Origin of the sequence: Streptomyces sp. cmx-18-6, from assembly GCF_046548915.1 — a bacterium.
GTDB lineage: Bacteria > Actinomycetota > Actinomycetes > Streptomycetales > Streptomycetaceae > Streptomyces.
Window position 1 is genome coordinate 343,573 of record NZ_JAEBEP010000005.1, and the last position, 57,166, is coordinate 400,738.

General features: G+C 72.0%; 48 protein-coding genes (1 of these 48 cut by a window edge). 25 read left to right on the forward strand and 23 right to left on the reverse strand.

Translation table 11 applies throughout. From position 1 onward, the window contains the following. On the forward strand, positions 1-1,723 hold the 3' portion of the coding sequence (locus ACLJPL_RS14650; RefSeq protein WP_411081251.1) for a pyruvate dehydrogenase. It extends 20 nt beyond the left edge of the window; only the last 1,723 of its 1,743 coding nucleotides appear in the window; its start codon lies off the left edge, out of view; its stop codon occupies positions 1,721-1,723. A gap of 311 nt (positions 1,724-2,034) precedes the next feature. Continuing rightward, the gene (locus tag ACLJPL_RS14655; protein WP_411081419.1) at positions 2,035-2,409 is read left to right on the forward strand and encodes an ATP-binding protein; all 375 of its coding nucleotides are present in this window, start codon (positions 2,035-2,037) and stop codon (positions 2,407-2,409) included. Positions 2,410-2,449: 40 nt separating this feature from the next. Here ACLJPL_RS14655 and ACLJPL_RS14660 read toward each other — a convergent pair whose 3' ends face one another. Further along, a complete protein-coding gene (locus ACLJPL_RS14660) occupies positions 2,450-3,553 on the reverse strand; it encodes a DUF2637 domain-containing protein (protein ID WP_411081252.1) in 1,104 nt (367 codons plus the stop codon). A 192-nt stretch (positions 3,554-3,745) separates the two neighbouring features. Next, on the reverse strand, positions 3,746-4,594 hold the full coding sequence (locus tag ACLJPL_RS14665) for a (2Fe-2S)-binding protein (protein ID WP_411081253.1): 849 nt from the start codon (positions 4,592-4,594) through the stop codon (positions 3,746-3,748). A gap of 146 nt (positions 4,595-4,740) precedes the next feature. Here ACLJPL_RS14665 and ACLJPL_RS14670 point away from each other — a divergent pair, with 146 nt between their 5' ends. Further along, complete coding sequence (locus tag ACLJPL_RS14670; protein ID WP_411081254.1) at positions 4,741-5,568, forward strand: GntR family transcriptional regulator; 828 nt, start codon at positions 4,741-4,743, stop codon at positions 5,566-5,568. A 218-nt stretch (positions 5,569-5,786) separates the two neighbouring features. Here the strand turns inward: ACLJPL_RS14670 and ACLJPL_RS14675 are convergent, their stop codons facing one another. Then, a complete protein-coding gene (locus tag ACLJPL_RS14675; protein WP_411081255.1) occupies positions 5,787-6,569 on the reverse strand; it encodes a hypothetical protein in 783 nt (260 codons plus the stop codon). A gap of 190 nt (positions 6,570-6,759) precedes the next feature. Beyond that, on the reverse strand, positions 6,760-8,526 hold the full coding sequence (locus ACLJPL_RS14680; RefSeq protein ID WP_411081256.1) for a PucR family transcriptional regulator: 1,767 nt from the start codon (positions 8,524-8,526) through the stop codon (positions 6,760-6,762). 324 nt (positions 8,527-8,850) lie between these two features. On the opposite strand from ACLJPL_RS14680, the gene ACLJPL_RS14685 reads away from it, so the two are divergent. From ACLJPL_RS14685 to ACLJPL_RS14705, 5 genes are all read left to right on the forward strand, one after another. Then, the gene (locus tag ACLJPL_RS14685) at positions 8,851-9,741 is read left to right on the forward strand and encodes an FAD binding domain-containing protein (protein WP_411081257.1); all 891 of its coding nucleotides are present in this window, start codon (positions 8,851-8,853) and stop codon (positions 9,739-9,741) included. 2 nt (positions 9,742-9,743) lie between these two features. After that, entirely contained in the window at positions 9,744-10,343 is a 600-nt protein-coding gene (locus tag ACLJPL_RS14690) for a (2Fe-2S)-binding protein (RefSeq protein ID WP_411081258.1), read from the forward strand. Continuing rightward, positions 10,340-12,772 carry a xanthine dehydrogenase family protein molybdopterin-binding subunit gene (locus ACLJPL_RS14695; RefSeq protein WP_411081259.1) on the forward strand — a complete coding sequence of 811 codons (2,433 nt, stop codon included), beginning with the start codon at positions 10,340-10,342 and terminating at the stop codon, positions 12,770-12,772. The genes ACLJPL_RS14690 and ACLJPL_RS14695 overlap by 4 nt, the downstream gene beginning before the upstream one ends. Positions 12,773-13,093: 321 nt before the next feature. Next, a complete protein-coding gene (locus ACLJPL_RS14700) occupies positions 13,094-14,551 on the forward strand; it encodes an NCS2 family permease (RefSeq protein WP_411081260.1) in 1,458 nt (485 codons plus the stop codon). Positions 14,552-14,593: 42 nt separating this feature from the next. After that, on the forward strand, positions 14,594-15,736 hold the full coding sequence (locus tag ACLJPL_RS14705; protein WP_411081261.1) for an XdhC family protein: 1,143 nt from the start codon (positions 14,594-14,596) through the stop codon (positions 15,734-15,736). Positions 15,737-15,798: 62 nt separating this feature from the next. Here ACLJPL_RS14705 and ACLJPL_RS14710 read toward each other — a convergent pair whose 3' ends face one another. From ACLJPL_RS14710 to ACLJPL_RS14720, 3 genes are all read right to left on the reverse strand, one after another. Beyond that, positions 15,799-17,352 carry a peptidoglycan-binding protein gene (locus ACLJPL_RS14710; protein WP_411081262.1) on the reverse strand — a complete coding sequence of 518 codons (1,554 nt, stop codon included), beginning with the start codon at positions 17,350-17,352 and terminating at the stop codon, positions 15,799-15,801. A gap of 388 nt (positions 17,353-17,740) precedes the next feature. Beyond that, positions 17,741-18,409 carry a GOLPH3/VPS74 family protein gene (locus tag ACLJPL_RS14715; RefSeq protein ID WP_411081263.1) on the reverse strand — a complete coding sequence of 223 codons (669 nt, stop codon included), beginning with the start codon at positions 18,407-18,409 and terminating at the stop codon, positions 17,741-17,743. A 125-nt stretch (positions 18,410-18,534) separates the two neighbouring features. Beyond that, positions 18,535-18,981, reverse strand: a complete 447-nt coding sequence (locus ACLJPL_RS14720; protein WP_411081264.1) for a nitroreductase family deazaflavin-dependent oxidoreductase — start codon at positions 18,979-18,981, stop codon at positions 18,535-18,537. 237 nt (positions 18,982-19,218) lie between these two features. Here ACLJPL_RS14720 and ACLJPL_RS14725 point away from each other — a divergent pair, with 237 nt between their 5' ends. Genes ACLJPL_RS14725 through ACLJPL_RS14735 form a run of 3 tightly spaced genes read left to right on the forward strand, consistent with a single transcriptional unit; the run spans position 19,219 to position 21,637 of the window. Then, a complete protein-coding gene (locus ACLJPL_RS14725) occupies positions 19,219-19,452 on the forward strand; it encodes an acyl carrier protein (protein ID WP_411081265.1) in 234 nt (77 codons plus the stop codon). Then, on the forward strand, positions 19,449-20,717 hold the full coding sequence (locus tag ACLJPL_RS14730; RefSeq protein ID WP_411081266.1) for a beta-ketoacyl-[acyl-carrier-protein] synthase family protein: 1,269 nt from the start codon (positions 19,449-19,451) through the stop codon (positions 20,715-20,717). Before ACLJPL_RS14725 ends, ACLJPL_RS14730 begins: the two co-directional genes overlap by 4 nt. 20 nt (positions 20,718-20,737) lie before the next feature. Continuing rightward, a complete protein-coding gene (locus tag ACLJPL_RS14735; protein WP_411081267.1) occupies positions 20,738-21,637 on the forward strand; it encodes an alpha/beta fold hydrolase in 900 nt (299 codons plus the stop codon). Positions 21,638-21,662: 25 nt separating this feature from the next. Here the strand turns inward: ACLJPL_RS14735 and ACLJPL_RS14740 are convergent, their stop codons facing one another. The 3 genes from ACLJPL_RS14740 to ACLJPL_RS14750 all read right to left on the reverse strand — a co-directional run bounded on the left by ACLJPL_RS14740 (position 21,663) and on the right by ACLJPL_RS14750 (position 25,978). Beyond that, on the reverse strand, positions 21,663-24,056 hold the full coding sequence (locus ACLJPL_RS14740) for an endonuclease/exonuclease/phosphatase family protein (protein WP_411081268.1): 2,394 nt from the start codon (positions 24,054-24,056) through the stop codon (positions 21,663-21,665). Positions 24,057-24,339: 283 nt separating this feature from the next. Next, on the reverse strand, positions 24,340-25,425 hold the full coding sequence (locus ACLJPL_RS14745; RefSeq protein WP_411081269.1) for a glycoside hydrolase family 5 protein: 1,086 nt from the start codon (positions 25,423-25,425) through the stop codon (positions 24,340-24,342). Between the two features lie 157 nt (positions 25,426-25,582). Continuing rightward, positions 25,583-25,978, reverse strand: a complete 396-nt coding sequence (locus tag ACLJPL_RS14750; protein ID WP_411081270.1) for a VOC family protein — start codon at positions 25,976-25,978, stop codon at positions 25,583-25,585. 201 nt (positions 25,979-26,179) lie between these two features. Between ACLJPL_RS14750 and ACLJPL_RS14755 the strand changes: the two genes are divergently transcribed. Then, complete coding sequence (locus ACLJPL_RS14755; RefSeq protein WP_411081271.1) at positions 26,180-27,679, forward strand: MFS transporter; 1,500 nt, start codon at positions 26,180-26,182, stop codon at positions 27,677-27,679. Next, on the forward strand, positions 27,676-28,713 hold the full coding sequence (locus ACLJPL_RS14760; RefSeq protein WP_411081272.1) for a glutathione S-transferase family protein: 1,038 nt from the start codon (positions 27,676-27,678) through the stop codon (positions 28,711-28,713). Before ACLJPL_RS14755 ends, ACLJPL_RS14760 begins: the two co-directional genes overlap by 4 nt. A gap of 12 nt (positions 28,714-28,725) precedes the next feature. Here ACLJPL_RS14760 and ACLJPL_RS14765 read toward each other — a convergent pair whose 3' ends face one another. Beyond that, entirely contained in the window at positions 28,726-29,601 is an 876-nt protein-coding gene (locus ACLJPL_RS14765) for a DMT family transporter (protein WP_411081273.1), read from the reverse strand. Positions 29,602-29,878: 277 nt separating this feature from the next. On the opposite strand from ACLJPL_RS14765, the gene ACLJPL_RS14770 reads away from it, so the two are divergent. Beyond that, on the forward strand, positions 29,879-31,015 hold the full coding sequence (locus ACLJPL_RS14770) for a winged helix DNA-binding domain-containing protein (RefSeq protein WP_411081274.1): 1,137 nt from the start codon (positions 29,879-29,881) through the stop codon (positions 31,013-31,015). Positions 31,016-31,216: 201 nt separating this feature from the next. On the opposite strand, the gene ACLJPL_RS14775 is transcribed toward ACLJPL_RS14770, so the two are convergent. Then, on the reverse strand, positions 31,217-32,059 hold the full coding sequence (locus ACLJPL_RS14775; protein WP_411081275.1) for a response regulator transcription factor: 843 nt from the start codon (positions 32,057-32,059) through the stop codon (positions 31,217-31,219). A gap of 137 nt (positions 32,060-32,196) precedes the next feature. Here ACLJPL_RS14775 and ACLJPL_RS14780 point away from each other — a divergent pair, with 137 nt between their 5' ends. Next, a complete protein-coding gene (locus tag ACLJPL_RS14780) occupies positions 32,197-33,873 on the forward strand; it encodes an AMP-binding protein (RefSeq protein WP_411081276.1) in 1,677 nt (558 codons plus the stop codon). 122 nt (positions 33,874-33,995) lie between these two features. Beyond that, complete coding sequence (locus ACLJPL_RS14785; RefSeq protein WP_411081420.1) at positions 33,996-35,546, forward strand: AMP-binding protein; 1,551 nt, start codon at positions 33,996-33,998, stop codon at positions 35,544-35,546. A gap of 191 nt (positions 35,547-35,737) precedes the next feature. On the opposite strand, the gene ACLJPL_RS14790 is transcribed toward ACLJPL_RS14785, so the two are convergent. The 3 genes from ACLJPL_RS14790 to ACLJPL_RS14800 form a co-directional block, all read right to left on the reverse strand. Further along, on the reverse strand, positions 35,738-35,932 hold the full coding sequence (locus ACLJPL_RS14790) for a hypothetical protein (RefSeq protein ID WP_411081277.1): 195 nt from the start codon (positions 35,930-35,932) through the stop codon (positions 35,738-35,740). A 9-nt stretch (positions 35,933-35,941) separates the two neighbouring features. Then, a complete protein-coding gene (locus tag ACLJPL_RS14795; protein ID WP_411081278.1) occupies positions 35,942-36,505 on the reverse strand; it encodes a GNAT family N-acetyltransferase in 564 nt (187 codons plus the stop codon). Between the two features lie 75 nt (positions 36,506-36,580). Next, positions 36,581-37,291 carry a hypothetical protein gene (locus tag ACLJPL_RS14800; RefSeq protein WP_411081279.1) on the reverse strand — a complete coding sequence of 237 codons (711 nt, stop codon included), beginning with the start codon at positions 37,289-37,291 and terminating at the stop codon, positions 36,581-36,583. A gap of 334 nt (positions 37,292-37,625) precedes the next feature. On the opposite strand from ACLJPL_RS14800, the gene gcl reads away from it, so the two are divergent. Next, positions 37,626-39,410, forward strand: a complete 1,785-nt coding sequence (gene gcl, locus ACLJPL_RS14805; protein ID WP_411081280.1) for a glyoxylate carboligase — start codon at positions 37,626-37,628, stop codon at positions 39,408-39,410. A gap of 486 nt (positions 39,411-39,896) precedes the next feature. Here the strand turns inward: gcl and ACLJPL_RS14810 are convergent, their stop codons facing one another. From ACLJPL_RS14810 to ACLJPL_RS14845, 8 genes are all read right to left on the reverse strand, one after another. Further along, positions 39,897-41,354: a catalase gene (locus ACLJPL_RS14810; RefSeq protein WP_411081281.1), complete on the reverse strand. Its 1,458-nt coding sequence runs from the start codon at positions 41,352-41,354 to the stop codon at positions 39,897-39,899. A gap of 227 nt (positions 41,355-41,581) precedes the next feature. Then, positions 41,582-42,475 (reverse strand): 2-hydroxy-3-oxopropionate reductase, encoded by an 894-nt coding sequence (locus tag ACLJPL_RS14815; RefSeq protein ID WP_411081282.1) that lies wholly within the window; start codon positions 42,473-42,475, stop codon positions 41,582-41,584. Positions 42,476-42,554: 79 nt separating this feature from the next. After that, the gene (locus ACLJPL_RS14820; protein WP_411081283.1) at positions 42,555-43,394 is read right to left on the reverse strand and encodes a TIM barrel protein; all 840 of its coding nucleotides are present in this window, start codon (positions 43,392-43,394) and stop codon (positions 42,555-42,557) included. Between the two features lie 273 nt (positions 43,395-43,667). Further along, entirely contained in the window at positions 43,668-45,122 is a 1,455-nt protein-coding gene (locus ACLJPL_RS14825; protein WP_411081284.1) for a cellulose binding domain-containing protein, read from the reverse strand. After that, positions 45,119-46,771 (reverse strand): beta-N-acetylhexosaminidase, encoded by a 1,653-nt coding sequence (locus ACLJPL_RS14830; RefSeq protein WP_411081285.1) that lies wholly within the window; start codon positions 46,769-46,771, stop codon positions 45,119-45,121. Before ACLJPL_RS14830 ends, ACLJPL_RS14825 begins: the two co-directional genes overlap by 4 nt. Before the next feature lie 59 nt (positions 46,772-46,830). Beyond that, positions 46,831-47,676: a carbohydrate ABC transporter permease gene (locus ACLJPL_RS14835; RefSeq protein ID WP_411081286.1), complete on the reverse strand. Its 846-nt coding sequence runs from the start codon at positions 47,674-47,676 to the stop codon at positions 46,831-46,833. After that, on the reverse strand, positions 47,673-48,650 hold the full coding sequence (locus tag ACLJPL_RS14840; protein WP_411081287.1) for a carbohydrate ABC transporter permease: 978 nt from the start codon (positions 48,648-48,650) through the stop codon (positions 47,673-47,675). Before ACLJPL_RS14840 ends, ACLJPL_RS14835 begins: the two co-directional genes overlap by 4 nt. 43 nt (positions 48,651-48,693) lie before the next feature. Continuing rightward, positions 48,694-49,956, reverse strand: coding sequence for an extracellular solute-binding protein (locus ACLJPL_RS14845; RefSeq protein WP_411081288.1), 1,263 nt, complete (start codon positions 49,954-49,956; stop codon positions 48,694-48,696). 284 nt (positions 49,957-50,240) lie between these two features. Here ACLJPL_RS14845 and ACLJPL_RS14850 point away from each other — a divergent pair, with 284 nt between their 5' ends. From ACLJPL_RS14850 to ACLJPL_RS14885, 8 genes are all read left to right on the forward strand, one after another. Further along, positions 50,241-51,080 carry a GntR family transcriptional regulator gene (locus ACLJPL_RS14850; protein ID WP_411081289.1) on the forward strand — a complete coding sequence of 280 codons (840 nt, stop codon included), beginning with the start codon at positions 50,241-50,243 and terminating at the stop codon, positions 51,078-51,080. A gap of 224 nt (positions 51,081-51,304) precedes the next feature. Then, positions 51,305-51,556, forward strand: coding sequence for a hypothetical protein (locus ACLJPL_RS14855; protein WP_411081290.1), 252 nt, complete (start codon positions 51,305-51,307; stop codon positions 51,554-51,556). Beyond that, a complete protein-coding gene (locus tag ACLJPL_RS14860) occupies positions 51,553-51,993 on the forward strand; it encodes a helix-turn-helix domain-containing protein (protein WP_411081291.1) in 441 nt (146 codons plus the stop codon). Before ACLJPL_RS14855 ends, ACLJPL_RS14860 begins: the two co-directional genes overlap by 4 nt. A gap of 164 nt (positions 51,994-52,157) precedes the next feature. Beyond that, complete coding sequence (gene uraD / locus ACLJPL_RS14865) at positions 52,158-52,694, forward strand: 2-oxo-4-hydroxy-4-carboxy-5-ureidoimidazoline decarboxylase (RefSeq protein WP_411081292.1); 537 nt, start codon at positions 52,158-52,160, stop codon at positions 52,692-52,694. A gap of 20 nt (positions 52,695-52,714) precedes the next feature. Continuing rightward, a complete protein-coding gene (gene uraH, locus ACLJPL_RS14870; protein ID WP_411081293.1) occupies positions 52,715-53,104 on the forward strand; it encodes a hydroxyisourate hydrolase in 390 nt (129 codons plus the stop codon). A 7-nt stretch (positions 53,105-53,111) separates the two neighbouring features. Next, on the forward strand, positions 53,112-54,035 hold the full coding sequence (pucL, locus tag ACLJPL_RS14875; RefSeq protein WP_411081294.1) for a factor-independent urate hydroxylase: 924 nt from the start codon (positions 53,112-53,114) through the stop codon (positions 54,033-54,035). Between the two features lie 68 nt (positions 54,036-54,103). Next, the gene (locus ACLJPL_RS14880; RefSeq protein ID WP_411081295.1) at positions 54,104-55,504 is read left to right on the forward strand and encodes a nucleobase:cation symporter-2 family protein; all 1,401 of its coding nucleotides are present in this window, start codon (positions 54,104-54,106) and stop codon (positions 55,502-55,504) included. 45 nt (positions 55,505-55,549) lie between these two features. Further along, the gene (locus tag ACLJPL_RS14885; RefSeq protein ID WP_411081296.1) at positions 55,550-56,938 is read left to right on the forward strand and encodes an 8-oxoguanine deaminase; all 1,389 of its coding nucleotides are present in this window, start codon (positions 55,550-55,552) and stop codon (positions 56,936-56,938) included. Positions 56,939-57,166: the final 228 nt, after the last annotated feature.

Here is a 57,166-nt window from a genome sequence, read left to right on the forward strand (position 1 = left end):
GGAGCAGTTCGTCGACATCCTCGCCAGGGCGGGCGTCAAACGCCTGTACGGCGTCGTCGGCGACAGCCTGAACCCCGTCGTGGACGCCATTCGGCGTAACTCGGCCATCGACTGGATCCACGTCCGCCATGAGGAGACCGCCGCCTTCGCGGCCGGCGCCGAGGCCCAGATCACCGGGTCCCTGGCCGCGTGCGCCGGGTCCTGCGGGCCGGGCAACCTGCATCTGATCAACGGCCTGTACGACGCGCACCGTTCGATGGCCCCGGTCCTCGCCCTCGCCTCGCACATCCCCTCCAGCGAGATCGGGCTCGGCTACTTCCAGGAGACGCATCCGGAGCTGCTGTTCCAGGAGTGCAGCCACTACAACGAGATGATCTCCAACCCGGAGCAGATGCCGCGCCTCCTCCAGACGGCCATCCAGCACGCCATCGGCCGCGGCGGCGTGAGCGTGGTCTCGATGCCGGGCGACATCGCCTCCAAGCAGGCCCCCGAGAAGACCGTCGAGCACGCGCTCGTCACCTCGCGGCCGACCGTCCGCCCCGGCGACGACGAGATCGACAAGCTCTGCCGGATGGTGGACGAGGCCAAGCGGGTGACGCTGTTCTGCGGCAGCGGCACGGCGGGCGCGCACGCCGAGGTGATGGAGTTCGCCGAGAAGGTGAAGTCCCCGGTCGGGCACGCGCTGCGCGGCAAGGAGTGGATCCAGTACGACAACCCGTACGACGTCGGCATGAGCGGGCTGCTCGGCTACGGCGCCGCGTACGAGGCGACCCATGAGTGCGATCTGCTGATCCTGCTCGGCACCGACTTCCCGTACAACGCGTTCCTCCCCGACGACGTGAAGATCGTCCAGGTCGACGTCCGCCCCGAACACCTGGGCCGGCGCTCCAAGCTGGACCTCGCGGTGTGGGGCGATGTGCGCGAGACGCTGCGCTGTCTGACGCCCCGGGTGCAGCCCAAGACCGACCGCAAGTTCCTCGACCGGATGCTGAAGAAGCACGCCGACGCGCTGGAGGGCGTCGTCAAGGCGTACACCCGCAAGGTCGAGAAGCACACCCCGATCCACCCCGAGTACGTCGCCTCCGTGCTGGACGAGATGGCCGACCAGGACGCGGTGTTCACCGTCGACACCGGGATGAACAACGTGTGGGCCGCCCGCTATCTGACGCCCAACGGCAGGCGGCGGGTGATCGGTTCGTTCAGCCACGGCTCGATGGCCAACGCGCTGCCGCAGGCGATCGGGGCCCAGTTCGTCGACCGCGGCCGGCAGGTCGTGGCGATGTCGGGCGACGGCGGATTCTCCATGCTGATGGGCGACTTCCTCACCCTGGTCCAGTACGACCTGCCGGTGAAGGTGGTGCTGTTCAACAACTCCTCCCTGGGCATGGTGGAGTTGGAGATGATGGTCGGCGGACTGCCCGCCTACGGCACCGCCAACAAGAACCCGGACTTCGCCGCCGTGGCCCGCGCCTGCGGGGCGTACGGGGTGCGGGTGGAGAAGCCCAAGCAGTTGCAGAGCGCCCTGAAGGACGCCTTCAAGCACAAGGGCCCCGCGCTCGTCGACGTGGTGACCGACCCCAACGCGCTCTCCATCCCGCCGAAGATCAAGGCCGACATGGTCACCGGCTTCGCCCTCTCGGCGAGCAAGGTGGTGCTGGACGGGGGAGTGGGGCGGATGCTCCAGATGGCGCGCTCCAACCTCCGTAACGTGCCCCGCCCTTGAGCGGTAAATGAGCTGTTCCCCGCTCCCATGGCAAGGCCCGCACACATCGGTGGGACGTGTGCGGGCCGCGTCGTTCCGTGCGCCCCCCGCTGCTCCCGCCTGCGCTCTTCCGGACGCGCTCCACAAGCGTGACGGTGTGCGTACGGGGGCATGCATCCCGTGAGACTGTTCGACGGACGGCCGGATCAGGGGAGGGTGGGATCACTGTGCGGGCGGGGGAAATGGTGAAGCGTCAGAAGAGGGCCCAGACCGCCGAGGCGCGCGGTCCTCGGGGGCGCAGACCGGGCGGCGAGCCGCAGCAGCCGGCCAGGATGCGCCGCAGAGTCGGCCACACGGAGCGGGCCGCGGTGGGGGAAGTGCGCCGCGAGCTGCGGGAGTTCCTCCGACATCGCTCCGGGCCCGAGCAGATCGACGCGGCGGAGCTGCTGCTGAGCGAGCTGGTGACCAACGCGTTGATCCACACCCGTCACGGGGCCATGGTCACCGCCACGGCGACGCCCGCGGCCTTACGGGTGGAGGTCCAGGACTTCGAAGCGGACCTGCCCGCGCCGTACGTACCGAACGCCGACGACGGTACGCACGGCCGGGGGCTGATCCTGGTGCGGAGTCTGGCCGACGCCTGGGGGGTGGAGGCGCGGGCCCTGGGCAAGGTGGTCTGGTTCGAGCTGCGCGGCGAAAAGCCCTGACCGGGCCCTTCGCCGCACGCGGTTCACGACCGTGCTCCGCTCAGCCGAACTGCTGCTCCAGATCCTTCAGTTTCTGTTCCAGCGAGTCGAGCCGGGGGAGCGTCTGGGTGTCGTCCTCAGCGGTGAGGTCGACCGCCCGTGCGTCACTTCCCGCGTTCGAAGGGCCAAGGCTCTTCGAGCTCGAACCGTCCGCCGGCTGCGTCGTGCCGACGGCTTGCAGGGATGGCCGGGGTCGCAGGGGCAGCTGACCCGGCTCTGTTATGGCGGGCTCCGCGACGGGCGGCGGCGCGCCGCCCGAAGCCGGCGCCAGGGCGGGGACGTCCACCTGGTGGCCGCCCCGGCCGCCGCGCCCCCAGACCCGGTTCTGCCGGTTCAGGGCCTTGATGCGGGCCCGGTCCAGCTTCTCCTGGTCGCGTCGGCGCAGCCGGTTCTGCTCCCGCTCCCTGCGGTCCTCCCGGACCTCGTCCACCGCCTCGTCCAGCGTGCGTACGCCTTCGAGGAGCATCAGCGACCAGGCGCCGAAGGTCTCCCGGGGCGCCCGCAGCCAGCGGACGATGCGGATCTGCGGCAACGGACGGGGCACCAGGCCCTGTTCGCGCAGCGCGGCCCGGCGGGTCTGCTTGAGCGCACGGTCGAAGAGCACCGCGGCCGAGAGGGACATCCCCGCGAAGAAGTGCGGAGCGCCCGCGTGGTCCATGCCCCGCGGCGCGTGCACCCAGTTGAACCAGGCGGCGGCCCCGGCGAACGTCCACACCAGCAGCCGGGAGCCGAGCGCCGCGTCTCCGTGGCTCGCCTCCCGCACGGCCAGCACGGAGCAGAACATCGCCGCGCCGTCCAGTCCGAAGGGGACCAGGTACTCCCAGCCCCCGCTGAGGTTCAGGTTCTGCCGGCCGAAGCCGACGAGCCCGTGGAAGGAGAGCGCGGCGGCGACGGCCGCGCAGCAGAACAGCAGGACGTAGCTGGCGGTGGCGTACAGCGCTTCCTTGCGCCGGCGGCGTTCCTCGCTGCGTTCCCAGTTGTCGTCGGCCGCGGCCTTGCCGGCGGCGCGCTTGCCGCGTGCGACCACCGTCACCGCCGCCATGACTCCCACGAGCAGTACGGCGCCCGGAAGCAGCCAGTCAAGCGATATGTCGGTCAGTCTCATGCCCGGTCCCTTGCGTCACGTAGGGCGTTTCGTGCGCCATCGTGACGGAATTCCCGTCCCGTTCCGCGGGTTTCGGGACAAGAGCACGCCATGGGGGTGGCCGGGGCTATCGTTGGGTGGAATCTTCTCGAACGACCGCGCGATTCAACCGAGTTGCGTTCGATCGGACGTCATCCGGACGGGCGGTGTGGATCACGAAGCGGTGGCGAGCTTGCGCACCCGGTCCGCGTCACAGGTACGGGGGCAGGTCACACAGGTGTCCTCGGGGCGCAGGGTGTAGAAGAGGCAGCAGCTCGCCCGGTCCCGGGTCGGCAGCGACTGGCCATCGGGTCCGGTCAGCTCGCGGAAGCCCGCGGTGCCGACGTACGGCTTCGTGGTGCCGGGGAGCAGCAGCTCCAGCTCCGCCATCGCGCGGCGCTCCTCGCCGAGCAGATGAGCGATGTACCAGAGGCCCTCGACGATCTCGTCCGTCGCCATCCCCCACAGTGCGCGCTTTCCGCGGCGCATGCGCGGCCCGAACCCCTCCAGGACCGGTGCGAGGTGCTCGGTGAGGGCGGCCAGGACCTCGGCCCGCAGCGCCGTCTCGTCCGCGACCACCCGGGCCCCGGGCAGGTGCGCCGCCGGGTCGTCCGGCAGGCAGGCGAACTCCCGGACCCGCACCGTCAGGTGTCCCAGCGCCCGCTGGAAGGCGACGTCCTCGACCGGGATCCGGGGCACCCGGCGTTGCAGGAACCAGGGCACCGTGACCAGCAGGCAGGCGGGCCAGGCGTAGCGGTGGAGCCCGAAGCTGGCCACCACGTCGGGGCGGGCCTGCTGCCCGTAGTCCCGCAGTACCTGTGCGTTGTCCCAGGCCAGGAAGGTGTCCACGGCCGCGCCGCCGGCGGCCAGGTCGGCCGCGCCGACCCAGCCCGCGCCGGAGGGGGCGCTCGCGCCCTCGTCGAGCACATCGGCGCGCAGCCCGGGGAAGACCTCGGTCAGGCGGGCGTACGCGGCGGTCACAGGGGACGTCGCGGCACCGGTGAGCAACGGAGAGAGGGTCATGCAGGGACCACCGAATCGGGATCGTTTGCAGGTAAGGCTTACCTTACCCGACGCGATCGATGTTTGAACTGCGGCCTCCTCGCTCTATCGTGCACGGAGGGCGGGGCGCACGCGAACCGGCCCGCGCGGCAGGCGAGGAGGTCCGGGTGGAGCAGGGGAGCGCGCGTGAGGGCGTACGGCCGCCGTACGCGCCCGGCGCGTACGCGGGAGCCCCGGTCACCGGCCGGGTGCCCGAACAGGCGCGCGTCAGCCGGATGCGCTTCGGCGGTACGCCGTACGGGGCAGCGGGCGGGGCGGCGGACGACGCGGCGGCCCGTGGCGAGCACACCCACAGCGAGCCGCCCGTCCCCCGTGTGGTGCGTCACTCCGTCCGGGGCCAGATCCTGGAGGCCCTGCGCGCCGCGCTCGTGGACGGCGAGCTGACCCCCGGCCAGGTTTACTCCGCCCCGGCGCTCGGCGCCCGCTTCGGGGTCTCCGCCACCCCGGTGCGCGAGGCGATGCAGCAGCTGGCCGTCGAGGGGGCCGTCGAGGTCGTGCCGAACCGAGGGTTCCGGGTCAGCGAACGGGGGCCCCGCGAGCTGGCGGAGCTGGCCGAGGTGCGCGCCCTGATCGAGGTACCGGTGATGCTCCGTCTGGCCCGCACCGTCCCGGCCGAGCGCTGGGGCGTGCTGCGTCCGCTGGCCGACGCGACGGTCGCCGCGGCGGCGGTGGGGGACCGGGCGAGCTACGCCGAGTGCGACCGGGCCTTCCACCGCGCGGTCCTCACGCTGTCGGGCAACGAGCAGCTGGTGGCGGTCGCCGACGAGCTGCACCGCCGCTCCCAGTGGCCGCTGGTCTCGGGCCCCGCCACCCGCCGGGCCGACCTGCTGGCGGACGCGGCCGAGCACACCGCGCTGCTGGACGCCCTGATCGCCCAGGACCTGGCCGTCGTCCAGGCCCTCGTACGGGAACACTTCACCGGCGCGGACGGCTGAGGGGCCCGCACCGACTGGCGCGGGCGGCTGGCCGGCCCGCACGGCTGAGGGCCCGCACCGGCGCACGGCGTCGAGATCCCGTGGTGCGGACGGCTGAGGAGCCCGCACCGACTGGCGTGGGCGGCTGACCGGCCCGCACGGCTGAGGGCCCGCACGGGCGCACAACGTCGAAAACCCGTGCGCCGGTGCGGGCCCCCTCGGGGAGGGTCGGGCAGCCCCTAGTGCGCCGCCGCCGACCGGGGCCCCGGGAGTCCGATGTGCGGGCCCAGCCAGGTCGGCACCCCGCCGAGCAGCCGGAACAGCCGCCCCGCCTCCGCGCGCAGCCGGGCCGCCTCCGGCTCGGGCTCCGCGTCCGCCAGGGAGATCAGCGCCGGGGCCGTGCCGACCAGATAGCCCAGCTCCTCCCGGATCCGCAGCGACTCCGCGAAGCCGTGCCGGGCCTCGGCCAGCTCGCCCTCACGCAGGGCGAGGGAGGCGAGATGCCGCCAGGTGAACGACAGCAGCAGTTCGTCGCCGCGCGCGGTCGCCCCGGCGTGCGCCCGGCGGTAGGCGGCGCGGGCCGACTGCGGGGAGTCCGCGATGTTCTGGGCGATCAGCCCGCGCCGGAAGTCCAGCAGCGGCCGTCCGGGGGCGGCGGGGGCCAGCAGCGCCGCCGCCCGGCTCAGGGCGACGCTCGCCTCGTCGGCCCGGTCCCGTACGCCCAGAAGGGTCGAGGCGTAGGCGAGGTGGCCCCGCTCGCAGGCGGCCCCGCCGCGTTCGTCGTCGCTGCGGGCCAGCGCCTCGGCGCCGCGCAGGGCGTCCTCCGCGTCGGTCCAGCCCTCGCCGGTGTAGAGGCAGCGCTCGGTCAGCAGAGCGGTCCGCTGGAGCGCGGCGGCCGGGTCGGTCGCCGCGTGCGGCTCCAGCAGGGCGGCGGCGTCCGTCCAGCAGGCGCGGGACCGCAGCCGCCATACCGCTGTCTGGAGCGGCGGATCGTCATCTGCTGTCGTTCCGGAACCAGACATGGCGGTATGCGTCACATTGCCCTCCCCGAGCGCGCCATTGTGCTGTTGAGACCCACCGGCAACCGATGGGTCCGAGTCTGGCCCGCATCTCAGCACGGATTGGCACGCCGGGCCAAGGGGTCCGACTGATGTCAGGTGAAGGAATTCACAAACGGGGGGAGCGGACCCGCCCTCCGGCGGGGCCCGTAGATCAGCTCATACGCAGGGCGAGGAAGAAGTCGAGCTTGTCCTCCAGCCGGGAAAGGTCACGACCCGTCAACTGCTCGATTCGGCCGACGCGGTAGCGCAACGTGTTGACGTGGAGGTGCAGCCGGGCCGCGCAGCGGGTCCAGGAGCCGTCGCAGTCCAGGAAGGCTTCCAGCGTCTCGATGAGCTCCGCCCGGTGCCGCCGGTCGTAGTCGCGCAGCGGGTCCAGCAGCCGGGCGGTGAAGGCGCGGCGGACGTCGTCGGGGACGAACGGCAGCAGCAGCACGTGCGAGGCCAGCTCATGGTGGCCGGCCGCGCAGACGCGTCCGGGCCGGGCCGCCGCCACGCGCCGGGCGTGCCGGGCCTCCTCCAGCGCACCGCGCAGCCCCTCGGCGGAGTGCACGGCCGCGCTGACACCCAGTGTCAGCCGCCCGTCGTCGGCGAGCCCCGCCGAGAGCGGTTCGCGTACGGAGGCGAGCAGCGCGTCGGCGTGCAGCGCGGGGTCCTGTGCCGCGGGGGCCTCCCCGGCCCCGGATTCCGGTGCGGAGGCGCTGTCGGTGGCGGCGTCTACCGTCTCGGGGAGGGGGGCGGGCACGGCAGGCAGCGGTACGAGGGCGATGGCCTCCTCGCCCGTGTGGGCGACGGCGATGCGGTCGGCGGAGTCGGGGCCGCTGACCGCCGGGTCGACCAGGATCTCCTCCAGCAGCGCCTGGGCGACGGGGCCGCCCGCGATGTCGTCCGGGACGCCGCTCGCCCCGGACGCCCCGGCCGCGGCGGCCCAGTCGACCCGGGCCACCACGACCTGCCACTGCGGGGCGACGCCGAGGCCCGGCAGCAGGACCGGCGCCGCGACCCGGAGCCGGGCCGCGATCTCGGCGGGAGCCGCGCCCGCCTGGACCAGCTCCAGGACCTCCTGGGCGAGCCGGCGGCGTACCGTACGGGCCGCGTCGCGGCGGTCGCGCTCCACCGCGATCAGCTGGGTGACGCCCTGGAGCAGGTCGAGCCGGGCGGCGGGCCAGTCCGAGGCGTCCGCCTCGACGGCGAGCAGCCAGTCGGAGAGCACCGACTCCCGGACGTCGCGGGCGGCCGGGACCGCGCCCCGGCCGGTGTTGCGGATCGGGAAGAGCGAGTACGTCGTACCGGCGACGGACGTCCGGTGCGGGCCCCGGCGTCCGGTGCGGGTCGCCGCGAGGTGCTGTCCGGCCAGCGTCGCGCCCAGCGGTCCGGGCAGCGGGTCTCCGGCCCCGGCGATCTGGCGGCCGGTGGGGGACAGGACCCAGGCCCGCAGGTCGAGGTCGGAGGTGAGCAGATCGAGGACGACCTCGGGGCCGCCGCCCGCCGGGCCCGAGGTCATCAGCCGGCGGTGCCGGTCCACCACGGCGGCCAGGTCCCCGGCCCGCTCGCCGGAAACCTGGCGTACGACGTGCTCGGTGATCGTCGCGAACGCCACGGTCTCGTGCACGGCGAAGAGCGGCAGACGGTGCTGGAGGCACGCCTCGACCAGGTCGGCGGGGATGTCGCCGAGCTCCGCCTCACCCGCCGCCAGCCCGGCGACCCCGGCGCCCGCCAGGATCCGGACGAACGGCTCGGAATCGGCCGCGTCCCGCCGCCAGGCGAGCCCGGTGAGCACCAGCTCGCCGCCGGAGAGGTAGCGGCTCGGGTCGCGCAGGTCGGTCGTCATGACGCCCCGGACCGTGCGGTCCAGCTCGTCGTCGCCGCCGAGCAGCCGCAGGCCCAGCGCGTCGGTCTCCAGCAGTGCGCGCAGCCGCATCTCGTCGCCGCCGATCTTTTCCGTAGGGGAGGGATTGCTTGAGGGGGTACGTCGCCCGGGGGCCGTGGGGTGGGGCCCAGGGGGAAACGGGTACCTGTGAATTGCGGTGAGGTTACGGATCCCCGCCATTCGTTCGAATCTACAAGACGAGGACGGAGACCAGCCAACTCCTTCAGTGTTTCGGTGACTGCACCCACCGGGTCCTGGCTTGTGTACTGGGCCACACACCACGTGAACACCACATGAACGAGCCATACGAGCCAGTCCAGGGCCGGCCGTCCCCAGCCCCAGCGAACGACCCGATTGAGAAGAAGAGAGCCACTCATGGACTTCCTTCGCCCCGCCAGCTGGGAGGAGGCGCTCGCCGCCAAGGCCGAGCACCCCACGGCTGTGCCCATCGCGGGCGGCACCGATGTGATGGTCGAGATCAACTTCGACCACCGGCGGCCCGAGTACCTTCTGGACCTGAACCGCATCGGTGAGCTGTCCGAGTGGGAGGCGGGCCAGGAGAGCGTGCGGCTCGGCGCCTCCGTTCCGTACAGCGCCATCATGGATCACCTGCGCGCCGAGCTGCCCGGTCTGGCGCTCGCCTCGCACACCGTCGCCTCCCCGCAGATCCGCAACCGCGGCGGGGTCGGCGGCAACCTGGGCACCGCGTCGCCCGCCGGTGACGCCCACCCGGCGCTGCTCGCGGCGGGGGCCGAGGTGGAGGCCGAATCCGTCCGCGGAACGCGGCTGATCCCCATCGACGCCTTCTACACAGGCGTCAAGCGCAACGCCCTGGAGCCGGACGAGCTGATCCGCGCCGTGCACATCAAGAAGGCGGACGGGCCCCAGCAGTACTCCAAGGTCGGCACCCGCAACGCGATGGTCATCGCCGTGTGTGCCTTCGGCCTGGCCCTGCACCCCGAGACCCGCACGGTGCGCACCGGCATCGGCTCCGCCGCCCCGACGCCCGTCCGGGCCAAGGAGGCCGAGGCATTCCTGAACGCCGCGCTCGACGAGGGCGGGTTCTGGGAGAGCGGCAAGATCATCACCCCCTCGATCGCCAAGCAGTTCGCCGCGCTCGCGTCCGGCGCCTGCAACCCGATCGACGACGTACGGGGCACGGCGAAGTACCGCAGGCACGCGGTCGGCATCATGGCCCGCCGCACGCTCGGCTGGACCTGGGAGCAGTACCGCGGCGCGGGCCGCGCGCTGGAAGGAGCTGCGTAACCATGCGAGTCAATTTCACGGTCAACGGCCGTCCGCAGGAAGCCGACGACGTGTGGGAGGGCGAGTCCCTCCTCTACGTGCTGCGTGAGCGGATGGGGCTGCCCGGTTCCAAGAACGCCTGCGAGCAGGGCGAATGCGGGTCCTGTACGGTCCGCCTCGACGGCGTCCCGGTCTGCGCCTGCCTGGTCGCCGCCGGCCAGGTCCAGGACCGCGAGGTCGTCACCGTCGAGGGCCTGGCCGACTACGCCAAGCACCGCCAGGACGCCCACCCCGGCGGCGGCTGCGCCTCCGGCGCGTGCGGCACCACCCTGGACGCCGCCCAGCGCTGGCAGTCCAAGCCCACCGACGGCCAGACCGGCGAGGCCCTCGAACTCTCCCCGATCCAGCAGGCGTTCATCGACGCCGGAGCCGTCCAGTGCGGCTTCTGCACCCCCGGCCTGCTGATCGCCGCCGACGAACTGCTGGAGAACAGCCCCTCCCCGTCCGACCAGGACATCCGCGAGGCGCTCTCCGGCAACCTGTGCCGCTGCACCGGTTACGAGAAGATCCTCGACGCGGTCCGCCTCGCGGCCGCCCGTCAGGGAGAGGCCCTCCAGTCATGACGACGCACCCCGAAGCCGCGATGCCCAAGGCCCAGACCGTACCGGCCGGCACGCCCACCAAGATCACCCAGGGTTCACCCACCAAGGGCGGCATCGGCGAGTCCACGCTCCGCCCGGACGGCACCCTGAAGGTCACCGGGGAGTTCGCGTACTCCTCCGACATGTGGCACGAGGACATGCTCTGGGGCCAGACGCTGCGCTCCACCGTCGCGCACGCCGAGATCGTCTCCATCGACACCTCCGAGGCGCTGGCCACCTCCGGCGTCTACGCGGTGCTGACCTATGACGACCTGCCCGCCGAGATGAAGAACTACGGCCTGGAGATCCAGGACACCCCGGTCCTCGCCCACGGCAAGGTCCGCCACCACGGCGAGCCGGTCGCCATCGTGGCCGCCGACCACCCGGAGACGGCCCGCCGCGCCGCCGCCAAGATCAAGATCGAGTACCGGGAGCTGCCCCTCATCACCGACGAGGCGTCGGCGACCGCTCCCGACGCCGTACTCGTGCACGAGGGCCGCGACGACCACCACATCGGCCACGTCCCGCACCCCAACATCGTGCACCGCCAGCCGATCATCCGGGGCGACGCCGACAAGGCCGCCGAGCGCGCCGACGTCATCGTCACCGGCGAGTACACCTTCGGCATGCAGGACCAGGCGTTCCTGGGCCCCGAGTCCGGTCTCGCCGTGCCGTCCGAGGACGGCGGCGTCGAGCTGTACGTCGCCACCCAGTGGCTGCACTCGGACCTCGGCCAGATCGCCCCTGTCCTCGGCCTGCCCGAGGACAAGGTCCGGATGACGCTCTCCGGCGTCGGCGGGGCCTTCGGCGGCCGCGAGGACATCTCGATGCAGATCCACGCCTGCCTGCTGGCGCTCCGCACCGGCAAGCCCGTCAAGATCGTCTACAACCGCTTCGAGTCGTTCTTCGGCCACGTCCACCGCCACCCCGCGAAGCTCCACTACGAGCACGGCGCCACCAAGGACGGCAAGCTCACGCACATGAAGTGCCGCATCGTCCTGGACGGCGGGGCCTACGCCTCCGCCTCCCCGGCGGTCGTCGGCAACGCCTCCTCGCTCTCGGTCGGCCCGTACGTCATCGAGGACGTCGACATCGAGGCGATCGCCCTCTACACCAACAACCCGCCCTGCGGCGCGATGCGCGGCTTCGGCGCGGTCCAGGCGTGCTTCGCCTACGAGGCGCAGATGGACAAGCTCGCCGCCAAGCTGGACATGGACCCGGTGGAGTTCCGGCAGCTCAACGCCATGGAACAGGGCACGCTGCTGCCCACCGGCCAGCCCTGCGACTCGCCGGCCCCGGTCGCCGAGCTGCTGCGCCGCGTCAAGTCCCGGCCGCTGCCGCCCGAGCAGGAGTGGCTGTCGGCGGGCAGCGAGGGCACCTCCGTCGACGTCCGGGCCCTGCCCGGCGGGCTCTCCAACACCACCCACGGCGAAGGCGTCGTCCGGGGGGTCGGCTACGCGGTCGGCCTGAAGAACGTCGGCTTCTCCGAGGGCTTCGACGACTACTCCACCGCCCGGGTCCGGATGGAGGTCATCAACGGCGAGCCGGTCGCCACCGTGCACACCGCGATGGCCGAGGTCGGGCAGGGCGGCGTCACCGTCCACGCCCAGATCGCCCGCACCGAACTCGGCGTCAACCAGGTCACCATCCACCCCGCCGACACCCGCGTCGGCTCCGCCGGATCCACCTCCGCCTCCCGCCAGACGTACGTCACCGGCGGCGCGGTCAAGAACTCCTGCGAAGCCGTACGGGAGAAGGTCCTGGAGCTCGGCCGCACCAAGTTCGGCACCTACCACCCGGCCTGGGCCACCGCCGAACTCCTCCTGGAGGGCGGCAAGGTCGTCACCGACGGCGGCGAAGTCCTGGCCGACGTGGCCGACGTCCTGGAGGACGAGGCGATCGACATCGAGCTGGAGTGGCGCCACCGGCCCACCGAGGCGTTCGACCTGCGCACCGGACAGGGCAACGGCCACGTCCAGTACTCCTTCGCCGCGCACCGCGCGGTCGTCGAGGTCGACACCGAACTCGGCCTGGTCAAGGTCATCGAACTGGCCTGCGCCCAGGACGTCGGCAAGGCGCTCAACCCGCTCTCCGTCCTCGGCCAGATCCAGGGCGGCACCCTCCAGGGCATGGGCGTCGCCGTGATGGAGGAGATCATCGTCGACCCGAAGACCGCGAAGGTGCGCAACCCCTCCTTCACGGACTACCTCCTCCCCACCATCCTCGACACGCCGACCATCCCCGTCGACGTGCTCGAACTCGCCGACGAGCACGCCCCGTACGGGCTGCGCGGCATCGGCGAGGCCCCCACCCTGTCGTCGACCCCGGCCGTCCTCGCGGCGATCCGGAACGCGACGGGACTCCAGCTCGACAGGACCCCGGTACGCCCCGAGCACCTCACCGGTACCTGAGAGGCGGGCCGGGGGATCACCCCCGGCCCCCTCCGAGCGGTCCCCCCCCGGACTCTCCGGGCGGTGCGCATGGCCGAGAACGTCACACTTCCCCGCGTACCGCACCGCCCGGAGACACCGAGCACCGCACCGCTCGCGGTTCTCCGCCGTGCCGACAGCACGGCAGCGCCTCACGGATCATCCGTGCCGCCGGCACATCCGTATCTGCTTCAACAGTTCGTCCCGGCCGTCCCCGGGTCGTGCAGCCGACGCAGTCATCCCAAATCCCGCATTCAGGAATCTCCAAGCGGGTGCCCCTGTGAACCTTGGGAGTCAGGCATCATGACCCAGCAGTCAGTGGAACCGAAGACCAGTCCGGAGGCCGCGGGCCCCGGCTCGCGCGTCCCCGCCGGAAGATCATGGCTCGACCGGTACTTCCACATATCCGAACGAGGTTCCACGGTCGCGCGCGAGGTGCGCGGCGGCGTCACGACCTTCATGGCCATGGCGTACATCCTCCTGCTCAACCCGCTGATCCTCGGCGGCAAGGACGTCGACGAGAACTTCCTCAGCCAGAGCGGCCTGATCACCGCGACCGCCCTCGCGGCGGCCGCGACGACCCTGCTCATGGGCTTCGTCGGCAAGGTGCCCCTGGCGCTCGCCGCCGGACTGAGCGTCTCCGGCGTGCTGGCCTCGCAGGTCGCGCCCAACATGACCTGGCCACAGGCCATGGGCATGTGCGTGATCTACGGTGTGGTGATCTGCCTCCTGGTGGTCACCGGCCTCCGCGAGCTGATCATGAACGCGATTCCGCTCGCGCTCAAGCACGGCATCACCATGGGCATCGGGCTCTTCATCGCCCTCATCGGCCTCTACAAGGCCGGCTTCGTCCACCAGGGCCAGGCGACCCCCGTCTCCCTCGGCCCGGCCGGTGAACTCGCCGGCTGGCCCGTGCTGATCTTCTGCGTCACCCTGCTCCTCATCTTCATGCTCCAGGCGCGCAACATCCCCGGCGCGATACTGATCGGCATCGTCGTGGGCACGCTGGTGGCCATGGTCCTCAACGCGATCGTCGACATCGACGCCAAGGCGTGGAGCAGCGGCCCGCCCGCCCTGGAGGGCAGCGCGGTCTCCGCACCCGACTTCTCCCTCTTCGGCAACGTGGAGTTCGGCGGCTGGGGCGACGTCGGCGTGATCACGGTCGGCATGATCGTCTTCACCCTGGTGCTGGCCGGTTTCTTCGACGCGATGGCCACCATCATCGGCGTCGGCACCGAGGCCAAGCTCGCCGACGACAAGGGCCGGATGCCGGGCCTGTCCAAGGCGCTGTTCGTCGACGGCGCCGGCGGCGTCATCGGCGGTGTCGCCTCGGGCTCCGGACAGACGGTCTTCGTCGAATCGGCCACCGGCGTCGGGGAAGGCGCCCGGACCGGGCTGGCCTCCGTCGTCACCGGCCTCTTCTTCGCCGCCTGTCTCTTCTTCACCCCGCTCACCGCGATCGTGCCGACCGAGGTGGCCTCCGCCGCCCTCGTCGTCATCGGCGCGATGATGATGCAGAACGCCCGGCACGTGGACTGGAGCGACCGTTCCGTCGCCATCCCGGTCTTCCTGACCGTGGTCCTGATGCCCTTCACGTACACCATCACCACCGGTGTCGCCGCGGGCGTCGTCGCGTACTCCGCCATCAAGCTCGCCCAGGGCAGGGCCCGCGAGGTCGGGGCCTTCATGTGGGGACTGACGGTGATCTTCATCGTCTTCTTCGCCCTCAACCCGATCGAGAGCTGGCTCGGCGTCCACTGACGCCGGCCGTCCCTCCCTCTCTTCGTCCAAAGGAGACACGCCATGCTGGACATCGCCGAAGAGCTCGACCGGTGGGTCTCGCAGGGACGCGAGTTCGCCGTCGCCACCGTGGTGGCGGTCGGCGGCAGCGCGCCCCGGCAGCCGGGCGCGGCCCTCGCCGTCGACCGCGACGGCACGGCCATCGGCTCGGTCTCCGGCGGATGCGTGGAGGGCGCGGTCTACGAACTGTGCCAACAGGCCCTTCAGGACGGGAACTCCGTCCGCGAGCGCTTCGGCTACAGCGACGAGGACGCCTTCGCGGTCGGCCTGACCTGCGGCGGCGTCATCGACATCCTGGTCACACCGGTACGGGCGGACGACCCCGCCCGCCCGGTGTTCGCCGCCGCGCTCGCGGCCGCCGCGCAGGGGACGGCGGCCGCCCTGGCGCGGATCACGGACGGGCCCGAGGAACTGCTCGGGCGCCCGCTCCTGGTCCGGGCCGACGGGAGTTACGAGGGCGGGCTCGGCGGCCACCCGGCGCTCGACCGGACCGCCGCGGCCGAGACCCGGGCCCTGCTGGACGGGGGCCGCACCGGCCCGCTCGCCATCGGCGCGGAGGGCTCCCGCTGCGGCCGGCCGATCCAGCTCCTGGTCGAGTCCAGCGTGCCGCCGCCCCGCATGATCGTGTTCGGCGCGATCGACTTCGCCGCAGCCCTGGTGAGGGCCGGGAAGTTCCTCGGCTACCGGGTCACCGTCTGCGACGCCCGGCCGGTCTTCGCCACCGCCGCCCGCTTCCCCGACGCCGACGAGATCGTCGTCGACTGGCCCCACCGCTACCTCGCGGGGACCGGCACCGACGCCCGTACGGTGCTCTGCGTCCTCACCCACGACGCCAAGTTCGACGTGCCGCTGCTGGAGGCCGCCCTGCGCCTCCCGGTCGCCTACGTCGGCGCGATGGGATCGCGCCGCACCCACCTGGAGCGCAATGACCGGCTGCGCGAGGTCGGCCTCACCGACCGCGAACTGGCCCGGCTGCACTCGCCGATCGGCCTCGACCTCGGAGCCCGTACGCCGGAGGAGACGGCCCTGTCCATCGCCGCCGAGATCGTCGCGGTCCGGCGCGGCGGCAGCGGCGTACCGCTCACCGGGGCCCACACCCCGATCCACCACGACAGCAGCGGCCAGCCGCTCGCGTCGGTGGCCTGAAACAGCCGGGCCCGGCGCTCTGCGCGCCCCCGGGCGCGGTGCCCGGGGGCGCGCACCCTCGCTCAGCGCCCCGCCTGGAGCGCCCCCCACGTGGCCGGGCCCACCTTGCCGTCGACGCTCAGGCCGCGGCTGCTCTGGTAGGTGCGCACGGCCGTCTCCGTCGTCGGGCCGAAGCTGCCGTCCACGCTCACGGTGGTGCCGAGCGCCGCCGTGAGGGAGCGCTGGAGGCGCTTCACCGCGTCGCCGGAGCCGCCGCGCGCGAGAGCGGGGGTCGTGCCGGCCGACAGCAGGGCCGTCCAGGTCTTCGGGCCGACCGCGCCGTCAGCGGTGAGCGAGCGGGCCCGCTGGAACGCCTGCGCGGCGGTCTTGGTGGCCGGGCCGAAGAGGCCGTCCGCGGTGCCGGCCGCATAACCCTGGGCGTTGAGCAACTGCTGCACCGCCTTCACCTGCGGGCCCGAGGAGCCCGACTGCTGGAGGGCGTACGAGGGGAAGGTCAGGCTGTCGCCGCCGGTGCCGGGGCCGCCCCCGACCAGCTGCATGTAGCGGTTCCAGTCCCAGTGCACCCCGGGGTCGGTGTGGTCGTTCCCGGGGACCTCGCTGTGCCCGACGATGTGCGTGCGGTTCCTGGGGATGTCATAGCGCGCGCTGAGGTGCGCGGTCAGGGCGGCGGAGGAGCGGTACATCGCGTCGGTGAACCAGGCCGGGTTGTCGACGTACCCCTCGTGTTCGAGTCCGATGGACGAGGAGTTGGCGCTGCGGGCGTGCCACGCCGTGTTGGAGTCGCGGACCGTCTGGGTGATCTCCCCGTCCGAGGACCGGATCACGTAGTGGGCGCTGACCTGGGACGCCGGGTTCTGGAACCAGCTGATGGAACCGGCGTACGAGCCCTGCGTGACGTGGACGACCACCTTGTTGATGGTCGCCGTCCGCCCGGTGGCGTAGTTCTGGGAGGAGGCGGGGACCCACAGCGCCGAGGGGTAGTCGGGGCTCTGCGCGTAGACCCCGGCCGCGGGGACCTCGTCCTTGTCCGGGGCGACCGGGCGGGAGGGGACCCGTACCTTCTCGCCGCTGGGGGCCGTCGCGGTCAGGCCCTCGGCGAGGAACGAGAACACCGTGTCGGCGTAGAGCGCGGCGGCCGTTCCCTCGGCCTCGCTGTAGCGGGCGACCGCCGGATACCAGGCGTTGACGTCGCTCCGCTCCGCGCGGTCCAGGCCGAGGCGGTCGGCGTGGTCGCGCAGGACGGCGGCCCCGCCCAGGATGTTCGCGGCGTTGTCCCGGCGCAGCCGGTCGGCCGACTCGCCGGTCAGCGCCGACGCCTTCTCCAGGGAGCGGTTCTCGGGGTTGCTCGCCAGGTGCATGACGCCGTAGCCGTTCGCCTGGCTGGGCAGCCCCGCGTGGCCGTCGAGCCGGCTCTCGCCGTAGCCGACCGCGGCGAGCAGATCGCGCGGTACGCCGTACTCCCGCGCCGCCCGGTCGAAGGCGTTGTTCAGCGGGTCGGCGGCGGGCGGCGCCGGGGCGGCGGTCGCCGGGTGGCCGGTGGCGACGAGCGCCGTGACCGTGAGGGCCGCCAGGAATGAGGCGCGGGCCCGGGTGCGGGCAGCGGGACGTCTGGGCATGGGGGCTCCTGCTCTCTGGAAAACCTCGGGGGATGTTCTGGGGAATCCGCGGGGGGAAGAGAAAGGCCCTCGGCCCGGGGTGAGGGGACCGAGGGCGTCGAGCGCACCCAGGCTAGCGAGGTGAGAAGGGCATGACAACGATGGGCGGGAGCTGGTGTGTCGCGCAACTGGCTTGATTTTTCAGGGAGTTGACGGGCAATTAGGGCTGGTCGGGTGAGTGTGCGCATCACTCGACGGGGTGGGGGATGGGCCGAACGGCTCCGCCTCGGCCGTCAGCGGTTCGGGAGGGGCCGGACCTGCGCCCGCCCCTCCCGAGGCCGGTTCCGGTCCCGGCCTCGACTGCGGTCCCGGCTGCGGCTGCGGACCCGGTCGCGGCCCGCGCCGCCGGTCACGGCCCGCGCCAGAGGTTGGCGAAGGCCGCGTTCTCGATGGTCCGCCTCTGACGTACGGCCTCCAGCTCCATCACCGCGTCGTGGACGGCGGCCACCACGGTCGTCGCGGCGTCGCCCCCGAGGCCGGGCTCGTCGCCGGGCCGCTCGTCGTCGGGCCGGTCGGTGCCGGGCCCTTCGCCGTCCTGCCTCTCCTCGCCGTCCGGCCCTTCGCCGTCGACGCCCACGGCCGAGGCGAGGGCGGTCAGGACGGGCTCCCTCTCCTCCCAGCGCTCCGCCGCCGCCCGGCGCGCGGGCGTGTCGGCCGGCTCCACGCGTTCCGGGCCGAAGGACAGCCGGCCGCCGCGCTTCCGGGTCAGCTCGCCGTCCTCCTCAAGTGCCGCCTGGTAGGCGGCCGCGAGGTCCTGGCCCCGTCGCCACAGCCAGTCCTCCACCGGCTCGTGCGGCGGCTGCCGGGTGAGCTGTGCCGCGGCCTCGTCGAGGAGCCGGTCCGCCGGGGGCGTCGGTCCGCCCGGCACGATGCGGTCGCCGTCCAGCGTGACGGCCCCGGCGGTGATGAGATCGATCAGCTCGGCTCCGGCGAGGGCGAGCGACAGGTCGCCCTGCCCCACGGCGTGCTCCGGCTCCGGGCTCATGGCGATGATGAACAGGTCTTTCGCCGTGGTCATGAACGGTTCCTCTCGAAGACGTCGACAATGATGCTGACGGCCCGTCCGCCGGACGGAAAGCCCCGCTCGGCCGGACGGAAGGCCCAGCCAGCCGGTCCGCCGGCCCGCCGGACAGCCCAGCCCGCTCAGCGCCTGGTCAGCCGGACCACCGGGATGTCCCGCTCGGTGCCCGCCTGGTACTGCGCATAGCGCGGGAACAGCTCCACCAGACGCGGCCAGACCCGGGCCTTCTCCTCGGCCGGCAGGGTCGCCGCGAGGGCCGGGAAGCGCTCCGTGCCCACCCGGAGCTCGACCTCGGGGTTCGCCCGGATGTTGAGGTACCACAGCGGGGGCCGGTCGGAGCCGCCGTTGGAGGCCACGATCAGATGGTCGTCGCCGTCCCGCCCGTACATCAGCACCGTCCGCCGCACGGCCCCGCTGCGCCGCCCCACGTAATCCATCAGCAGACACGGCACCCCCAGCTGGGTCGTGCCCTTCGTCCCGCCGGACGACTCGTACAGCTCCGCCTGCCGGGCCACCCAGCCGGTGGGGCTGAGTTCGACCTCCGCCGCGCCGTCCGCTTCCGCCGCCATGCGCCTCTCCTCCACCTCGTACGGTCCGTCCGCCCATCCTGGCACCCCACCCGGGCGCGCCGGGGGATTCGTACACCTGGACAGCCCTCCCACCGCACGGGGGAACGAGGGCCGAGAAGCCGTCCCGGAAGGCGTATAAAGGGTCCTTCCGGAGCAGCCGGCGTCCCCCGATGGCCCATCCCACCTCACCCCCAACGCGCGGCCGGCGTCACCGCGTCACTGAGCCCAGGAGCGCCAATGAGCACCTCGGAAGAGATCAGCGCCCTGCTGGTAGCGAAGTTCGGAACCGACCCCGAGGCCATCCGCCCCGACGTTCCGCTGCACCGGCTGCGGCTGGACTCCCTCGCCCTGGAGGAGCTGCGGCTGCTCATCGAGGACCGGCTGGACGTCGACCTGGAGGACGTCGCGCTCACCTCGCGCGACACCCTCGGCCGCCTCATCGAGGTCGTCCACGTCAAGGCGACCGCATGAGCGCCCCAGCGGCCCCCGCGCCCTACCGCCGTTCGCCGCTCGCCCCGTTCGCCGCCGCCGTCACCGGGGTCGGCCTGGTCACCGCCGCCGGTACGGGCGTCGGGGCCGCCTGGCACGGCGTCACCGAGGGGCTCACCCCGTCCGTGGGCCCCCGGCCCGAACTCGACGGCCTGCCCTGCGACTTCTTCTACTCCGTCACCGACTGCGACCCGCGCGAGGTGCTCGGGGTGGCCGCGCAGCGGCTGATGGACCGTTTCGCCCAGCTCGCCGTGATCGCCGCCCGCGAGGCCGTCGCGGACGCCGGGCTCGACCCCTCGGTCTGGGACGGCGGACGGGTCGGCATCGTCATCGGCTCCGCCCACGGCGGGCTGCCCTTCTACGACGAGCAGAACGCCGCCCTCGCCGAGCGCGGCCCCCGCCGGGTCTCCCCGAAGCTCGCCCCGCTCAGCGTCGTCAACGGCGCGGCCAGCAGCGTCAGTCTGGACCTCGGCGTGCGGGGCCCCAGCCAGGCCGTCTCCACCGCCTGCTCCTCCGGCACCGTCGCCATCGGCACCGCCCACCAGATGCTCCGCTCCGGAGCCTGCGACATCGTCATCGCGGGCGGCGCCGAATCCACCTGCACCCGCCTCCTGATCGCCAGCGCGTGCAGCCTCAAGGCCGTCTCCACCCGCCGCGAGGACCCCGCGGCCGCCTGCCGCCCCTTCGACACCCACCGCGACGGCTTCGTCGTCGGGGAGGGCGCGGGCCTGCTGGTCCTGGAGCACCCCGAGCACGCCCGCGCCCGCGGGGCCTTCGTCCGCGCCCACGTGAGCGGTTACGGAGCCTCCAGCGACGCCCACTCCGCCGTCGCCCCGGACCCCGAGGGCCTCGGCATCGAACGCGCCCTGCGCACCGCCCTCGCGGACGCCGGGCTCTCCCCGGCCGACGTCGGCCACGTCAACGCCCACGGCACCTCGACGCTCTCCAACGACCTCATCGAGGCCACCATGCTCCGCCGCGTCCTCGGCGAAAGCCCTCTGGTCACCTCGACCAAGGCGATGACCGGGCACACCCTCGGCGCGGCCGGCGGCATCGAGGCCGCACTCACCGTGCTCGCCCTCCAGCACCAACTGGTCCCGCCCACCGTCAACCTGGACGTCCCCGACCCGCTGATCCCGCTCGACGTGGTCGCGAAGGAGGCCCGCGGCGCCTCCTTCGACTGCGCCGTCAAGACGTCCTTGGGCTTCGGCGGCCACAACGCGGCGCTCGTCCTCACCAGAGCCTGACCGGAAGGGAGTCGATGAACATGTCCGAGGAGATCATCCGAAGCCTGTCGGTCGACGGAGTGCGTTACGGCTATCGCGTCCTTCCGTGCGACGGGAGCGGCGGGGGCCCCGTCACCGCGCCGGCGCTCGTCCTCGGCGGCGCGCTCCAGGGCATGTACGGCTGGCCCCAGATGGACGACCACCTGGGCCCGGCCGCCGACGTGGTCACCGCCGACCTGCCCGGCATGGGCACCGCCGACCCCCTCCCGCCCGGCCCCAGCGCCGACATCCTGCGCCGCGCGGTCCTGCGGATCGTCGACGACCTCGGCGCGCCCCGGGTCAACCTCTTCGGCTTCTCGTACGGCACCGCCATCGCCTTCGGCTTCGCCCAGCGGCACCCCGAGCGGGTGGCGCGGCTCGCCCTCGGCGGCGTACCGGTCCATATCGACACCGCGCAGGTCGACCGCTGGGAGCGGGGCCGGGAGCTGCTGGCGGCCGGGGACCAGGAGGGGTTCGCGGCACTGGCCGCCGACGCGCTGATGTGCCTGGACCCCGAACGGGTGGTGCATCGACGGGAGTTGGCCCGCCGCTATGTGCGGCGCTCCTTCCTGCACGCGCTCACGCACTCGCCGCACGCGGCGGACTCGCTGTACCGGGCGCTGGCCGACCGGCCGGACTTCTCCGGCGGGCTGAGCGGCGTACCGGCGCTGGTCTTCGCCGGGGAGCACGACACGGTGACCCCGCCGGAGCGGCAGCGGGAGTTCGCGGCGACCATCGAGGGGAGCCGGTTCCTGACGATCGGGGAGTCCGACCACTGGGTGGTCCTGGAGCGGGCCGTGGAGGTGGCGGAGCTGGTGGCCCGGTTCTTCACGGAGGGGGAGTGCGGGGGCGCTTCCGTCCCCCTGCCGCGTCAGGCGGGCGCACCGGCGGGCCGGATCTGAGAGTCCGGCCCGCCGGGTCCCGGGTTCACCGCCGGAGACGGACCACCTGCGGGTCGTGGTCGCTCGCCTGGTCGGCGAACTCCGCGTTGATGTGCACCACGTCGTAGTCGAAGCGCCGGACCGCCGGGCTCGTCAGGATGTGGTCCAGCGTCTGCGAGTTGCCGTCGAAGACGTAGCTGTACCGCTCCGAGGAGGGCAGCGTCGTGATCAGGGGCTTGAGCACCTTGCCCTTGGTCAGCGCCGTGAACGTCGGGGAGAACTCGAAGTCGTTGAAGTCCCCGAGCGCCACCACCCGCGCCGACTTGTCCGCCTTCAGCAGCGAGGCGACGAAGGTGTTCACCTCGGCGGCCTGCTGGATCCGCTTCGTCTCCGAGGAACGCGTCGGCTCCTGGAAGCGGCCGTGCAGCGGCTGGTCGCCGCCCTTGGAGCCGAAGTGGTTGCCGATGACGAAGACCGGCTCGCCCCGGAAGGTGAACTCGCCCACCAGCGGCTTGCGGCTGGACTCCCACGCCGGGCTCGCCGGGTTGATCCGGCCGGGGGAGGCGGAGAGCTCGACGCCCTTGCGGGTCTTGACCGCCTGGACCGGTGTGGTGGCGTCGCCGCCCGGCCGGTCGGCGAAGGAGACCCGCTTCGGGTTGTGGAGGAAGACGTTGCGGATGTTGCCGCCCGGCTCGCCGCCGTCCTTGTTGTTCTCCGGGGCGATGTAGCGCCAGGCGTAACGGGGGCCGCCCTTCGCGACGATCGCGTCCGTGAACCGCTTCAGCGTCGCCTCGGAGCCGACCGTGCCGTCGTTGACCGGGCCGTTGTCGTCCTGGATCTCCTCCAGCGAGATGATGTCGGGGGAGGACAGGTTGACCGCGACGCCCTCGGCCAGCGTGTCGAACTTGGCCTGCGCGTCGGCCGCGTCCAGGTTCTCGACGTTGTACGTGGCGACCGCCAGCTCGTCCTTCTTCTGCTTGCGGGTCACCTCGCGCCGCAGCTTCTTGTCGACGTGCGTGCCCAGTTCGGTGGCCTGCACGTTGTAGCCGCCGTAACTGGCGTAGTCCAGCACGCCGGTGGTGCGGCCCTTCAGCACGTCGCCGACGTTCGCCGCGGGGATCGGCTGCGCCGGATCCAGCGACATCACCTTGAGCCGGCCGGTGTTCTGGTCCGCGTACGAGGCGTAGCGCGTGCCGCCGCGCCGGGTCGGGTTCTCCTTCGGCTTGACCGTCACCCAGATCTCGTCGTACGCCGTCGTCGCCCCGGTCACGCGGGTGTCGGCGATGCGGACGCGGACGCCCTCCAGGGACTCGTACAGGTCCAGGGCGTAACGCCGGGGGTTGAGCGGCAGCGCGTCGATCGTGCCGCCGCCCGCCGAGGGGACGTAACGGCCGGGCACCGAGCGGGCGTCGAGGACGACCGGGGCGGGCAGCGCGTTGCCGGAGGAGAGGACGGTGGTGCGGGGCGCGGTGAGCTGGGTGATCGACTGGGTGCCGGCGCCCGGGTAGTACTCGGCCACCTTCCCGCTCACCAGGACCGCGTCCCCGGCCTTCACGGCCGGTGCGGCGGAGCCGGTGTAGACGAACAGGCCCTCGCTGGTGCGCGCGTCCTTGTCGGGCGCGGTCTCCTGGATCCAGAAGCCGCGCGAACCCGTCGTCCGTACGCCGGTGACGATGCCGGGGACGCCGGTGACCGTCGTGCCGTCGAGCGGGGAGACGCGGGTTGCGCCCTGGATGTCGTGGATGCGCACGGGACCGGGCTCGGTCGGGCCGGGCTCCTCCGGCTCCTGGCCGCCGCCGGACGTCTCACCGGCCGCGTTGACGGGGGTCGGGGCGCCGGCCGAGAGGTCGGCCGCGTTGTCGTCGGTGTCGGCGAGCGAGGCGGACCGGGAGACGGACGCGGTGGCCGACGCGCCGGTGGCCGGGCCGCTCCCCTCCCGTACGACCGCGGAGCCGTAGCCGACCAGGTCCACGATCCGGGGCTCCGCCGCGCAGTCCGCAGCCGTCCTGCACGTCAGCGGTGTGGTGCCGGAGACCAGGGCCACGGTGCCGCTCGCGGCGGCCAGCGCGATGGTCCCGGTGGCGTCCGGGGCGGGCAGGGCGACGGTGCCGCCGGTGCCCGCGGCCTGGGCGACGAGGTAGCGGCCGCCGGGGGCGATCGTCCCGGTGAGCTCGGAGACCTGCCACTGCGAACCGGCGGAAGGGGCGCCCGGCAGGTACTGGACGCTGAGGCCGCCGACCTCGAACGGCGCGGAACCGGCGTTGGCGAGCTCGACGAAGTCACGGGTCAGCGTCGCGCCGGCGTTGCCCCCGCCGCCGTACACCTCGGAGATCACGGCGGTGGCGGACGGGGCCGCGTGGGCGGCGGGCAGGGCGGTCACCGCGAGCGCGACGGCGACGGCGCCGGTCAGCAGGACGGAACCGGATCTGGATATCTGCACGGGAGGTGCCCCCAACTTGGTAGTGAGGGCCAAAAACTATGCGCGTAGAACAGGGTGTGACAAGGCATCATCGGTTAATTCCCGGCATCATCCGGGTGGATGGCAGGTCGCCGCGTCCCGCGCCGGCCGCCGCGCGGCCCTCGGCCGGGCCGCCGCCGGAGCCCGCCGCACGCCCGTCACGAGCGGCAACGCCCCGGCGACACCCTCCTGAGGGACGGCCGTCCGGGCCGTCCTCAACGACGCTTCTCCGCACCGCCGTTCCTCATGATGCGCGCGGCCGGGGTCACTGGCGGATGCGCTCGCGGATCCAGACCCCGGCCGGCTTCAGGACTCCGGTCCCGGTCCAGTCGGAGCCGTCGCAGGTCCCGGTCTTGAAGACGGCTCCTGAGCGGTGGTCGTCGGAGTAGTTCCAGTTGGTCCAGGAGATCTTCTTGCGCTTCATCAGGTCGAGGTAGCGCTGCGACATCGCGAAGTCGTCGGCCCCCTCGCCCGCGTAGTTCTGCGTGCCGAACTCGGTCACGAACACGGGGAGTCTGTCGGAGGCCCGGTCCAGGGCGTCGAGGTACGCCTCGCGGTGCGAGGCCGCGTAGAAGTGGAAGGTGTACATGATGTTCGAGGCGCGGACCGGGTTGTTCACCACTTCCCTCTCGTCCGCGCCCTCGGAGACCCCGAACGAGGACCACGCCCGCGTGCCGACCAGCACCACCGCGTTCGGATCGTGGGCCCGGATCACCGGGATGATCTGCTCGGCGTACGACTTGACGGCCGACCAGCTCACCCCGGAGGGCTCGTTGGCGATCTCGTAAAGCACGCCCGGGTGGTTCCGGTACTTCTTCGCCATCGCCGTGAAGAAGGTCTTCGCCCGTGCGAGGTTGGCGTTCGGATCGCCCGGCGTGAGCATGTGCCAGTCGATCACCGCGTACATCCCGCGCGCGTGCGCCGCGTCGATGAACTTCTGCGCCCGCGCGGTGAATCCGGCCGGGTCGCTCTCGTACCCGCCCTCCTGTACGTAGGTGGAGACGCGCAGCACGTCGGCGCGCCAGTCGTGGGCGAGGGCGTTGAGCGACCCCTCGGTGACGCACTGCGCGTACCACTGGGTGCCGTGGGTGCTCATGCCGTTGAGGGCGATCGCCCGGCCGGAGGCGTTGCAGAGCTGCCGGCCGCAGACGGAGAGCCTGCCGTTGGCCGCTAGCGGGGTCGCGGCGGTGGGGGAGTCGGGGGCCGGGGCCGCTCCCGCTTGGGCGGGGGTCAGGAGCGCGGTGACCACGCCCAGCGCGGACGCGGCGAGCAGGGCCTTGCGGGCGAATGTGCGGCGGCGGGCCGTGGGGGCGGGGGTGGGCCCGGTGGGGGGAGTGGGGTGCTGGTGCATGGTGGTGCTCCCTTCGGGTGGGGTGGGAGTCGCCATGGCGGCACGACTGAAAGTAAAGGTTCCTGTCAATTGACGTCAACAGTGTTGGGAAAGTTTCCTGTCTATTGGCGCGCATGAGTGAGGGGCCCCGAAGGGCCCCTCGGTCCGCGTCTGTTCCTCAGCGCTCCGGCAGCGGGTACACCGCCAGCGAGAACGAGTGGCCCGCCGGGTCCCCGTACACCCGGACGTCACGCGGACCGCTGTTGCTGTCCCCGGTGTCGACGGGCCTGGCCCCGAGCCCGATCGCCTCCCGTTCCGCCTCGTCGATGTCCTCGCTGCTCACCAGGATCCGCAGATGAGCCTGCTGGGAGTCCTCCGGGCGCGGCCAGCTCGGCGGTGCGTAGCCGTGGTCCCGGCGGATCGCCAGCCGGACGCCGTCGTTGCCGACGATCTCCACGAAGTCGGGGTCGGAGCCGATCCGGACCTCCGCGTCGAGCAGACCGGCGTAGAACTCGGCCAGCTCGATGGGTTCGGCGCAGTCAAGGACGAGAACGCTCGTTTTCTCCACAGTCATGCGGGAACAGGTACCCCCGGCCGGCCCGGACACGCCGTGCCCGGGCCGCCACACCGTCCGGGGCCGGGTGCGGCCGGGTGCTTGACGACCCGTGCACCCCGGAAGTTCTGGATGGTCCGGATCTTTCGGATATCCCGCATGTTCCGCATGTTCCGGATGTTCCGGATGAGGAAACACTCGGCGCGACCTAAGGTGCGAACCATGGCACAGAGCGCGGCGCGATCCGGTCCGGCCGGACGCGACGCCGCCCCCGGCGACCCCGACCCCCGGCGCTGGAAGGCGCTCGCGGTCTGCCTGGTGGCGGGCTTCATGACCCTGCTGGACGTCTCCATCGTCAACGTGGCCCTCCCCTCCATCCGCGAGGGCCTGAACACCCCCGAGTCCGACCTCCAATGGGTCCTCTCCGGTTACGCCCTCGCCTTCGGCCTCTTCCTGATCCCCTCGGGCCGCCTCGGCGACGCGCGCGGACGCCGGGCCGTCTTCATGGCGGGGCTCGCCCTGTTCACCCTGGCGTCCGCCGCCTGCGGAGCCGCCCAGTCCAGCATGTGGCTGGTGATCGCCCGACTGGTCCAGGGCATCGCGGGCGGGCTGATCTCGCCGCAGATCTCCGCGCTGATCCAGCAGATGTTCTCCGGGCGCGAGCGCGGCCGGGCCTTCGGCATGTTCGGCACCGTCGTCGGGATCTCGACCGCCGTGGGCCCGCTGCTCGGCGGCCTGCTCATCCAGGCGGCGGGCCCCGACCACGGCTGGCGCTGGGTCTTCTACGTCAACCTCCCCCTCGGCGTCCTCTGCCTCCTGCTGGCCCGCCGCCTGATCCCGGACACCCCCTCCGCGGGCCGGGTCCGGCCGCGCGACCTGGACCCGGTCGGCGTCATCCTCCTGGGCGCGGGCGTGCTGGCCCTGCTGCTGCCGTTCGTCCAGGCCCAGCAGTGGCCCGGCAACGGCAAGTGGCTGCTCGTCGTCCTCGCCGCCGCCCTGCTCGGGGCCTTCGTCGCCTGGGAGGCGCGGTGCACGGGCGGCCCCACCCACCCGGTGCTGGACCTCTCGCTGTTCCGGCTGCGGTCCTACTGGCTGGGGTGCCTGCTGATCCTGCTCTACTTCGCCGGGTTCACCTCGATCTTCTTCGTCACGACCCTCTACCTCCAGTCGGGCCTGGACTACTCCGCGCTCCAGGCCGGACTGGCCGTCACCCCCTTCGCCCTCGGTTCCGGCGTCGCCGCGTCGATCGGCGGCCGGCTCGTCGGGCGCTTCGGCCGCCCGCTGGTGGTGGCCGGCCTCACGATGGTCGCCCTCGGCCTCGCCGGCACCGCCCTCGCCGTCCACTGGGTCCCCGGCAGCGGCGCGGGCTGGGCGATGGCCGCGCCGCTGCTCCTCGCCGGGCTCGGCAGCGGTCTGGTGATCGCCCCGAACCAGACGCTGACCCTGGCCGAAGTCCCCGTACCCCGGGCCGGAAGCGCCGGGGGCACCCTCCAGACCGGGCAGCGGGTCGGCTCGGCGGTCGGGATCGCGGCCGTGGGGGCGGTGTTCTTCGCCCAGGTCGGCCCCGAGGGCTGGGCCGACGCCTACGACCACGGCCTGATCGTGTCGGTCGCCTTCGTCCTGGCCGCGCTGATCGTGGCCCTGGCCGACGTCGGAGCCGACCGGCGGGGCAGACGACGTGCACGGAAAGAACACCCCGACCCTTCGAGGAGCGCGGCATGAACGACACAGCGGCGGACAGCGCCGGGAGCGACGGCAACACCTCCTACGGCCACAAGCCGTTCAAGCGGTCCCGCAGCCACTTCGCGGACCGCATCACCGAGGACGGCCGGGACGGCTGGCCCGTCGAGGCGGGCCGCTACCGTCTCGTCGTCAGCCGGGCCTGCCCCTGGGCCAGTCGCTCCCTGGTCTCCCGCCGCCTCCTGGGCCTGGAGGACGCCCTCCCCCTCGCCGTCACCGACCCCATCCAGGACGACCGCAGCTGGCGCTTCACCCTCGACCCCGGCGGCGAGGACCCGGTGCTCGGCATCCGCTACCTGAGCGAGGCATACGACGCCCGGGAGCACGACTACCCCGGCGGCGTCAGCGTCCCCGCCGTCGTCGACGTACCGAGCGGGCGGCTGGTCACCAACGACTACCAGCAGATCACCCTGGACCTCGCCACCGAGTGGACCGCCCTGCACCGCCCCGGCGCGCCCGACCTCTACCCCGAGCCGCTGCGCGCGGAGATCGACGAGGTCATGGAGGGCATCTACCGGGACGTCAACAACGGCGTCTACAAGGCCGGGTTCGCCAGCGGCCAGCAGGAGTACGACGAGGCGTACGAGGCCCTCTTCGCCCGCCTCGACCAGGTCTCCGCCCGCCTCGCGGACCGCCGCTACCTGGTCGGCGACACCATCACCGAGGCCGACATCCGCCTCTTCACCACCCTGGTCCGCTTCGACGCGGTCTACCACGGCCACTTCAAGTGCAACCGTACGAAGATCACCGAGGACCCCGTCCTGTGGGCGTACGTCCGCGACCTCTACCAGACCCCCGGGTTCGGGGACACCGTCGACTTCGACCACATCAAGCGCCACTACTACCAGGTGCACACGGGCATCAACCCGACCGGCATCGTCCCCCTCGGCCCCGATCTCTCCGGCTGGACCGCCCCGCACCACCGCGAGCAGCTCGGCGGCCGCCCGTTCGGGGACGGCACGCCGCCGGGACCCGTACGGGAGGACGAACGGGTCACGCCGGCCGACCGGGTCTGACCCGCGGCCCGCTCAGCTCACCCGGGGCGGCTGCGGCGCGAGCGTCTCGGTGGCCAGGGAGGAGCGGGCCAGCACCACGCAGCCCGCGGCGATCAGCCCCAGCCCGGCCAGTTCCGGCAGCAGCCACCAGCCGGTCCGCAGCTCCTCCGCGAAGAGCGTCACCCCGTACAGGATGCTGATCAGCGCGTCCCCGAGCGTCAGCATCGGCTGAACGGCCACCAGGCTGCCCGCCTGGAGGGCGTTCTGAAGGAGGAACAGCGCGCCCACCCCGGCCGCCGCCGTCGCGTACAGCTGCCAGGACGCCAGCAGCGCGACGGCCCCGCCGCCCGGGCCCAGGTGCGCCATCGCGTCCTTCATCAGGGCCGCCGTCAGCGCGTAGCCGCAGGCGGCGGCCAGCCCCAGCAGAGCGGCCCGGGCGTTGCCGCGCACCCGCAGCGCGGCGACGATCAGCGCCGCCTCGAAGGCCCCGGTCAGCAGGAGCGTCGGGACCCAGTCCGCACCCCGTACGGAGTCGGCGCCGTCGACCGGCGCGGCCGACGCGAGCCCGACCGCGAGACCGACGGTCACCGCCGCGACGCCGTACCAGAGGGTGCGCGGCGCGCGGACCCGCATCATCCATCCGGCCAGCAGCAGCGTCGCGGGCAGCTCGATGACGAAGATCGGCTGCACCACCGAGATCGGCCCGGTCGCCAGCGCCACCGCCTGGCAGACGGCCGCCACGATCACCAGCGCGATCCCGGCCAGCCACACCTTCTGGCGTACCAGATGACCGATCAGGGAAAGGCGCATCGACTCGCTGTCGGGCGCCTTCATCGCCGCCCGGCGCTGGAGCACCGAGGCGGAACCGTTGCTGAGAGCGGTCAGGACGGCGAAGAGGACACTGATCACCGGTTCATCATGGAGCGGGCGGGGAAGGGGCGCGCGGCTCGTGGGGCCGGTGGGCCTAACCGCCGTACTCCCACGGGCGCGGACCGTCGCTGTCGGCAAACGCCGGCGGCGTACGGAAGCACCGGCGGCGTCGGGGAAGCGCCGGCGGGCACGGGAGGCGCGGGTGGCGTGGAGGAAGCGCCGGTGGGGCACGGAAAGCGCCGTGGCATTACCGGAACCGCCCGTGGGGCACGGAAAGCGCCGGTGGCGTAAGGAAAGCGCCGGTAGCGTACGGGCCATGGCCGCGAAGACGCACCGCACCGCCGCGCACCCCGCCGTCCTCACCACCCGGGCGCTGAACCGGGCGACCCTGGACCGCCAGCTCCTGCTGCGCCGGTCCGGGATGTCCGCCGAGGACGCCGTCACTCACCTCCTCGGGCTCCAGGCGCAGAACACCAAACCGCCGTACTACCAGCTCTACTCCCGGCTGACGGACTTCGACCCCGGTGAGCTGTCCGTCCTGATGGAGTCCCGGAAGGCGGTCCGGATCGTCACCCTCCGCTCCACCCTCCACACCCATACGGCGGAGGACGCGCTGACCCTGCGTCCGTTGGTGCAGGCGGCCCGCGACCGGGAGCTCAAGGTGTTCCGCGGCCGGCTGGACGGGGTGGACCTGGACGCGCTCGCCGCCTTCAGCCGGGAACTCGTCGAGGAACGCCCGCGCCCGGTGAAGGAGTTGCGCGAGGCGCTGCTCGGCCGGTGGCCCGACGCCGACCCGCTCGCCCTCACCGTGGCCGCCCGGTGCCTGCTTCCGCTGGTCCAGGTCACCCCGCGCGGGCTGTGGGAGCGCAGCGGGCAGGTCGCCCTGACCACGGTGGAGCACTGGCTCGGCCGGCCCGCCGAGCCGGCCCCCGCGCCCGACGCCACCGTCCTGCGCTACCTGAACGCCTTCGGCCCCGCCTCCGTCAAGGACATGCAGCGCTGGGCGGGGATCACCCGGCTCAAGGAGGTCTTCGAGCGGCTGCGGCCCGAGCTCCTGACCTTCCGCGACGAGAACGGCGTCGAACTGTTCGACCTCCCCGACGCCCCGCGCCCCGACCCCGACACCCCGGCCCCGCCGCGCTTCCTGCCCGAGTTCGACAACGTGCTCCTCGGCCACGACGACCGCTCGCGCGTCATCGCGGAGGTGAACAAGGGGCGCAACGGGGTGGGCAACCAGACGTACGGCAGCGTCCTGGTCGACGGGTTCCTCGAGGCGGTCTGGCAGGTCGAGCGGGACGGGGAAGCGGCGACCCTGACCGTGCAGCCGCTGCGCACGCTACGGGGCGGTGAGCGGACGGAGATCACCGAGGAGGCGGCGCGGATGCTGTCGGTGATGACGGACGCGACCTCGTACGACGTCCGGTTCGGGACATTCCTGGACTTCGGGGACTGAGGGGCCCGCCGCTCTCCCGTTGGGTTCGGGGGGCTGAGGGGCCTGGCGCTTTCCCGTTGGTTTCGGGGACTGAGGGGCCGGCGCTCTCTCACCGGTTTCGGGGGCTGGGGGCTCGGCCCGCTCCCACCGGCTTGAGGGCCGAGGGGCCGGACGCCCCCAATCGGCCCCGGGGACGGAGAGGCCGGCGCGTCCACGGCGGGGTCAGGGCAGCAGCCCCGCCCGCCGTGCCGCCACCACCGCCTCCAGCCGGGTGTGCGCCCCCAACTTCCGCATGGCCGAGCGCAGATACCCCTTCACGGTCTCCGGCCGCAGCCCCAGCTGACGGGCCGCCGCCGCGTTCGTCGCGCCCGCCGCCACGCACGCCACGACGTCCACCTCGCGGGGCGCGAGCCGCACCTCCCGGGCCGCCTGGGCCCGCGCCCCGGACGCCGACGCGAGGCGGTCGCACACGTCGCGCAACTCGTCCCGGAGCGCCGGGTCGAGCACGCGCGGCACCAGCGCGCGGAGCTCCCGATGCGCTTCCCGTACGCCTTCCCAGGCGCCCGGGGCCGTGCCCGGACCGGCCGCCTGCTCCCGGGTGAGGAGGAGCAGACGCCGCACCTCGTCGCGGACCGCGAGCTCCTGCTCCACGTCCCGGGCCGCCGCGACCGCCGCGTCGAAGGTACGGTCCCCGAGGCTCACCGGCGTACGCAACGCCCCGTACAGCACGCCCCGCACCCGCCGCCGTACGACGACGGGCACCGCGACGACCGAGCGCAGCCCCTCCGCCGCGACCGCCGTGTCGTACTCGTGGCTGATGTGGCGCGAGGAGGTGTAGTCCGTCACGGCGCAGGGGCGGGCGAGCGCCATGGCCTTGCCGCCGAGGCCGCTTCCGGCCGAGATGACCAGGCCGCGCAACGCGCCGGTCTGCGCCCCGGTCAGCTCGGAGATCCGTGCGTGGCGCGCGTCGGACAGCAGGCCGCCGAACGCCACCGGCAGCCCGCTCGTGCGGCGCAGCCCCGACAGCGCCGCCCGCATCTCGACCGCATCGACCGGTTCCGGCACTTCGACGCCTCTCCTCCCGGCCCGCGCCACCCTCCCTCGCGCGAGGGAGCGAGCCACCCCCGTGCGGGGGTGGTGAGACCTGGGTCACTCTCTCCATGATGTTAAGCGAACGGTCGGGGCCGCAATGAGGAGGACACATGCCGGCAACCAGTGCGACGGAGACGTTCCGGGCCGCGCGGGACTTCCTGCTGGAGCACCGCGAGGACTACCGCACCGCGTACGGGGGCTTCCGCTGGCCCCGGCCCGACCACTTCAACTGGGCGCTGGACTGGTTCGACGTCATCGCCGAGAACAACGAGCGCACCGCCCTGCACATCGTCGAGGAGGACGGCCGGCGCACGGAGGTCTCCTTCGCCGCGATGTCCGAGCGCTCCGACCGGGTCGCCAACTGGCTGAAGGCGCAGGGGGTCCGGGAGGGCGACCGCGTCCTGGTGATGCTCGGGAACCAGACGGAGCTGTGGGAGACCGCGCTCGCCGCGATGAAGCTGCGCGCCGTGATCATCCCCGCGACCCCGCTGCTCGGCCCCGCCGACCTGCGCGACCGGGTGGAGCGCGGCCGGGTGCGCCATGTGCTCGTACGGGACGCGGACACCGGGAAGTTCGACGAGGTGCCGGGCTCCTACACCCGGATCGCGGTGGGCGAGGAGGTGGCGGGCTGGCGGCCGTACGCGGAGTCGGCCGACGCCTCCGCAGGCTTCACGCCCGACCGGGAGACCGAGGCCGACGAGCCGCTGATGCTCTACTTCACCTCCGGCACCACCGCCCGCCCCAAACTGGTCGAGCACACCCATGTGTCCTACCCGGTGGGCCACTTGTCGACGATGTACTGGATCGGACTGCGGCCCGGCGACGTCCACCTCAACATCTCCTCGCCCGGCTGGGCCAAGCACGCCTGGTCGAACCTCTTCGCCCCGTGGACCGCCGAGGCCACCGTCTTCATCTTCAACTACACCCGCTTCGACGCCGCCCGGCTGATGGCGGAGATGGACCGCTCGGGCGTCACCAGCTTCTGCGCGCCGCCCACCGTGTGGCGGATGCTCATCCAGGCCGACCTGAGCCGGCTGAAGGTCCCGCCGCGCGAAGTCGTCGCGGCGGGGGAGCCGTTGAACCCGGAGGTCATCGAGAAGGTCCGGCGGCAGTGGGGCCTGACCATCCGGGACGGCTTCGGCCAGACGGAGAGCGCCGTCCAGGTCGCCAACACTCCCGGCCAACCCATCAAGACCGGCTCCATGGGCCGCCCGTGCCCCGGCTTCACCGTCGAACTGCTGGACCCCGTCACCGGCCGGCCGGGCGCGCGGGAGGGCGAGATCTCCCTCGACCTGGCGGACCGCCCGGTCGGCCTGATGACCGGCTACCACGGCGATCCGGACCGCACCGCCGAGGCGATGGCGGGCGGCTACTACCGCACGGGCGACATCGCGGCGCGCGACGAGGACGGCTACATCACGTTCGTGGGGCGCAGGGACGAGGTGTTCAAGTCCTCGGACTACAAGGTGTCGCCCTTCGAGCTGGAGAGCGCCCTGCTGGAGCACGAAGCGGTCGCCGAGGCCGCCGTCGTGCCCGCCCCCGACCCGCTGCGGCTCGCCGTCCCGAAGGCGTACATCGTGCTGGCGGAGGGCTGGGAGCCGGGCCCGGAGACCGCGAAGGTCCTCTTCGAGCACTCGCGGGCGGTCCTCGCCCCGTACAAACGCATCCGCAGACTGGAGTTCGCGGAGCTGCCGAAGACGGTCTCCGGCAAGATCCGCCGCATCGAGCTGCGCGAGCGGACGGCCCTGGGCTCCGGCGCGGAGTACGACGAGGGAGACCTGAAGTGAGCGACCTGTCCTACGAGCATGGGCCCGGCCCCGGCTCCTCCGCGTCCGGTGCCGATTCTCACGCGCCCGGTGCCGACTCCTACGCGCACGGCACCGGCGAAACCGCCCTCCTCGGGGACACCATCGGCCGGAACCTGGACCGGGCGATCGTCGCGCACGGTGACCGCGAGGCGCTGGTCGACGTGGTCTCCGGCCGCCGCTGGACGTACGGGGAGCTCGGCGCGGATGTCGACGAACTGGCCCGCGCCCTGATGGCGTCGGGCGTGGAGAAGGGAGACCGGGTCGGGATCTGGGCGGTCAACTGCCCCGAGTGGGTGCTCGTCCAGTACGCCACCGCCCGCATCGGCGCCGTCATGGTCACCGTCAACCCCGCCTACCGCGCCCACGAGCTGGAGTTCGTCCTGAAGCAGGCCGGGATCTCCCTGCTCATCGCCTCCCTCGCCCACCGCACCAGCGACTACCGCGCGCTCGTCGGCCAGGTCCGCGCCGACTGCCCGGCCCTGCGCGCCGTCCACTACATCGGCGACCCGTCCTGGGCCGAGCTGACCGCGACCGCACCGAGGGTCACATCCGAGGAACTGGCCGCCCGGCAGGCGGAGTTGTCCTGTGACGACCCGGTCAACATCCAGTACACCTCGGGCACCACCGGATTCCCCAAGGGGGCGACCCTCTCCCACCACAACATCCTCAACAACGGCTACTTCGTCGGGGAGATGATCAGCTACACAGAGGCCGACCGGGTCTGTCTGCCGGTGCCGTTCTACCACTGCTTCGGCATGGTCATGGGCAACCTCGCCATCACCTCGCACGGCGCGTGCATCGTGATCCCGGGCCCGTCCTTCGAACCGGCGGCCGTCCTCGCCGCAGTCCAGCAGGAGCGCTGCACCTCGCTCTACGGCGTCCCCACCATGTTCATCGCGGAGCTGAACCTGCCGGACTTCGCCCGCTACGACCTCTCCTCGCTGCGCACCGGGATCATGGCCGGGTCCCCCTGCCCGGTCGAGGTGATGAAGCGGGTGGTCGCGGAGATGCACATGGCCGAAATCTCCATCTGCTACGGGATGACGGAGACTTCGCCCGTCTCCACCCAGACCCGCCGCGACGACGACCTGGAGCGCCGCACCGGCACGGTGGGCCGCGTGCTGCCGCACGTCGAGGTCAAGGTCGTCGACCCGGCGACCGGCGTCACCCTGCCGCGCGGCAGCGCGGGCGAACTGCGCACCCGGGGCTACAGCGTGATGCTGGGCTACTGGGACCAGCCCGACCGGACGGCCGAGGTGATCGACGAGGGCCGCTGGATGCACACCGGGGACCTCGCGGTGATGCGCGAGGACGGATACGTCCAAGTCGTCGGCCGGATCAAGGACATGATCATCCGAGGCGGCGAGAACGTGTACCCGAGGGAGATCGAGGAGTTCCTGCACGGCCATCCGAAGGTCGCCGATGTCCAGGTGGTCGGCGTCCCCGACGAGCGGTACGGCGAGGAGATCCTCGCCTGTGTCATCCCCCGGGACCCGGCCGATCCGCCGGTCCTGGAGGAGATCACCGCGTACTGCCGGGAGCGGCTGGCCCACTACAAGATCCCGCGCAGGCTGCGGGTCCTCGACTCGTTCCCGATGACGGTGAGCGGGAAGGTCCGCAAGATCGAGCTGCGGGAGGGGTATGGCGAATGAGCGGCGACCTGAGGGGGTGACCGCTCAGGGGGCCGGGCCGGGCGATCCGGGCCGGGCGATCCGGACGGGGCGATCGGGACGGGGCGATCGGGACGGGGCGATCGGGACGGGGTGGTCCGGACGGGGGCGATCCGGACGGGGCGATCCGGGGGAGGCGCCTCGCGTGAGGTGGTGCTCGCGAGGCGCCCGGGTCAGGCGGCTTCGATGATGTCGCCGCCGGCCCGGGTCGCCGCCGCCCACTCGATGAGCAGCACCTCATAGGTCGCGGACTCCATGGCGGACCAGTCCTGGCCCGCACGCGAGTCGACGAGCGCGCGGATCGCCTCGTTCGCCAGGGCGGCGGACGCGACGGCGGGTGACACCGTATGACGTGGAGTTAAATCCATGCCCTTAGCTTAGAGGGCGCCACCGACAGCGACCGTCGCCGAGGGCCGGGCGGGCAGGAGGTCGCGGCGCATGCAGACCCGTGGCCAGCGGTCCAGGCCGTGTTGGGCCTCTTCCCCGCGGATGGTGCGCAGCCCCTCGGTGAGTTCGTCCTCGGGCAGGACCCGGAAGCCGATGCGCGTGTAGTACGGGGCGTTCCACGGGACGTCGGTGAAGGTGGTCAGGGTGAGCGCGGGGAACCCCTGTCCGGTGGCGAGCGAGGCGAGGTGCGCGATGAGGGCGCGGCCGATGCCCCGGCGGGCCGCCACCGGGTCCACCGAGATCTGCTCGATGTGCAGGGCCCCGTCGACCGGGTCGGCGATCATATAGCCGAGCGGCCGGTCGCCGGCGGCGGAGAGGGGGTCGGCGGCCACCCAGCACCGTCCCGCCCGCCGGTAGTTCTCCAGCAGGTCGAGCGGGGGCGGATCGTCGTCGGCCACGGCGTTCATGCCCAGGGTGCGGAAGGGTTCCCCTGCGGCGCGCTCGATGTCCTGGAGGACCGGGAGATCGGAGCGTCTGGCGGAGCGGATGCGCATGTACTCAGTGTGCCGCGCCGGGCGGGGCACCGGTACGGGGTGGCCTGAAAAAGCCCCCGGGGAACGGTCCGCCGCTCAGGCCCCGGTGCTGACCAGCTCGTCCGCCGGGCTGTTCACCGGCTGCGGCGCGCCCGTGAGGTCCATGACGAAGAGCGGAAGGCCGACACCGTCCGCCCGGGCCCGCGCATCGGCCTCGTACCCCGCCAGGGCGAAGAACACCCCGGCCGCCGACGCGCCCAGGGCGTTCAGCCAGAGGCACTCCACCGCGCGCAGCGGCACCGGCCGGGTCGAGGCGTCGACCTGGGCGACGAGTCCGGTGGCCCGCAGGTCGATCCCGGCGGCGTGCCGGATCGGGGGCCTGGCGACCTCGCGGTAGCCGAGCCAGGTCAGATACAGGGCGGCCGCGCTCACCGCGTCATGGCCCGTACGGATCGTCCGCGGCCGGAACGAGGGGCGCGGGTGGGCGGCGGTGCGCGGCAGCGGGATGTGCGCCGGGGCGACGGGTCCGGGCGGCGGCTCGGGCTCGCCCACCGGCCGCACCGGTATCCGCAGCAGCGTCCCGCACGGGCAGCACAGCTCCGGCTGCGGCCACTGGTCCTCCCGTTCGCAGGAGGCGCAGCGGACGGTGACCCAGTCCTCGTCCCACGTACGCCGGGTGACCCGGATGGGCGGGGCGTCGTCCAGCAGGGGCGGGGCGGTGGGCGCGCCGCACGGGCACGGGTAGGCCGGTGCGACGTAGGCATGGTCCCGGCAGCAGACCGGGCACCGTACCGGCACGGACTCCACGTTCGTCTCCCTCCGGCACGGGAGCACGCGGTGCGGCTGCGCTCCGTGCCTGGTTCGTCACCCCATCGTCCACCAGGAGCGAGGTTCTGGGGAGGGAATCGGCGTACTTCGTCCCGGACTTCGTCCCGTACTCCGTCCGGTCCTTCGGGAGGGCCGGCACCGCACCGCCCCTCCTCCTGGTCGACGCCGGTCGACGGCCGCGCGCTCTTGACGGCGATCGCACCGCGTTTTAGATTGATTCCGTATAGCAGAACTAAATTTCCGCAATACGGAATTGGTGCTCTCAGGTGGCGCGACAGAGCCCGACTCCACCAATCCCGAGCAGGAGCACTCAATGCCTCGTATGACCGCTGCCCGTGCGGCAGTCGAGATCCTCAAGCGCGAAGGCGTCAGCAACGCGTTCGGTGTGCCGGGTGCGGCGATCAACCCGTTCTACGCGGCGCTCAAGGCGGCCGGCGGGGTCCAGCACACGCTGGCCCGGCACGTCGAGGGCGCCTCCCACATGGCCGAGGGCTACACCCGGGCCAAGGCCGGCAACATCGGCGTCTGCATCGGCACATCGGGCCCGGCGGGCACCGACATGATCACCGGTCTGTACTCCGCCATCGCCGACTCCATCCCGATCCTCTGCATCACCGGCCAGGCCCCCACCGCCGTGCTGCACAAGGAGGACTTCCAGGCCGTCGACATCGCCTCGATCGCCAAGCCGGTCACCAAGGCGGCGACCACCGTCCTGGAGGCCGCGCAGGTCCCCGGCGTCTTCCAGCAGGCATTCCACCTGATGCGCACCGGCCGCCCCGGCCCGGTCCTCATCGATCTGCCGATCGACGTCCAGCTCACCGAGATCGAGTTCGACCCCGAGCTGTACGAGCCCCTCCCGGTGCACAAGCCCGCCGCCTCCCGCAAGCAGATCGAGCGGGCCCTCGAGCTGCTGAACGCCTCGGAGCGGCCCCTGCTCGTCGCGGGCGGCGGCATCATCAACGCCGACGCCTCCGAACTCCTGGTGGAGTTCGCCGAGCTGACCGGCGTCCCGGTCATCCCGACCCTGATGGGCTGGGGCATCCTCCCCGACGACCACGCGCTGAACGCCGGCATGGTGGGCCTCCAGACCTCCCACCGCTACGGCAACGCGAACTTCCTGGAGTCCGACTTCGTCCTCGGCATCGGCAACCGCTGGGCCAACCGCCACACCGGCAAGCTGGACGTCTACACCCAGGGCCGCACCTTCGTCCACGTCGACATCGAGCCCACCCAGCTCGGCAAGATCTTCGCCCCCGACCTCGGCATCGCCTCCGACGCCAAGGCCGCGCTGGAGCTCTTCGTCGAGGTGGCGCGGGAGTTGAAGGCCGCGGGCAGGCTCAAGGACCGTACGGCCTGGGCCGCCTCCACCCAGGAGCGCAAGGCCACCCTCCAGCGCCGCACCCACTTCGACAACGTGCCGCTGAAGCCGCAGCGCGTGTACGAGGAGATGAACCGGGCGTTCGGCCCCGAGACCCGTTACGTCACCACCATCGGGCTCTCCCAGATCGCCGGCGCGCAGATGCTGCACGTCTACAGGCCGCGCCACTGGATCAACTGCGGCCAGGCGGGCCCCCTCGGCTGGACGATCCCGGCCGCGCTGGGCGTCGCCACCGCCGACCCGGAGGGCACGGTCGTCGCGCTCTCCGGTGACTACGACTTCCAGTTCATGCTGGAGGAGCTGGCCGTGGGCGCGCAGCACCGCATTCCGTACGTCCATGTCCTGGTGAACAACTCCTACCTGGGGCTCATCCGGCAGGCGCAGCGCAACTTCGACATCGACTTCCAGGTCAACCTGGAGTTCGAGAACCTCAACTCCCCGGAGCTGGGCGTCTACGGCGTCGACCACGTCAAGGTCGTCGAGGGCCTGGGCTGCAAGGCGATCCGGGTCACCGAGCCGGACCAGTTGCTGCCGGCGTTCGAGGAGGCGAAGAAGCTCGCGGCGGAGTTCCGGGTGCCGGTCGTCGTGGAGGCGATCCTGGAGCGGGTCACCAACATCGCGATGAGCGGCAGTGACATCGCGTCGGTCAACGAGTTCGAGGACATCGCCACGGATCCGTCCCACGCGCCGACCGCGATCCGCCCGCTGACGGTGTCCTGACGGCCCCGCCCCGAGCAGGCCCCCGCCCCGGATTCCTCTCCGGGCCGGGGGCCTTCGCACGCCCAGCCGGTCCAGGGCGTCCACCACAGCCCGTCCGGCGTTTGAGGACGGAACCGTCGCGATGATGGGGCCGTACTCCTCGGGCAGGGCTCACGCCAGGAGGCGGCCGACACCCCGTCCAGGGTTCCGTCCTCAAACGCCGGACGGGCCGGGTCGGACCGAGCCGGACGGACCGAGCCGGGCACGCAGAAGGGCGTGGAGTACGGGACCGTATCCGTACTCCACGCCCTCGTTCAGGGGGTGACAGGGACCGCGGCGGCGGCGATCGGCCCCGGGGAGGGCCGCCTCCTTCAGGTCAGGAGGCGGTCCCCGGGTCCTTCACCACCGCACTGGCATCGCACAGCCGCCGCGGCCTCGTCGTCCTGCCCGTGCCGCGCGGCACCCCTCATCCGGGTGCGCGGTACGGGCAGGGGTCCGGGTGGAGGCTCAGTCCTCGCGCAGGGCGCGGACGGCCTCCTCGACGCGCTTGCCGTAGTCGGGGTCGGCGGCGTGGAAGTGGGCGAGGTTCTTCTCGATCACGTCGTCGCGGGTGACCTGCGAGAGACCTCCGGCGATGTTCGCGACCAGGCGGCCCTTCTCGTCCGACGACATCAGCCGGAAGAGCTCGCCCGCCTGGAAGAAGTCGTCGTCCTTGACGTGGGCGGGAGCCTCATGGGCGCCCGTCCAGCCGTGCACCGCCAGCGGGGCGGAGAGCGCCGCGTTGCTCTGGGCGGGGCCCGCGTACGAGTTGGGCTCGTAGTTCTTGTCGTGGCGCGAGCCGTAGCGGGTGGCGTGCACCCCGTCGCGGCCGTAGTTGTCGACCTCGGCCGCCTTCGGGGCGTTGACCGGCAGCTGGGTGTGGTTGACGCCCAGACGGTAGCGGTGCGCGTCCGCGTAGGCGAACAGCCGGCCCTGGAGCATCTTGTCCGGGGACGGGCCGATGCCGGGCACGAAGTTGTTCGGCGAGAACGCGGCCTGCTCGACCTCGGCGAAGACGTTGTCCGGGTTCCGGTCCAGGACCAGCCGGCCGACCCGCTGGAGCGGGTAGTCGGCGTGCGGCCACACCTTGGTGAGGTCGAACGGGTTGAACCGGTAGTCCGCGGCCTCGGCGGCCGGCATCACCTGGACGTGCAGCGTCCAGGACGGGTTGACGCCCCGCTCGATCGCCTGGAGCAGGTCCGTCTGGTGCGAGTTGGCGTCCTTGCCCGCGATCTCGGCGGCCTGCTCGCTGGAGAGGGACCGTACGCCCTGGTTGGTCTTGAAGTGGTACTTGACGAAGAACGCCTCGCCCTCGGCGTTCGTCCACTGGTAGGTGTGCGAGCCGTAGCCGTTCATGTGACGGTACGAGGCGGGGATGCCCCGGTCGCCCATCAGCCAGGTGACCTGGTGCGTGGCCTCGGGGGAGTGCGCCCAGAAGTCCCAGACGTTGTCCGGCTCCTGCTTGCCCGTGAAGGGGTCGCGCTTCTGCGAGTGGATGAAGTCGGGGAACTTGATCGGGTCCTTGATGAAGAACACCGGGGTGTTGTTGCCGACCAGGTCGTAATTGCCCTCGTTCGTATAGAACTTGAGGGCGAAGCCACGCGGGTCGCGCACCGCGTCCGCGCCGCCGAGCGAGTCGGCCACGGTGGAGAAGCGGAGGAACGTCTCGGTGCGTTTGCCCACTTCGGAGAGGAAGTCGGCGTGGGTGAAGCCGGTGACGTCGTCCGTCACCTCGAAGTAGCCGTACGCGCCGGAGCCTCGGGCGTGGACCACGCGCTCCGGGATGCGCTCACGGTTGAAGCGGGCGAGCTTCTCCAGGAGGTGCTGGTCCTGGAGGAGGATCGGTCCACCGACACCGGCGGTGGCGGAGTTCTGGTTGTCGGCGACCGGGGCGCCTGACTCGGTCGTGAGCACACGCTTAGCCATGTGGCGGGATGACCTTTCGTACGACTGCTGACGGCTTGAGGAGCGTAGATTCGCCGCGAAGTAACGTCAACAGTTTGTTGAAAACGAAGTGTGTGGTTCCGGGCCGCGGCGGCGCCTGGGCGCGACAGGACAGGTGTCAGCGCCACCGCGGCCCGGAGATCAGGGGGCCCGTCGTGCGGGCCGTGGCCCCGTACGGGGCCAGGGGCTCCTTGCGGAGCCGGGAGGGGTCAGACCTGGGAGCCGGAGAGCCGCTCGACCGAGCGCAGCAGCGCCGAGTGGTCCAGGCCGCCGTCGCCCTGGGCGCGCAGCGAGGCGACCAGCTGGGCGACCACACCGCCGACGGGCAGGGCCGCGCCGACGTTGCGGGCGGCGTCCGTGACGATGCCCATGTCCTTGTGGTGCAGGTCGATCCGGAAGCCGGGGGCGAAGTCCCGCTTCAGGAAGTTGTCCTTCTTGCGGGTCAGCACGGTCGAGCCGGCCAGACCGCCGTTCAGGACGTCGAGCGCGGCGGCGAGGTCCACCCCGGACTTCTCCAGGAAGACCACGGCCTCGGCGCACGCCTGGATGTTGACCGCGACGATCAGCTGGTTGGCCGCCTTCACCGTCTGGCCGGAACCGTGCGGGCCGCAGAGCACGATGGTCTTGCCGAGCGCCTCCAGGAGCGGCTTCGCGGCGTCGAAGTCCGCCTGCTCGCCGCCGACCATGATGGAGAGCACCGCCTCGATGGCCCCGGCCTCGCCGCCGGAGACCGGCGCGTCCAGGACCCGGACGCCCTTCTCGGCCGCGTTCTTCGCGAGGTCCACCGAAGTCTGCGGGGTGATGGAGGACATGTCCACCAGCAGCGCCCCGCCCTTGGCGTTCTCCAGGATGCCCTCCGGGCCGTAGGCGATGGCCTCGACCTGCGGGGACGCGGGCACCATCGTGATGACGACGTCGGCGTCCCTGACCGCGTCCGCGATCGAGGACGCGCCGGCGCCGCCGGCCGCGACCAGCCGGTCGATCTTGGCCTGCTCCAGGGTGTACCCGGTGACGTCGTAACCGGCCTTGACCAGGTTCTCCGACATGGGGGAGCCCATGATCCCGAGACCGATCCAGGCGACCTTGGGGAGGTTGTTGCTCATGAGGGTGCCTTCCTGAAAAACGTGTGTACGTAAGGGGGTCGGGCTCGCCTTCCGGCGGACCCGGCCCGTCCGCGGCCGGTCAGCCGGCCGCTCGGGCCGACGCCGGGAGCCAGTCGAAGGACTCCGCGCTCGGCCGGTCGCCCGGCTTGTACTCCAGGCCGACCCAGCCCGCGTAACCGGCGTCCTTCAGCTCGTCGAGCAGCCGCTCCAGCGGGAGCGAGCCGGTGCCCGGCGCGCCCCGGCCCGGGTTGTCCGCGATCTGGACGTGGCCGGTCTTCGCGGCGTACGCCTTGACGACCTGGCTCAGGTCCTCGCCGTTCATCGACAGGTGGTACAGGTCCAGCAGGAACTTGGCGTTCCCGAGGCCCGTCGCCGCGTTGACCTTGTCGACGACCTCGATCGCGGCCGGTGCGCTGACCAGCGGATAGAGCGGCGACTCCGGCTTGTTGAGGGTCTCGACGAGGAGGATCGCCCCGATGCGGTCCGCCGCGCGGGCGGCCAGCACCAGGTTCTCCAGGGCGAGCGCGTCCTGCACCTGCGGGTCCGCGCCCTCGACGCGGTTGCCGTACAGCGCGTTGAGCGCCGTGCAGCCGACCGAGGCGGCGAAGTCGGCCGCCACCTCGATGTTGGCGCGGAAGCGGTCCGACTCCGCGCCGGGCACGGAGAGCGCGCCGCGGTCGGGGCCGGGCAGCTGTCCGGCATAGAAGTTCAGCCCCACCAGCTGGGTGCCGGCGTCGTCGAGCGCCTTCTTGAGGGCGTCGAGCTCCGCCTGCGGCGGGGTGGGGGTCTCGATCCAGGGCCACCACAGCTCGACCGCCGTGAAGCCCGCCGCGGCGGCTGCCGCGGGACGCTCCAGGAGCGGGAGTTCCGTGAAGAGGATCGAAAGGTTCACATCGAAGCGCTGGTCCGGGTATCCCATGAGGATGTCGGCGCTCCTTCCGTATTGCGGAAGTTAGTTTCTGCTTAACGGAAGATTGCCTGGGAGGTGGCGGGGCTGTCAAGGGGGTGCCGCGAAATTCGCCCCGCCGGCGGCCCGGCCGGCAGCCCCATCGGCGGCGTGCGGAATCGGTGGCGGCGGCGCCTTCGAAGTCCTCCCGGGAGCTCCTTCCGGCATACGAAAGCGGGGCGGGGGCCGCCGTCGACCCCCGCCCCGCCCGGCTCTCACACCGTATGAGCCCTCGCTACCCGGCTCCTAGCCGCCCGGCACCGTGTCCTCGAAGGTCTTCCCCGCACCGCGGTACGACCCGACCAGCGCGTTCACCTGCGACGGGGTGAGCACCTGGTCCTTCACATGCAGGACGTAGTCCACCTGCTGGTCGTACGCGCGGGGCGTGGTGCTCGGCTGCCCCTCCAGGTCGATCAGCCACTGGTTGAAGTTGATCGACATCGGCCGCTCGGGCAGGAAGGCCGCCCCGTGCGTCCCGAAGTGCTGGCCGTCGACGTAGTAGGTGATCTGGTTGTCGTCGATGGTCACCACCAGGTCGTGCCAGCCCGCGTACGACCGCCGGGACTCGGTGTGCGCGTTGACCGCCTCCCACGGGTCGGGCCGGTAGGTCTCCCACGAGGTGGCGTAGAGGATGTTGGCCGGCTCGCCCCAGCCGCCGTTCGGCAGATACTCGAAGTCGTACTCCGCGTAGTCGTCCGCCATCGGCGCCTTGAGGTCGTTGATCGTGAAGAACGTCTGCACGATCCGGTCGCCGTCCGGCCCCGAGCGCGGGGCGTCGCTGAACTTCACCCGGGACGCGTACGTCCCGTTCTTGAACTTCATCGACCGCGTCAGGATCTCGGTGTGCTTGGTCGAGGCCCCCGTGCCGGCGGTCGAGGTCTCCAGGTTCATCACCGAGTTCCCGCTCTGCGAGGCGAAGGTGACGTTCTCCGCCGCCCAGGTCGCGCCCGGCACGCCCGGGCCGCCGGAGTTGGACCGCACGCTCCAGCCGTTCGCGTTGATCCTCGGGTCCGTGTGCGAGCTGTAGTTGAAGTCGTCGAACAGCTTCGGCGCGTCCCCCGGCGGGTCGGTCGGCGGGTCCGTGGGGTCCGGCGGGTCGGTCGGTCCGTTGCCCCCGGGAGCCTCGCCCCACACGGTCGCGCCGTTCACCTGGGCCGTCACCTTGGACCAGTCGCCATACGTGGTCCGGTCCGGGCCGAAGGAGTAGTCGTCGGACTGGACCAGGGAGGCCCAGGACGCCTGGTGGAACCGGAGCTGCATGTCCCCGGTGTCCGCGCCCGGTGCCAGCGAGCCGGCCCCGGCGGTGAAGCCGATCTCCAGATACCGGTCGGCGGTCGCGGTCGGGACGGCGGGCGTCCCGAACGTGCCGGTGATGTTCGCGCAGCCCTTCACCGCCCAGGAACAGGCGAACCGGTAGGCGGCGGAGGCCGAGTCGGCCTTGAAGTAGTACCGCACCTTGACGCTGCTCAGCGGTACGGAGGCGGAGCCGGCGTTGCGCACCTTGAGCCACGGCTCGCTCTGGTCGGCGCTCGCGCCGGTCGCGCTCGTACGGTACTGGACGACGATCCCGTCCGCCGCGGCGTTCGCCGAGGACGGCAGCGCGGCGAGCCCGGTGGCGGCCAGGGCCACGGCGGCGGCCGAGGCGGCGGCGGTGCGCAGCCTCGGCCTGGTCCTGCGTGGATTGCTGCGTGATGTGTTCACGGGGTGAGTTCCTCTCCGGAACGGTGGTGGGGGAGTGGTGACGAGTGGGGTCGCGCTGTTCCTGAGGAGGGGGACGCGTGCCTGGTCGCCGCGAGCGACCGCGCGTCCAGCGGGCGGTAGGGGACGCCCAGGGCGTCCAGCCGGGCGGTGTGGTGGCGCAGCCGCTCGACGAACCCCGGCCAGTCGCCGCGTCCGCCGGACCAGGAGCGGTCGGCGAGCGCGCAGAGCCGCGGGTAGACGAGGTACTCGATCTCCTCGGGCGTGCGGACGTACTCGGTCCACAGCTGGGCCTGCGTCCCGAGCACCCGGCCCCGCTCGGCCTCCGGCCAGTCCTCGGGGGCCGGCGCGTGGCCGTGGACCGTGTGCAGGGTGACCGGGGCGCCGGGCTGGGCGATCGGCTCGGACGGGTCGCCGGACTGGGCGTAGTCCAGGTAGGTCGCCCGGTGGTGCGCGGCGATCACCCGGTGGCCGCGCCGGGCGGCGGCCCGTGCGTGGGAAGGGTCGCGCCAGGTCATCACCGTGAAGTCCAGGGGGAGTTCGGTCCCGGTCTCGGCCCAGCCGACGGGAATCCGCCCCCGCTCCACGAGGAACGCCCCGATCCGGCCCATGAACCAGCCGTGCAGCGCCGCCGGGTCCGCGAGCCCCTCGGCCGCCGCGCGCTCCCGGGCGGCCGGGCTGTTCTCCCACTCGGTGGTCGGGCACTCCTCGCCGCCGATGTGGATGTACGGCGACGGGAAGACGTCCATGACCTCCTCCAGCACGGCCCGGCAGAAGTCGAAGACCCCCTCGTGCACGCCGAGGACCGTGTCGCACACGCCCCACCGGTCCCACACGTCCAGCTTCCGCGCCGGGTCGTTCCCCAGCTCCGGGTGGGCGGCGAGCGCGGCCCGCACATGGCCGGGCATCTCGATCTCCGGCATGACGGTGACCCCGCGCTCCGCCGCGTACCGGACCAGCCCCCTCAACTCAGCCTTGGTGTAAGCCCCTTCGTGCGGCACCGCGTCGAAGTGCGCCCCGTCCGGGCCGCTCGGCCCCTTCTGCGACCTCGCCCGCCGGGCCCCGACCGAGGTCAGCCGGGGATAGGCGTCGACCGGCATCCGCCAGCCCTGGTCGTCGGTGAGGTGGAGGTGCAGGACGTTCAGCTTGTGCAGCGCCAACAGGTCGACGTACCGGCGCAGATACGCGATCGGCTGGAAGTGCCGCGCCACGTCCAGCATCGCCCCGCGCCAGGGCCGGTCCGGCACGTCGGTGATCTCGACGCACGGCACGTCCCAGGAGCCGGAACCCCGCGCCCCGCCCGACAGCGCCTCGGCGGGCAGGAGTTGGCGGACCGTCTGGACGCCCCGGAGCAGCCCGGTCGGGCGGGCGGCGCGCAGCAGGAGGGCCTGCGGGCCTACCGTCAGGCCGTACCCCTCCTCGCCGAGGCCCCCGAGCCGGCCGTCCAGGGCGAGCACGATCCGGCCCTCCGGCGACGGGGGCAGCGGCAGCCCGGCGGCCGGGCCGATCAGGGAGCGCAGCAGGTCGGCTGCCGGTTCCGCGCCCGGCAGCGCCCGGACGGCGGTGGACCGGTCGAGGGTGAGCCGGCCGCCCAGCGAGGAGACCTTGCGGGGCCGGGGGAGGAGCGAGAGGGCGGGGCGCGGTGCGGGCACGGGGGCCTCCGGATTCGGTTCGCGGGCGTACGGGGACGGGCGCGGGCGGCCCCGGCCCCTCAGCCCTTGACGGCGCCGGCGGCGAAGCCGGAGGTGACATGGCGCTGGAGCAGCAGGAAGATCACCAGGGCGGGCAGCGCGAAGAGCGTCGAGGCGGCCATCGTGGCCCCCCAGTCGGTGCCGAAGGTGTTCTGGAAGGACGACAGCCAGACGGGCAGGGTCCGGTTGTCCTGCTGCTTGATGATCAGGAAGTTGGCGTAGGCGAACTCGTTCCAGGCGGTGATGAACCCGAACAGCGAGGTCGCCATCAGCCCCGGCGCGAGCAGCGGCATCGCCACCCGCCAGAACGCCCCGGTCCGGGTGCAGCCGTCGACCTGGGCGGCCTCCTCCAGCTCCGGCGGGATCGTGGCGATGAAGCCGCGCAGCACCACGATGGTGAACGGCAGCGTGATCATGAAGTAGATCAGCGTCAGCGTCGGCAGCCGGTCGAGCATGTCGGTGTCCCGCGAGATGATGTAGACCGGGATGATCAGCGACTCCCAGGGCGCCATCTGCGCGATGAAGACCAACAGCATGAACTGCCGCCGGCCCTTCCACCGCATCCGCGCCACCGCGAACGCCGCGCCCAGCGCCACCAGCAGCGCGAGCAGCACCGCCCCCAGCGTGACCAGGATGCTGTTGCGCCAGAACAGGGCGAACCCATCGGCGTCCACGGCCCGTTGGAAGTGGGTGAGGGTCCAGGTGTGCGGGAAGAGCTGGGGGTCGGCCGACTGGATGTCCTTGGACGGCTTGAAGGCCGTGGAGATCATCCAGTACACGGGGAAGAGGCAGACGACCACGGTTACGGCGGCGGCGATGTTCAGCGGCAGCCGGCGAAGGCGCGGGCGTACAGCACGGGCGTTCATCGGGTCTCGTCCTCCTGGCGGAACATCTGGCGGAAGTAGAGGACGAGCACCCCGGACATCAGGACCACGGTGACCATCGAGGCGGCGGAACCCAGGTCGTAACGCTGGCTGGACAGGGCCGTCTGCACCGCGTAGACCGGCAGGATCGTCGTGGCGTCGCCCGGCCCGCCCCGGGTCATCACCCAGATCTGGACGAACGCCTTGAACGTCCAGATCACCTCCAGCGAGAAGACCAGCAGGAAGATCGGCCGGAGCATCGGGAAGGTGACCGACCGGAAGATCCGCCCCGCGCCCGCCCCGTCCAGCCGCGCCGACTCGTACAGCTCCAGGGGGACGGTGGTGAGCGCGGAGTACAGGGTGATCGCGGCGAACGGCACCGACTGCCAGACGATCAGCGTCACCAGGATGGCGAAGGCGGCGGTGCCGTTCGCGAACCACGGATAGCGGTCGAAGGAGTCGAAACCGAGCGTCGTGAGCGCCCAGTTGACGATGCCGAACTCCGAGTGGAACAACCACTGGAACACCGTGGTCGCCGCCACCACCGGCATCGCCCAGGCCAGCACCAGCGAGCACAGCACCACCGTCCGGCCGACCCGGCGCAGCCGCTCCACCATCAGGGCGACCAGGGTGGCGATCACCATGATCAGGACGACGTTGATCGCCATGAAGACGAAGGTGCGGCGGACCACCTCCCAGAAGCGCGGGTCGGCCAGCAGCGTCCGGTAGTTGCGCAGCCCCACGAACTCCGCGTCACCGCTGATCAGTTGGCGGAGCCGGAAGTCCTGGAGGGAGATCAGGACGGCCCGCGCCAGCGGGTAGACCAGCAGATAGAGCATGCCGCCGATGGCGGGGGCGATCAGGGCGTACGGCCACAGGCCGCGCCCCCTGTCCGGCCGGGTCCCGCGCACGGTGAGGCGCGGGGCCGGGCGCTGCCGGGGTGTGCGGGGTGCGGTCCGTTGGTCGACGACCGGCACGGCACGCCTCCTTCCTTGCCTACGCGGTCGGGTGGGGGCGGGGTCAGGAACCGGCGTTCATGGCCCGGGTGATGTCCTGCGACGCCTTCGCCGCCTCCTCGGCCGGATCGCGCCCGGTGAGGACGGCCGTCATGTAGTCCTTGATCGGGTTCTCCGCCTCGACCGCCGCCCAGCCGGGGGTGTTGGGCGTGGCGTGGCCCCTCGCCGCGCCGACCGCCATCGCGGCGGCCCCCGGGTCGTCGGCCACGGCCGAGGCGAGCGAGGTGCGGTTGGGCACGTAGCTCATGGCGACGGCGAGCTTCTTCTGCCACGTGTCCCCGGTCAGCTCCTTGATGAAGGCGACCGCCTCCTCGGGGTGGCCCGCGGCGGCCGGCACGACGAGGTCGGAGCCGCCGGTGAAGACCGCGCCCGGGGTGTCGGCGGTCTTGCCCGGGATGGGGAAGAAGGCCAGCTTGCCCTTGAGTTCGGGGTTCTTCTCGGCGATGACGTTGGCCCCGCCCGGGGTGGAGATGACCTGGGCCACCTGCCCCTGCGCCATCACCTCGGCCTGCGGCGGGTCGTCCTCGTCGGAGTCCTTGGGCCCCTTGCCGAGCGCCTGGAGCTTCTCGTAGAACGCCATGCCGCGCAGCGCCTCGGGGGTGTCCAGCGCACCGGACCATGTGCCCCCGGACTCGGTGGCGAGGTCGCCGCCCTCGTCCCAGATGAAGCCGGCGAGCGCGTACCACATCTGGCCGGGCAGGTAGATGCCCTGTGTGCCGCCCTTGTTGAGCTTGGCGGTGGCGTCGGTCCACTGCTCGCGGGTCTTGATCGCCTTCGCGTCGACGCCCGCCTTCTCGAAGAGGTCGGTGCGGTAGATGACCACCCGGTTCGCCGCGTAGTACGGGATGCCGTACTGCTTCCCCTCGTACGCCCCCGGCTCCGCCAGCCCGCTCAGCCAGTCCTTGCCGTTCAGCTCGTCCTTGCGGTCGCTGAGGTCGAGCAGCCCGCCGCTCTCGGCGAACTGCGCCACCTGGGTGTTGCCCGCCTCGATGACGTCCGGGGCGTCGTTGCTGGCCAGGGCGGCGGTGATCTTCTGCCCTATGCCGTCCCACTCCTGGATCTGGATCTTCACGTCGATCTTCGGGTGGCGCTTCTCGAAGTCCGCGGTGAACTCCTTCTGGAAGGCGTCCGAGACGCTGTCGCGCATCAGCCAGACGTCCACCGTCGTCCGTCCGTCCCCGTTCGCGGAGTCGGACGGCGAACTACAGGCACTGAGCGCGGCGGTCAGGACGAGCACGGACCCACCGGCGAGCAAGCGGTACTTCACGGTTCACCTCGGATAGCAGAACTGTCTGACCTGACCTGACCTGACCTGACCTGACCACCTGACCAGTGGTGTCCACTGGACAGCTCACCTCTCGATGGGGGTTGAAGGTGGCATAGACCAATGGGGGCGTCAACCCCTCGCGTACAAAGGGGTTTTGGTGACCTGTGCGTAACATGACCGCTCGCGCGCCGTCAGGGAGGCGCTACACTGCACCTGACCAGTGAGCCAGTCGGCGGTACTGATCATCCGACTGGTAAGAAAAGAAGGCGTCGGGAGGGGAGCGCATGGACGCGGATGTGCCGGGGACGGTGCTCAAACGGGAGCGGACCCGCGATGCCGTGCTGGAGCTGATCGAGTCGCGCAGCCCCGGCGACGCGATCCCCTCGGAGCGCGCGCTGTGCGCCCTGCTCGGCGTGTCGCGGCCCACCGTGCGCGCGGCGGTCGATGAGCTGGTCGCCGCCGGACTCCTGGTGCGCGAACACGGCCGGGGCATGTTCGTCGCGCCCGCCAAGATCACCCAGGAGCTGGTGGCGGGGGACCGGGCGCTGACCGTGCCGCAGGCGGCGGGCGCCTGGTCCAGCCGGCTGCTGGAGTTCACCACCCTCCAGGCGGGGGCCCGGGTCGGCCGCAAGCTGCGGATGTCACCCGCCGCCGAGATCGTCTACGTGGCCCGGCTGCGGCTGGTCGACGGGGCCCCGATGGCCATCGAGCACCTGCACATCCGGGCCGAGCTGGTGCCGGGACTCAGCGCGCAGGAGCTGGAGAGCGGCGACCTGTACGAGCACCTGCGCGCCACCCACGGCGTGCACGTCCACGAGGCGGTCCAGGCGATCGAGCCCACCGTCGTCACCCGTGCGGAGGCGAAGCTGCTCGACGTCCCCGAGCTCTCCCCGGCCCTGCTCTTCGAGCGGCTGACCTCGGACACCACCGGCCGTCCGGTGGAGTACGTCCACTCGCTCTACCGGGGCGACCGCTACCGGATCGTCTCCCGTCTCGCGCTGGGCCCGGCCGCCGAGGTGGCCCCGGACCGGGAGGGCCACCACCCGGGCATCCCGCCCGGCGACTTCGCCCACGGCGACGCCTTCGCCTCCTCCACCAGGGGGGACATCCAGGCGGGCGGCTGACCTCCGGGTGGGGACGCCTGACCCTCCGGGGCCGGGAGCACCTGCCCCCGGAGCCGGGAACGCGTCACCCCCTCAGGCCGGGGTCGCCCGAGCCCACGGGCCCGGGGCGTCCGCCTCCCCGGCCGCGTACGGCTCCGGAGCGGCCGGGCGCTCGTGCCGGGGCCGGTTACAGTCGTGGCCGAGCCGCGCGCCCGCACCCGCGGCGAGGACACCAGGGAGGCACAGTGCGCTTGAGGGTGGAATTCACCACCGAGCCCTTCGATCTCGACGAGGCGCCCGCCCACGCGGTGGTGGCCCGCGAGGTCATCCAGAGCGCCGAGCTCGACGCCGTGGACGTCGGCCCGTTCGGCAACACGGCGGAAGGGGGCGCGGACGAGGTGCTCACCGCCGTGGACTCCCTGCTGCGCCGGGCCCTGGCCTCGGGCGCCACCCGGGTCTCGCTCCAGGTGAACGTGATCGGGGAGGCGGCCCGGTGACCGAATCCGCCGATCGTCCCCCGGTCGCCGCCGATCGCCCCCCGGTCGCCCCCGGACACCCCCCGTTCACCGTCGACCACCCCTTCGTGTCGGCGGTCAAGCCGCTCGTCGACGCGATGGGGGCCGAGCTGCTGGGGCCCGAGCAGGCCCAGCCGGACGACGTGGTGCTGGCGTGGGAGGGCCAGGACGTCATAGCCGTGCGCCTGCCCCAGCTCTCCGACTCGCTGGACCACATCCTCGCCGCGATGGAGAGACGGCACGGGATGCCGCTCGCCGACCTGGACCGTAAGGCCAAGCAGTCCGTGGTCCGGACCCTGGAGGCACGCGGTGCCTTCTCCGTACGACACGGGGTGGAGACGGTGGCCGGGGCCCTGGGGGTCTCCCGGTTCACCGTGTACAACTACCTCAACAGGGAACATTCGGCCAAGGGTGAGTAGTTGGCCGATCACGCCGAACGCCCAGGAAAGCCGCCGTCCGCATGCCGGGACGGCGGCTTTCTTCGTTCGCGAGATTTCAACAAAGTGTTGACGTGGTGTTGCGGAGGGCGTTAGCTATCCGCAGCCCGAACAACGCACAGCGAAAAACAGCCACGGAGGCTCCCGTGACTTCGAGCTCCACACCGGGCCTCACCCGGTTCAACACCCTGGCGGACGGCGAGGCCACCCCCGCACTGCACGAGGTCTGTGCCAGTGCGGCCTGGGGAAGGATCCTCCTCGCCGGGCGTCCGTACGCCACCGAGGAAGCCCTGCTCTCCGCGAGCGACGCCGCCATGGCCGAGCTCACCGCCGAGGACCTGGCCGAGGCGATGGCGGGCCACCCGCCGATCGGCCGCCCGAAGCCCGGCGACCCGACCTCCTCCCGCGAGCAGCGGGGGATGGCCGGCGCCTCCGAGGAGCTCAAGACCGAGATGCTCGAACTGAACCTGGCCTACCAGGAGCGGTTCGGACATGTCTTCCTGATCTGTGCCACCGGCGCCACCGGTGAGCAGATGCGCGACGCGGTGAAGTCCCGGATCGGGAACTCGCCCGAGCAGGAGCAGGAGATCGTGCGCACCGAACTGGGCAAGATCAACCGCATCCGGCTGACCCGTCTCGTACAGGAGACCCTCGCAGAGGAAGCTCCCGTACAGGACTCTTGAGATCTAGGAGAGTGACGGTCTTGAGTACCGACACGACCGCATCGGTGTCCACGCACATCCTGGACACCAGCATCGGCCGCCCCGCCGCGTCCGTCGCCGTCACGCTCGCCGCCCGCAGCGGCGGCGACGCGCCGTACGTGACGCTCGGGGCCTCCGCGACCGATGCGGACGGGCGCTGCAAGGACCTGCCGGCGCTGCCGGAAGGCACCACCCATGTCCGTCTCGACTTCGACACCGAGACGTACTTTTCCAAGAAGCAAGCCGAGGCGCAGCAGGACGCCCCCCGCGTAAGGGACAGCGGCGCGTTCTTCCCGGAAGTGACGATCGCCTTCGCGGTCGTCCCGGGCGAGCACTATCACGTACCGCTGCTGCTCAACCCGTTCGGCTACTCCGTTTACCGAGGGAGCTAGCACCGACATGCCCACGATTCTCGGCCAGAACCAGTACGGCAAAGCAGAGAACCGCGTCGTAAAGATCACGCGGGACGGCGACACCCACCACATCAAGGACCTGAACGTCTCGGTCGCCCTCTCCGGCGACATGGACGACGTGCACTACTCCGGCTCCAACGCCAACGTCCTGCCGACCGACACCACCAAGAACACGGTGTTCGCGTTCGCCAAGGAGCACGGGATCGAGTCCGCCGAGCAGTTCGGCATCCACCTGGCCCGGCACTTCGTCTCCTCGCAGGAGCCGATCCACCGCGCCCGGATCCGGATCGAGGAGTACGCCTGGGAGCGCATCGCGACCTCGGACGGCAACTCCAAGTTCATCGGCGCCGACGAGGTCAAGCACTCCTTCGTCCGCAAGGGCCAGGAGACCCGCGTCTCCCAGATCACCTACGACGGTGAGAACTGGGAGGTCGTCTCGGGCCTCAAGGACCTGACCGTGATGAACTCGACCAACTCCGAGTTCTGGGGCTACGTCAAGGACAAGTACACGACGCTGAAGGAGGCGTACGACCGCATCCTGGCGACCGACGTCTCCGCGCGCTGGCGCTACAACTGGACCAGCGACGAGCAGCGCATGCCGAACTGGGAGAAGTCCTACGAGCAGGCGCGCAAGCACATGCTCCAGGCGTTCGCCGAGACGTACTCCCTCTCGCTCCAGCAGACCCTGTACCAGATGGGTTCGCGCATCATCAACAGCCGCAGCGAGATCGACGAGATCCGCTTCTCGCTGCCGAACAACCACCACTTCCTGGTGGACCTCGAACCGTTCGGCCTCAAGAACGACAATGAGGTCTACTTCGCGGCGGACCGCCCCTACGGTCTGATCGAGGCCACCGTGCTCCGGGACGGCGTCGAGCCGAAGATCCCGGTCGACATGACCAACCTCTGACGCGGCACTGAACCCGCCCCCGTCCGCTCAACGTCGGGCGGGGGCCGGTCATCCCGGAGGAATCACCCATGGCACAGCCAGCAACGGGGCCGGCCGAAGGCCCGTTCGAAGCCCCAAAGTCTCTCACTGCCACGGCAGTTCACCCGGTCGACGAAAAGCTGCCTCCCGCTCGGCTCGTTCCCGCCGCGCTCCAGCACATCGCCGCCATGTACGCCGGTGTCGTCACCCCACCGCTGATCATCGGCCAGGCGGTCGGCCTGGACGCCGCCGGCATGACCCGGCTCATCGCCGCGAGCCTCCTGATCGCCGGACTCGCCACGATCCTCCAGACCGTGGGCCTCGGCACGTTCGCCGGGAACCGGCTGCCGTTCGTCAACGCGGCCTCCTCCGCCGGCATCGCCCCGATGCTCGCCATCGCCGAGACCAGCGCGCCCGGACGCCAACTCCCCGCGATCTACGGGGCGGTGCTCGTCGCCGGAGTCTTCTGTCTGACGGTCGGGCCGTTCTTCGGCAGGCTGCTGCGCTTCTTCCCGCCGCTCGTCACGGGCGTGGTCATCACCCTCATCGGCGTCACCCTCATGCCCGTCCCGATCGCCTGGGCGCAGGGCGGCGACGCCACCGCCGCCGACTTCGGAGCGATGAAGTACCTTGCGCTGGCCGCCTTCACGCTCGTCGTCATCCTGATCGTCCAGCGCTTCGGCCGTGGCTTCCTCAGGCAAGTGGCCCTGCTGGTGGGCATGTTCGTCGGCACGCTGGCCGCGATCCCGTTCGGACTCGCCGACTTCTCCGCGCTGAAGTCCGCACCGATCGCCGCCCTGCCGACCCCCTTCGCCTTCGGCGCGCCGGAGTTCCACCCGGCCGCCGTCCTCTCCCTCTGCATCGTCATGCTCGTCCTGATGACGGAGTCCTCCGCGGGGATGCTGGCCCTCGGGGAGATCTGCGACCGCCGCACAGACGGCCCTACGATCACCCGGGGCCTGCGCACGGACGGCATCGCCACCCTGCTCGGCCCGGTCTTCGGCGGCTTCCCCACCAGCGCCTTCGCGCAGAACGTCGGCGTCGTCTCCCTGACCCGCGTACGCAGCCGGTACGTCGTCGCGGCGGCGGGCGGCGCGCTGCTGGTCCTCGGCGCCTTCCCGGTGCTCGGCGCGGTCGTCTCGCTCGTCCCGATGCCCGTACTCGGCGGCGCCGGCATCGTCCTGTTCGGCTCCATCGCGGTCAGCGGCATCCGTACGCTCTCCGAGGCCGGGCTCGACGACAGCTCCAACATCATCCTGGTCGCCGTCGCGCTCGGCGCGGGCATCATCCCGCTCGCCGCGCCGACCTTCTACGCCGGATTCCCGGCCTGGGCGCAGACCGTCCTCGGCTCCGGGATCAGCGCGGGAGCGCTGGTCGCGGTCGTGCTCAACCTGTTCTTCCACCATCTCGGCACCCACAGCCGTAACGCTGTGGCACTCAAATCCTCCTAGGGTCCTGCCGTGCCCACATCGCCACAGAAAGAAGAAGGAAGCACCATGGCAGCTTCGGCAGACCCTCAGCGCATCATCATCGAGAACTGTTCGATCGCCACTGTCGACGCCCACGACACGGAGTACGCCTCCGGGTACATCGTCGTGGCGGGCAACCGCATCGAGTCCGTGGGCGCCGGCAAGGCGCCGGAGGGCCTCGCCGGGGTCGTCCGGCGCATCGACGCCACCGGACACCTCGCGACGCCCGGCCTGGTCAACACCCACCACCACTTCTACCAGTGGATCACCCGGGGCCTGGCCACCGACCACAACCTCTTCAACTGGCTGGTCGCCCTCTACCCGACCTGGGCGCGCATCGACGAGCCGATGGCCCGCGCCGCCGCGCAGGGCTCGCTCGCCATGATGGCCCGGGGCGGCGTCACCACCGCCATGGACCACCACTACGTCTTCCCGAAGGGCTCCGGCGACCTGTCCGGCGCGATCATCGGGGCCGCCCGCGAGATGGGCGTAAGGTTCACCCTCGCCCGGGGCTCCATGGACCGCAGCGAGAAGGACGGCGGCCTGCCCCCGGACTTCGCCGTCGAGACCCTCGAAGGCGCGCTCGCCGCCACCGAGGCCACCATCGACGCCCACCACGACACCTCCTTCGACGCCATGACCCAGGTCGCCGTCGCCCCCTGCTCACCGTTCTCGGTCTCCACCGAACTGATGCGGCAGGGAGCGGAGTTGGCCCGCCGCAAGGGCGTACGGCTGCACACCCACGGCTCCGAGACCGTCGAGGAGGAGCAGTTCTGCAAGGAGCTGTTCGGGATGGGCCCGACCGACTACTTCGAGTCGACCGGCTGGCTCGGCGACGACGTGTGGATGGCGCACTGCGTCCACATGAACGACTCCGACATCGCCGCCTTCGCCCGTACGGGAACGGGCGTCGCCCACTGCCCGTCCTCCAACGCCCGCCTCGCCGCCGGCATCGCCCGGGTCCCCGACATGCTCGCCGCCGGAGTCCCGGTCGGCCTCGGCGTGGACGGCACCGCCTCCAACGAGTCCGGCGAACTCCACACCGAGCTGCGCAACGCGCTCCTCATCAACCGCCTCGGCGCCCACCGCGAGGCCGCCCTCAACGCCCGCCAGGCCCTGCGCCTGGGGACCTTCGGCGGAGCCCAGGTGCTGGGCCGCGCCGACCAGATCGGCTCCCTGGAGGCCGGCAAGCTCGCCGACCTCGTGCTGTGGAAGCTGGACACCCTGGCCCACTCCTCGATCGCCGACCCGGTGACCGCCCTCATCTTCGGCGCGGCCGCCCCGGTGACCCTCTCCCTCGTCGACGGCAAGCCGGTCGTCGAGGGCGACCACCTCACCACGGTGGACGAGGACGCCATCGCCCGCGTCACCCGCGACGAGGCCCGCCGCCTCGCGCAGATCGCCGCCGGAGCCTGACCCCGGCGGTGTCCCCGAACCGCCGGGCAGTCACCGACTCCCGCGGTATCCCCGACCGGCCGGTCGAGGGGGACGGCCCGAGACCGGCCGCCGTGGACCCGAGCGGGGTCCGCGGCAGCCGGTCCGGCGGACGCGCACCCGATGGTGCGCGTACGCCGGACCGGTGATGAACGCTGCCAGCACGCCCCCAACGTGCGCGCCCCCCGTACCCCCCTCTGCACCACCTGC

Bases quoted from the DNA above. Each gene is read 5' to 3' on its own strand.
- ACLJPL_RS14655 (WP_411081419.1), top strand. From the start codon at position 2,035: ATGCGCCGCAGAGTCGGCCACACGGAGCGGGCCGCGGTGGGGGAAGTG.
- ACLJPL_RS14660 (WP_411081252.1), bottom strand. From the start codon at position 3,553: ATGAGACTGACCGACATATCGCTTGACTGGCTGCTTCCGGGCGCCGTA.
- ACLJPL_RS14665 (WP_411081253.1), bottom strand. From the start codon at position 4,594: ATGACCCTCTCTCCGTTGCTCACCGGTGCCGCGACGTCCCCTGTGACC.
- ACLJPL_RS14675 (WP_411081255.1), bottom strand. From the start codon at position 6,569: ATGTCTGGTTCCGGAACGACAGCAGATGACGATCCGCCGCTCCAGACA.
- ACLJPL_RS14680 (WP_411081256.1), bottom strand. From the start codon at position 8,526: ATGCGGCTGCGCGCACTGCTGGAGACCGACGCGCTGGGCCTGCGGCTG.
- ACLJPL_RS14685 (WP_411081257.1), top strand. From the start codon at position 8,851: ATGGACTTCCTTCGCCCCGCCAGCTGGGAGGAGGCGCTCGCCGCCAAG.
- ACLJPL_RS14690 (WP_411081258.1), top strand. From the start codon at position 9,744: ATGCGAGTCAATTTCACGGTCAACGGCCGTCCGCAGGAAGCCGACGAC.
- ACLJPL_RS14695 (WP_411081259.1), top strand. From the start codon at position 10,340: ATGACGACGCACCCCGAAGCCGCGATGCCCAAGGCCCAGACCGTACCG.
- ACLJPL_RS14700 (WP_411081260.1), top strand. From the start codon at position 13,094: ATGACCCAGCAGTCAGTGGAACCGAAGACCAGTCCGGAGGCCGCGGGC.
- ACLJPL_RS14705 (WP_411081261.1), top strand. From the start codon at position 14,594: ATGCTGGACATCGCCGAAGAGCTCGACCGGTGGGTCTCGCAGGGACGC.
- ACLJPL_RS14710 (WP_411081262.1), bottom strand. From the start codon at position 17,352: ATGCCCAGACGTCCCGCTGCCCGCACCCGGGCCCGCGCCTCATTCCTG.
- ACLJPL_RS14715 (WP_411081263.1), bottom strand. From the start codon at position 18,409: ATGACCACGGCGAAAGACCTGTTCATCATCGCCATGAGCCCGGAGCCG.
- ACLJPL_RS14720 (WP_411081264.1), bottom strand. From the start codon at position 18,981: ATGGCGGCGGAAGCGGACGGCGCGGCGGAGGTCGAACTCAGCCCCACC.
- ACLJPL_RS14725 (WP_411081265.1), top strand. From the start codon at position 19,219: ATGAGCACCTCGGAAGAGATCAGCGCCCTGCTGGTAGCGAAGTTCGGA.
- ACLJPL_RS14730 (WP_411081266.1), top strand. From the start codon at position 19,449: ATGAGCGCCCCAGCGGCCCCCGCGCCCTACCGCCGTTCGCCGCTCGCC.
- ACLJPL_RS14735 (WP_411081267.1), top strand. From the start codon at position 20,738: ATGTCCGAGGAGATCATCCGAAGCCTGTCGGTCGACGGAGTGCGTTAC.
- ACLJPL_RS14745 (WP_411081269.1), bottom strand. From the start codon at position 25,425: ATGCACCAGCACCCCACTCCCCCCACCGGGCCCACCCCCGCCCCCACG.
- ACLJPL_RS14750 (WP_411081270.1), bottom strand. From the start codon at position 25,978: ATGACTGTGGAGAAAACGAGCGTTCTCGTCCTTGACTGCGCCGAACCC.
- ACLJPL_RS14755 (WP_411081271.1), top strand. From the start codon at position 26,180: ATGGCACAGAGCGCGGCGCGATCCGGTCCGGCCGGACGCGACGCCGCC.
- ACLJPL_RS14760 (WP_411081272.1), top strand. From the start codon at position 27,676: ATGAACGACACAGCGGCGGACAGCGCCGGGAGCGACGGCAACACCTCC.
- ACLJPL_RS14770 (WP_411081274.1), top strand. From the start codon at position 29,879: ATGGCCGCGAAGACGCACCGCACCGCCGCGCACCCCGCCGTCCTCACC.
- ACLJPL_RS14780 (WP_411081276.1), top strand. From the start codon at position 32,197: ATGCCGGCAACCAGTGCGACGGAGACGTTCCGGGCCGCGCGGGACTTC.
- ACLJPL_RS14790 (WP_411081277.1), bottom strand. From the start codon at position 35,932: ATGGATTTAACTCCACGTCATACGGTGTCACCCGCCGTCGCGTCCGCC.
- ACLJPL_RS14795 (WP_411081278.1), bottom strand. From the start codon at position 36,505: ATGCGCATCCGCTCCGCCAGACGCTCCGATCTCCCGGTCCTCCAGGAC.
- gcl (WP_411081280.1), top strand. From the start codon at position 37,626: ATGCCTCGTATGACCGCTGCCCGTGCGGCAGTCGAGATCCTCAAGCGC.
- ACLJPL_RS14810 (WP_411081281.1), bottom strand. From the start codon at position 41,354: ATGGCTAAGCGTGTGCTCACGACCGAGTCAGGCGCCCCGGTCGCCGAC.
- ACLJPL_RS14815 (WP_411081282.1), bottom strand. From the start codon at position 42,475: ATGAGCAACAACCTCCCCAAGGTCGCCTGGATCGGTCTCGGGATCATG.
- ACLJPL_RS14820 (WP_411081283.1), bottom strand. From the start codon at position 43,394: ATGGGATACCCGGACCAGCGCTTCGATGTGAACCTTTCGATCCTCTTC.
- ACLJPL_RS14835 (WP_411081286.1), bottom strand. From the start codon at position 47,676: ATGAACGCCCGTGCTGTACGCCCGCGCCTTCGCCGGCTGCCGCTGAAC.
- ACLJPL_RS14850 (WP_411081289.1), top strand. From the start codon at position 50,241: ATGGACGCGGATGTGCCGGGGACGGTGCTCAAACGGGAGCGGACCCGC.
- pucL (WP_411081294.1), top strand. From the start codon at position 53,112: ATGCCCACGATTCTCGGCCAGAACCAGTACGGCAAAGCAGAGAACCGC.
- ACLJPL_RS14880 (WP_411081295.1), top strand. From the start codon at position 54,104: ATGGCACAGCCAGCAACGGGGCCGGCCGAAGGCCCGTTCGAAGCCCCA.
- ACLJPL_RS14885 (WP_411081296.1), top strand. From the start codon at position 55,550: ATGGCAGCTTCGGCAGACCCTCAGCGCATCATCATCGAGAACTGTTCG.